At 38.6% G+C, this 57,671-nt stretch carries 46 protein-coding genes and 2 pseudogenes (2 of these 48 cut by a window edge); 32 read left to right on the forward strand and 16 right to left on the reverse strand.

The features are described from left to right. From MNY66_RS05335 to MNY66_RS05360, 6 genes are all read right to left on the reverse strand, one after another. Positions 1–623, reverse strand: the 5' end (the start) of a protein-coding gene (locus tag MNY66_RS05335) for an McrB family protein (protein WP_241501604.1). Its footprint begins 1,522 nt before the window's first position; the window shows 623 of its 2,145 coding nt (coding positions 1–623); its start codon is at positions 621–623; its stop codon lies off the left edge, out of view. Beyond that, the gene (locus MNY66_RS05340) at positions 616–1,950 is read right to left on the reverse strand and encodes a restriction endonuclease subunit S (RefSeq protein WP_241501605.1); all 1,335 of its coding nucleotides are present in this window, start codon (positions 1,948–1,950) and stop codon (positions 616–618) included. The genes MNY66_RS05335 and MNY66_RS05340 overlap by 8 nt, the downstream gene beginning before the upstream one ends. Further along, positions 1,947–4,367 (reverse strand): type I restriction-modification system subunit M, encoded by a 2,421-nt coding sequence (locus tag MNY66_RS05345; protein ID WP_241501606.1) that lies wholly within the window; start codon positions 4,365–4,367, stop codon positions 1,947–1,949. The genes MNY66_RS05340 and MNY66_RS05345 overlap by 4 nt, the downstream gene beginning before the upstream one ends. 508 nt (positions 4,368–4,875) lie before the next feature. Further along, positions 4,876–5,493, reverse strand: coding sequence for an inovirus Gp2 family protein (locus MNY66_RS05350; RefSeq protein ID WP_241501607.1), 618 nt, complete (start codon positions 5,491–5,493; stop codon positions 4,876–4,878). Positions 5,494–5,866: 373 nt separating this feature from the next. Beyond that, positions 5,867–6,058, reverse strand: coding sequence for a helix-turn-helix domain-containing protein (locus MNY66_RS05355; protein WP_241501608.1), 192 nt, complete (start codon positions 6,056–6,058; stop codon positions 5,867–5,869). A gap of 827 nt (positions 6,059–6,885) precedes the next feature. Further along, positions 6,886–7,899, reverse strand: a complete 1,014-nt coding sequence (locus tag MNY66_RS05360) for a hypothetical protein (RefSeq protein WP_241501609.1) — start codon at positions 7,897–7,899, stop codon at positions 6,886–6,888. A 178-nt stretch (positions 7,900–8,077) separates the two neighbouring features. Between MNY66_RS05360 and MNY66_RS05365 the strand changes: the two genes are divergently transcribed. From MNY66_RS05365 to MNY66_RS05405, 9 genes are all read left to right on the forward strand, one after another. Next, a protein-coding gene (locus MNY66_RS05365; RefSeq protein ID WP_420915509.1) for an IS3 family transposase occupies positions 8,078–9,213 on the forward strand; the annotation gives its coding sequence in 2 pieces (ribosomal slippage) (positions 8,078–8,354 and positions 8,354–9,213; 1,137 coding nt in all). Between the two features lie 1,429 nt (positions 9,214–10,642). After that, a complete protein-coding gene (locus MNY66_RS05370) occupies positions 10,643–11,236 on the forward strand; it encodes a fimbrial protein (protein ID WP_241501610.1) in 594 nt (197 codons plus the stop codon). A 73-nt stretch (positions 11,237–11,309) separates the two neighbouring features. Continuing rightward, on the forward strand, positions 11,310–12,014 hold the full coding sequence (locus MNY66_RS05375) for a fimbrial biogenesis chaperone (RefSeq protein ID WP_241501611.1): 705 nt from the start codon (positions 11,310–11,312) through the stop codon (positions 12,012–12,014). Further along, a complete protein-coding gene (locus MNY66_RS05380) occupies positions 11,986–12,525 on the forward strand; it encodes a fimbrial protein (RefSeq protein WP_241501612.1) in 540 nt (179 codons plus the stop codon). Before MNY66_RS05375 ends, MNY66_RS05380 begins: the two co-directional genes overlap by 29 nt. Before the next feature lie 10 nt (positions 12,526–12,535). Then, on the forward strand, positions 12,536–13,072 hold the full coding sequence (locus tag MNY66_RS05385) for a fimbrial protein (RefSeq protein ID WP_241501613.1): 537 nt from the start codon (positions 12,536–12,538) through the stop codon (positions 13,070–13,072). A gap of 5 nt (positions 13,073–13,077) precedes the next feature. After that, the gene (locus MNY66_RS05390) at positions 13,078–13,800 is read left to right on the forward strand and encodes a fimbrial biogenesis chaperone (RefSeq protein ID WP_241501614.1); all 723 of its coding nucleotides are present in this window, start codon (positions 13,078–13,080) and stop codon (positions 13,798–13,800) included. 9 nt (positions 13,801–13,809) lie between these two features. Continuing rightward, entirely contained in the window at positions 13,810–14,535 is a 726-nt protein-coding gene (locus tag MNY66_RS05395; protein WP_241501615.1) for a fimbrial biogenesis chaperone, read from the forward strand. A gap of 27 nt (positions 14,536–14,562) precedes the next feature. Further along, entirely contained in the window at positions 14,563–17,157 is a 2,595-nt protein-coding gene (locus MNY66_RS05400) for a fimbria/pilus outer membrane usher protein (protein ID WP_241501616.1), read from the forward strand. An 18-nt stretch (positions 17,158–17,175) separates the two neighbouring features. Beyond that, positions 17,176–18,240, forward strand: coding sequence for a hypothetical protein (locus MNY66_RS05405; RefSeq protein ID WP_241501617.1), 1,065 nt, complete (start codon positions 17,176–17,178; stop codon positions 18,238–18,240). 948 nt (positions 18,241–19,188) lie between these two features. On the opposite strand, the pseudogene MNY66_RS05410 reads toward MNY66_RS05405, so the two are convergent. Then, positions 19,189–19,513, reverse strand: a pseudogene (locus MNY66_RS05410) (integrase core domain-containing protein); the annotation flags it as partial. A 90-nt stretch (positions 19,514–19,603) separates the two neighbouring features. Between MNY66_RS05410 and MNY66_RS05415 the strand changes: the two are divergent. The 11 genes from MNY66_RS05415 (at position 19,604) to MNY66_RS05465 (ending at position 32,157) form a co-directional block, all read left to right on the forward strand. Next, a protein-coding gene (locus tag MNY66_RS05415; RefSeq protein WP_241501618.1) for an IS3 family transposase occupies positions 19,604–20,754 on the forward strand; the annotation gives its coding sequence in 2 pieces (ribosomal slippage) (positions 19,604–19,880 and positions 19,880–20,754; 1,152 coding nt in all). A 645-nt stretch (positions 20,755–21,399) separates the two neighbouring features. Further along, positions 21,400–22,749, forward strand: a complete 1,350-nt coding sequence (gene tssK / locus MNY66_RS05420) for a type VI secretion system baseplate subunit TssK (protein ID WP_241501619.1) — start codon at positions 21,400–21,402, stop codon at positions 22,747–22,749. Further along, complete coding sequence (tssL, locus tag MNY66_RS05425; protein WP_241501620.1) at positions 22,746–23,399, forward strand: type VI secretion system protein TssL, short form; 654 nt, start codon at positions 22,746–22,748, stop codon at positions 23,397–23,399. Before tssK ends, tssL begins: the two co-directional genes overlap by 4 nt. 49 nt (positions 23,400–23,448) lie before the next feature. Then, complete coding sequence (locus MNY66_RS05430) at positions 23,449–25,806, forward strand: type VI secretion system Vgr family protein (RefSeq protein WP_241501621.1); 2,358 nt, start codon at positions 23,449–23,451, stop codon at positions 25,804–25,806. 12 nt (positions 25,807–25,818) lie between these two features. Beyond that, complete coding sequence (locus tag MNY66_RS05435; protein WP_241501622.1) at positions 25,819–26,274, forward strand: DUF3828 domain-containing protein; 456 nt, start codon at positions 25,819–25,821, stop codon at positions 26,272–26,274. A gap of 18 nt (positions 26,275–26,292) precedes the next feature. Continuing rightward, a complete protein-coding gene (locus tag MNY66_RS05440) occupies positions 26,293–29,268 on the forward strand; it encodes a glycoside hydrolase family 19 protein (protein ID WP_241501623.1) in 2,976 nt (991 codons plus the stop codon). After that, positions 29,265–29,987, forward strand: coding sequence for a hypothetical protein (locus tag MNY66_RS05445; protein ID WP_241501624.1), 723 nt, complete (start codon positions 29,265–29,267; stop codon positions 29,985–29,987). Before MNY66_RS05440 ends, MNY66_RS05445 begins: the two co-directional genes overlap by 4 nt. Positions 29,988–30,025: 38 nt before the next feature. Next, entirely contained in the window at positions 30,026–30,400 is a 375-nt protein-coding gene (locus MNY66_RS05450; protein ID WP_241501625.1) for a DUF4087 domain-containing protein, read from the forward strand. 60 nt (positions 30,401–30,460) lie between these two features. Next, complete coding sequence (locus MNY66_RS05455) at positions 30,461–30,901, forward strand: hypothetical protein (protein ID WP_241501626.1); 441 nt, start codon at positions 30,461–30,463, stop codon at positions 30,899–30,901. 208 nt (positions 30,902–31,109) lie between these two features. Then, on the forward strand, positions 31,110–31,916 hold the full coding sequence (locus MNY66_RS05460; RefSeq protein ID WP_241501627.1) for a hypothetical protein: 807 nt from the start codon (positions 31,110–31,112) through the stop codon (positions 31,914–31,916). A gap of 55 nt (positions 31,917–31,971) precedes the next feature. Further along, positions 31,972–32,157, forward strand: a complete 186-nt coding sequence (locus MNY66_RS05465) for a hypothetical protein (protein WP_241501628.1) — start codon at positions 31,972–31,974, stop codon at positions 32,155–32,157. A 159-nt stretch (positions 32,158–32,316) separates the two neighbouring features. Here the strand turns inward: MNY66_RS05465 and MNY66_RS05470 are convergent. After that, positions 32,317–33,425, reverse strand: a protein-coding gene (locus MNY66_RS05470; RefSeq protein ID WP_395351331.1) for an IS3 family transposase whose coding sequence is annotated in 2 segments (ribosomal slippage) — positions 32,317–33,173 and positions 33,173–33,425 — 1,110 coding nt in all. Because the reading frame shifts where the segments join, the coding sequence is not laid out codon by codon here. Positions 33,426–33,965: 540 nt separating this feature from the next. Between MNY66_RS05470 and MNY66_RS05475 the strand changes: the two genes are divergently transcribed. The 12 genes from MNY66_RS05475 (at position 33,966) to MNY66_RS05530 (ending at position 49,526) form a co-directional block, all read left to right on the forward strand. Further along, the gene (locus tag MNY66_RS05475; protein WP_241501629.1) at positions 33,966–34,436 is read left to right on the forward strand and encodes a hypothetical protein; all 471 of its coding nucleotides are present in this window, start codon (positions 33,966–33,968) and stop codon (positions 34,434–34,436) included. A gap of 28 nt (positions 34,437–34,464) precedes the next feature. Further along, complete coding sequence (locus tag MNY66_RS05480; RefSeq protein ID WP_241501630.1) at positions 34,465–34,728, forward strand: PAAR domain-containing protein; 264 nt, start codon at positions 34,465–34,467, stop codon at positions 34,726–34,728. A 1-nt stretch (position 34,729) separates the two neighbouring features. Then, complete coding sequence (locus tag MNY66_RS05485; protein ID WP_241501631.1) at positions 34,730–35,953, forward strand: hypothetical protein; 1,224 nt, start codon at positions 34,730–34,732, stop codon at positions 35,951–35,953. Continuing rightward, positions 35,946–39,329, forward strand: a complete 3,384-nt coding sequence (locus tag MNY66_RS05490) for an ImcF-related family protein (RefSeq protein ID WP_241501632.1) — start codon at positions 35,946–35,948, stop codon at positions 39,327–39,329. Before MNY66_RS05485 ends, MNY66_RS05490 begins: the two co-directional genes overlap by 8 nt. Before the next feature lie 72 nt (positions 39,330–39,401). Continuing rightward, positions 39,402–41,171 carry a type VI secretion system baseplate subunit TssF gene (tssF, locus tag MNY66_RS05495; RefSeq protein ID WP_241501633.1) on the forward strand — a complete coding sequence of 590 codons (1,770 nt, stop codon included), beginning with the start codon at positions 39,402–39,404 and terminating at the stop codon, positions 41,169–41,171. After that, complete coding sequence (gene tssG / locus MNY66_RS05500; RefSeq protein WP_241501634.1) at positions 41,135–42,217, forward strand: type VI secretion system baseplate subunit TssG; 1,083 nt, start codon at positions 41,135–41,137, stop codon at positions 42,215–42,217. Before tssF ends, tssG begins: the two co-directional genes overlap by 37 nt. Before the next feature lie 46 nt (positions 42,218–42,263). Further along, positions 42,264–42,785 (forward strand): type VI secretion system lipoprotein TssJ, encoded by a 522-nt coding sequence (gene tssJ / locus MNY66_RS05505; RefSeq protein WP_241501635.1) that lies wholly within the window; start codon positions 42,264–42,266, stop codon positions 42,783–42,785. 4 nt (positions 42,786–42,789) lie between these two features. Further along, positions 42,790–45,123 (forward strand): type VI secretion system Vgr family protein, encoded by a 2,334-nt coding sequence (locus MNY66_RS05510; protein ID WP_241501636.1) that lies wholly within the window; start codon positions 42,790–42,792, stop codon positions 45,121–45,123. A 2-nt stretch (positions 45,124–45,125) separates the two neighbouring features. Then, on the forward strand, positions 45,126–45,950 hold the full coding sequence (locus MNY66_RS05515; RefSeq protein ID WP_241501637.1) for a DUF4123 domain-containing protein: 825 nt from the start codon (positions 45,126–45,128) through the stop codon (positions 45,948–45,950). A 352-nt stretch (positions 45,951–46,302) separates the two neighbouring features. Then, the gene (locus tag MNY66_RS05520) at positions 46,303–46,803 is read left to right on the forward strand and encodes a DUF3304 domain-containing protein (RefSeq protein ID WP_241501638.1); all 501 of its coding nucleotides are present in this window, start codon (positions 46,303–46,305) and stop codon (positions 46,801–46,803) included. A 23-nt stretch (positions 46,804–46,826) separates the two neighbouring features. Beyond that, positions 46,827–48,782, forward strand: coding sequence for a DUF2235 domain-containing protein (locus MNY66_RS05525; protein WP_241501639.1), 1,956 nt, complete (start codon positions 46,827–46,829; stop codon positions 48,780–48,782). A gap of 51 nt (positions 48,783–48,833) precedes the next feature. Then, on the forward strand, positions 48,834–49,526 hold the full coding sequence (locus tag MNY66_RS05530; protein WP_241501640.1) for a CPBP family intramembrane glutamic endopeptidase: 693 nt from the start codon (positions 48,834–48,836) through the stop codon (positions 49,524–49,526). Positions 49,527–49,740: 214 nt separating this feature from the next. Here the strand turns inward: MNY66_RS05530 and MNY66_RS05535 are convergent, their stop codons facing one another. From MNY66_RS05535 to MNY66_RS05570, 8 genes and pseudogenes are all read right to left on the reverse strand, one after another. Further along, the gene (locus MNY66_RS05535; protein ID WP_241501641.1) at positions 49,741–50,097 is read right to left on the reverse strand and encodes a VasL domain-containing protein; all 357 of its coding nucleotides are present in this window, start codon (positions 50,095–50,097) and stop codon (positions 49,741–49,743) included. After that, a protein-coding gene (locus MNY66_RS05540) for an IS3 family transposase (protein WP_395351331.1) occupies positions 50,085–51,193 on the reverse strand; the annotation gives its coding sequence in 2 pieces (ribosomal slippage) (positions 50,085–50,941 and positions 50,941–51,193; 1,110 coding nt in all). The genes MNY66_RS05535 and MNY66_RS05540 overlap by 13 nt, the downstream gene beginning before the upstream one ends. Positions 51,194–51,239: 46 nt before the next feature. Then, positions 51,240–51,527, reverse strand: a complete 288-nt coding sequence (locus MNY66_RS05545; protein WP_241501642.1) for a hypothetical protein — start codon at positions 51,525–51,527, stop codon at positions 51,240–51,242. Between the two features lie 59 nt (positions 51,528–51,586). Next, positions 51,587–52,730 (reverse strand): annotated as a pseudogene (locus tag MNY66_RS05550) (IS3 family transposase). Between the two features lie 217 nt (positions 52,731–52,947). Continuing rightward, the gene (locus MNY66_RS05555; RefSeq protein ID WP_241501643.1) at positions 52,948–53,139 is read right to left on the reverse strand and encodes a hypothetical protein; all 192 of its coding nucleotides are present in this window, start codon (positions 53,137–53,139) and stop codon (positions 52,948–52,950) included. A gap of 21 nt (positions 53,140–53,160) precedes the next feature. Then, entirely contained in the window at positions 53,161–54,249 is a 1,089-nt protein-coding gene (locus MNY66_RS05560) for a hypothetical protein (RefSeq protein ID WP_241501644.1), read from the reverse strand. A 253-nt stretch (positions 54,250–54,502) separates the two neighbouring features. Beyond that, the gene (locus MNY66_RS05565) at positions 54,503–57,229 is read right to left on the reverse strand and encodes a fimbria/pilus outer membrane usher protein (RefSeq protein ID WP_241501645.1); all 2,727 of its coding nucleotides are present in this window, start codon (positions 57,227–57,229) and stop codon (positions 54,503–54,505) included. A gap of 19 nt (positions 57,230–57,248) precedes the next feature. Beyond that, on the reverse strand, positions 57,249–57,671 hold the 3' portion of the coding sequence (locus MNY66_RS05570; RefSeq protein ID WP_047257119.1) for a fimbrial biogenesis chaperone. It continues 378 nt past the right edge of the window; only the last 423 of its 801 coding nucleotides appear in the window; its start codon lies off the right edge, out of view; the stop codon is at positions 57,249–57,251.

Genomic DNA, 57,671 nt, shown 5'->3' on the forward strand with positions numbered 1-57,671 from the left:
GCCAGCACTTGTTGAGATTTATCGACTTTGCTGGTTAAGGACTGCTCCGTCACACTTAACGAATGAATTTTTTGTTCTACTTGTTTTTTTTCTTGAGCGTATTGTTCTAATAAACGAACTTCATCCTCTTGAATTTTTTTGTTATTTTTAGAGAGATAAAAATCGACTATCCAATTTTCAACATGGAACTTACCATCAATAAGATACTGATTATTGTCGGCAGTTTCCGGTAGCGCATTGAGTAGGCTGACATAGCCGTTCTCCACTCTAAGCGAAAATGGGTTATTCCATTTTACACGCTCATTTTCAGGAGAAAGAGTGACTCTTACTTTCACCCAACTGCCAGACTCAACGCTGTGCTCTTTAATAGCTCCCGCAAATACAGTGTGATGGATATCCTCTCTTTGTAATGGATAAACTAAAGCAGAGCCATCATGGATACTATGCAATTCTTCTAAAATATAGAAGGAGTTGGTATCTGTAGTAATCTTTTTTAGTTTACCGATAATATCCAACGGCTTTTGTGGGTCGTAGCGCCAATTACGTTTGAGCGCTTCGAGTAATTGTTGGTCACTAAAGCCTGCAAGTTCTTCTAATAAGTAATGCGTATTTTCTTCAGTCATTCACCAATCTCGTCTTCCCTGTCAGTAATTCTTGCATCATGCCTTGTTTAATTTGGCGAGTTTTGCTAAGGCGTTGTTCCAACGCTTGAATTTCTTCATCCATATCGGAAAGGATAGTGGCGATGGCGGTTTGTTCTTCTATATTGGGATAGAGCACTCTAATCCGTCCAAGTGCCCCTCGAGAAATCCTTTTATGTGTCGTACCACCAACCTGCTCGAGAACAGATTTAAACCAATCTGATGATGAAAAATATTGATTATAGAATTCTCGACTTGTTACTTCATGCGATGGTCTGAATATAGTGACATCTACTGAAGTTATCACTTTGTCCTCACCTATATAGGGAAATATACAAGCTCGCCCAGCAGGCTCTGCCAAACGACAAATTAGCAAATCACCTTCGTGTAACTCCTTACACTTTAGTTTTTCAAATGACTCTTTGAAGATGTATTTTTTTGTGTCTTTATCAACATATCGACCAACACCTATATTACCTGTTTGTATTAGCCTAATACCTTTGTTGGTAATATGCTCAGCTTCAATCCAGTCGCCATCATCAAATAAACTTTTTTGATAGTCAGCCAGTTCAAAGACCATTTTAACCTCCCAATCCTCAGGAATCTCACCCAACTCACTTTGCTTAGTACCTTTCTTCGAACCATCTTCACGTAGTGCGAATTGTGGTAGACGAGTACGGCCTGTGAGGAGCTGCTGCACAGTGGTAGTTTTGATAGCCCGTTTTTTTGCGATCAGATTTTCTAATTTACTAATCAGCGCATCAACATCGGATAGTGCAGTGGCTATGGCGATTTGTTCGTTAATTTTAGGTAGAGCAATTATTGATGCACGAATGATTCCATTGTATAACCGAGCGATAGTACTGCCTTCTGATGACGCCCATTTGATTATCTTGTAGTAATGATATAAGTATTCATTAAGTAATTTATATTTATTAACTTCGAGCCAAACGATGTTCGAATCTTGGAAATATGCAGGCTTCCCATCATAAACTACAGATTTCCCGAGCGTTCCTGCTGCAGAAACTAAGATGTCACCTTTATTTGGAAATGAGTATTTAGCTTTAAATTCTTTATAAAGAAAGTGTGTAATATAAGCATCAGGCTCACCTCCAAATGTACCTATTTTGAAAAATGGTATAGCGCCTATCTTTTTAGTTTGTCCTGAAAGTATGCGTTTACACATGCGAACTTCTGAAATATCTCCGAGACATACAGCATCCCAATCCTCAGGGATCACCCCAACTTCCGTCTGCTTATAGCCAGCCGGAATAAGATTTAAACCCGTTTCTGTTACTTCAACGCTCATAGTGACCACTCCAAACCCATCGCTTTTAAATGGCCTGCGACTTTCTCACTCAGGTCTTCTACCGATTTACTAATATCCGGTAATGGTTCGCTGTAGCGTTCTTCTAACTCTTTAACTCGATTAGCTAATTGCTGAGTCACACCCTCAATTTCGGCCTCAATGTTGTTTTGCAGCGTCGTTAACCATTTATCATCCACTATTAAGGTTTTGATTTCGTCGATACTCAGTTTCGGGTATTGCTTAAACACCGCTAAATCGAGGGCATCTTGGGCTTCTTTCAGCGCTTTTTTAGCATCAGCTTCATTATCAAACAGCTTTTTGACTTGTTTTAATGCCGATTTTTCATCGGGGTCAATGGCAACTTTCAAACGTGCCATGACTGTCACTTTGGTGATTTTATCTTTATCATTCAATGCATCATTAAGTAGGCCATCGTCACCGCTATTTTCCTCAAGATAGGCCTCTAACTCTTGGCTGGCGCTATCAAGTTCGCTTTGCAAGGTATCGATTTTGGTTTGTTCATCGGCAAAATAGCGTGCCACGATAAGGGCTGGAGGGATCAACTCAGCTTTATACTTTGTTTTACCAATCACTAGGTCAGGCGTTTCTCTCAGTTTTTCACCTTTTTTGACTTCTAACTCACGCAATACCTTACCTGCTGACCAACCATCTTGTACCAGTACGTACACATCGTCTTGCATCGTATCACTCCAGTAATCCATCAGGATCTGGTAGATATCGTACTTGCTTAGCAAAGGGGTTTGTGAATAGCCTTGCAACAAGCTTTCACCAATTTCAGAGATTAACGCTTTAGGTTGATCACCTACGCCGATCTCAGCTAAATTAGATGCGCGAGCCCAAGCGTGATAATACTGCAAGCTATTCGTCGCAAACTGTTTAAATTCATCATGGTTTAGAATGGTATTCTTCACTTCAGAGGCTTTAACTAAAGCTTCGCTATAACCTTCACGTGCTGGTTTGAATAAGGTCGTACGAATACTCGGGAATATCTGCCAGTAGCGTTCTAAGGCATCGATATCACGATTGGGAATACCGCCTTGTAAGTGGGCACTGAGGTCATGCAAGTCTTCTGGTTCACTGGAATCAATATAACGTGGAATATTCAGGTTGTAGTCATTAGCCGTTATTTCGCTTAATGGAACCATCCGGCTAAAACGAGGTTGTTCCAATTGTTTGGTAAATACTTCAACAATTTTATAAATATCCTGACTACGTAGGCGGTTTTTATTTCCATCTTTGATAAAGCCTTTGCTGGCATCGACCATAAAAATACTTTTCCTCGCCTGCGCCTGTTCTTTATCGATCACGATAATACAGGCAGGAATACCCGTGCCGTAGAACAGGTTGGCTGGTAAACCGATAATTCCTTTTATATAGCCTTGCTTAATCAGGTTTTCACGAATACGTGCTTCGGCGTTGCCTCGGAATAACACACCGTGGGGCAGAATGACTGCGCCTTTACCTGTACTCTTTAAGCTTTTGATAATATGCAACAAGAAGGTGTAGTCACCATTTTTTTCTGGAGGAATACCCCAGCTAAAGCGATCAAATTCATCCTCTTGAGGATTAATGCCGTTAGTCCAGTTTTTATTGGAGAAAGGGGGGTTAGCGACAGCAAAATCGAAAGTTTTCAGTTGTCCGTTGGCTTCTTTCCACTGTGGATCTGAAATGGTGTTACCTTTCCAGATTTTCGCGGTGGCGTTGTTGTGTAGGATCATGTTCATACGAGCTAAGGCGCTGGTGGCGTTGTCCATTTCTTGGCCAAAAATACTCAAGCCACGCGGTGCTTCATCACTCGCTTTTAATAATAAGGAACCTGAACCGCAAGTTGGGTCATAAACGGTAGCGTCCTGTGGGGTATTACTATCAATACCAATCACTTTCGAAAGAATACGCGAAACTTCAGACGGGGTATAAAACTGACCTTTGGACTTACCAGACTCAGTCGCAAAGTGACGCATAAGGTACTCATAAGCATCACCCAATAAATCGTCACCATCGGCGCGGTTGGAAGAGAGATCAAGCCCTTCAAATATTCCTATCAGCTTGGAAAGGCGGTCAATCATCTCTTTGCCTTTGCCTAGCTTATCTTCATCGTTAAAATCAGCGACATCAATGACACTTTTGAGATCGTTTTCTTCGGCTAACGCACTGATGATTTTGTTTGTTTTATCGCCGATTTCTTTATCGCCTTTAAGAGCAACCATATCATCAAAGCTGGCACCTTGGGGCACAACAATCATACCGTATGGGTCGCCTTTATACTTATCAGATACATACTTCATGAACAGCATGGTTAGTACATAATCTTTGTACTGGCTGGCATCCATCCCACCGCGTAATTCGTCGCAACTGGCCCATAGTGAGGAGTATAGTTCGTTTTTCTTAATGGCCATTTGGGTCCCTTAACCTTTAGATGACAGATTTGTAGTTTATAACATTACAATGATTGATTCAGCTCGTAACTAAATAATTAACATAGCTTATCTAGCGTTTTTAAGTATTCGTAGCGTGTTTTTGTACAAAAACATGGTCTAGTCAGATTTCTCACATTATGTCGCTGATACGTATTTAATATTCACTTATTAAGCGGGCTACAATGATTAGCTAGTAGTCGCTAGTGTTGTTTATGTATTTTTTATTATTAATAAATTGATTTTCATTGTTTTTTTACTGTTTAGTTTGATGTATCAATGTCGCTTATACTATCATTGTAATGATTTTTACTCAAAATATTCGAATTGAAGTGGATTAGAAAGAAGTGAGTCCAATTGTTTTTTTCAGCATTGGATAGTAGTGTTCGTTGAGTGTGATATTAGCTTGTTATAACAATAGATTACGCAGTACTGCCAGTGTGAATGTTACCTAATTGTATAGGTGGCCCTAAGGCCACCATATGTATTATTAATACTGACTATAGCCTATCGTACGGTAATTCGAACTGTAGTGTTTAGAGTATTCTTTAGCTAGGTAATTTAATCGTTCTATTACGGTATTATAGTCATCGCTAAAGGATAAGGCTTCTCGATTTAAACAGTACCGACAGTTCTCAGGGTAGTGAACTAATGGACCTGTATCAATAATAGGGTCTAATTCGAGCTGTAACGCACTGTACCACGCTGTGGTAATCATCGTCCGTAAACTAGGTATATTTAAGTCATAGTCTCCTAGATGATAGTAGGCTTCTTTATTGAAGATAAATGCACAGTGGTAGTGAGGGAGATATCCATCTACGAGTTCTTTTACCCAGATGTAACGTAAACGGTTAGGGTAAACGCGTATCCCTCGACCTATTTTACGTAGACTGTCGTGTTTAAGCTTTGCATTTAAGGAGTTCATAAAACGGGTGATAGGAGAGCCTTCTGTGTTAGGGAAACAGTTTGGCATATCACCATATTCATCCATCATAGGGAAATGGAGATCTACTCGTATTACCGTGATACGAGGATAGGCTTGTAAGGCACAATCTAAAGTTTCAGCAATAGCGCCTTGGTAACCCGGGTTGTATTCTTTTTTAGACATAATGATCCCTTAGGGTCATTTGGAATGACTCTTTCGTATGAATGTTGGTAGTGATAAAGGACAGATAATGTGGTTATCTGATCCCTTATAGTTTATTGAGTATTGTGTTATTCCTGTTTAACAGGCATAGATTTATTAATCTATAGATTAATAATGACGTATTTATTTAGATATTGACCTCTGGCTAAGCTGATATTATTGATATTAGGTTATAGTCAGTATTGGATTATATTGATATCCACGGTGTAAGTTATATTAGTTAGTTATTCAGGTTGTGTTATTGGTAATATATATTACCTTTCCAACATCAATAATATCGATAATACCCCACCAATACTGAATTGGTTGATAAATAATCACTCTGTAGTTAGTGCTATTCGAATAGTCTTTTTTTCCAATATCGTTTCACGGTAGAAAGGCTAATATTAAAATAATTAGCGACTTCTCGTTGTTTATATCCTTTGCACCTCATTTCATAAATAGCTTGTTTATAAACACTTCCTTCAGGTCGTCCTAATATTTTTCCTTGTTGTAATGCAATTTCATGTTGTCTATCTAATTTCATTTTTCATCATTATCCCCAACGATTGACAGCATTGTATGAGCTAAGTTATTTTCTGTTTATTATTTCTCAAATCATAGAACTCTCTTATAATTAATGTGTCGTAAGGCTTAAATACGCTATCAATATAATGTACCAATTGTGTTAGTAGTTCTTTGTTAATTTTTAGCTTACAATAATATTTTTCTCTTTTCATTATATAGTTTTGGCTATAATATTTAGGTGTTTATCAATCTATTATAGGTATAGGCTAAAATTTCTATTTTTGATGAAAATAAAAATATGTATAATGGTCACTAGTTTAATTTTTATCGGTAATGCCAATCAAAATACACTTATTTATTGTGTGATAAGTAGGAATGAAAACGACACAAGTACTTTTTAGTGTTATTTTTTTTGTATGTGCCTTAAATTTTATGAAAAATAATATACTTTATTGAATGGGTAATAATGAAAATAAAATAAAATAAAATAAAATAGATAATCTATTTATTTGGCATTTTTATCAATATAATATTTTTTATCTGACTATTATTTCCATTGCTGACGGAATGATATGTTATAATACGTCATTTCTCAACGATCCAACGTAGTATTAAATGGATCACTCTTCTTTTTTTATAATCTGGAAAGCTGATAAATAGTGCATGTGTAACATCAAAAATAGTGTGATGATGGATGATGGATGATGGATGATGGATTGTGGTTGCCTGTATAAGTTAATATTATTCTGCAAACGAAATGGGATGCAATAAAAATGATGTTCTCCCCCGGCAACAACGGCTACATATAGCCATTGTAGCCGGAGCCATAAGTGTATTGTAGAAAAATTATTGCGTGTTGGTTTGCTGATCTAACTTTTCATGCACGATGTGTAATGTTTCTACTAATAAGTTTCTTTCGAGTTCACTGTCTTCTGATATTCCCATAAAAGAAGCGATAGCTTCTTGTTCTTCATCTGGTGCCTTCAGATATTTCATTAACACGGGTAAGCAGCCAATACAATTAGTTAGGGTACAATGATTTAAGATGCCAATTAGGTTTTGAGTGAGCTCTCGACGGGTCAGTACTTTTTGTTCAATTATTACATCGGCAAAATGTTCGCTACAAATCTCATCAATATAAGAGAGTTGGTCATCAAGTTTTTCAAGAGCGGTATTAACCTCATTTAATAAGCCTGAAATAGTTTGTGGATAACGTTCAATCTCTTCGTTATCTTCAGCGGGGGTAATTGTAGTAATGAGTGTATTGTAGGTTTTAATTGCTCGAAGGATTGTTAAATTATTCGGGTCTGTGATTATGGGATTATTTAGTGATGTTGCTGAACCCAGAGTAAAATCAACGTATTCACCTTGTGAATTTAAAATCGGATTAATTAAACGCAGTAGTGTCCCATTTTTTATTGTGTTTTTCTGTAGCTTTATTTTCAATGCGAGGCTAATGTTTGCAAAGGTTGCTTTTAAATATCCGTAAGGTAATTCTTCAGATAACATTTCATGCGTCAGTTGATACGCTTCTTCAAGTTTTTTATTGTGTAATAAATCGATGATTACAGTGAGTTTAGCATAGGGAGCTAATAAGGAAATATCTGCTCTTTTTTCAAACCAACGTTTTAAATTTTTAAATTCATTTTCAGTATGATTAGTGGAAGGAAAGTCTCCTTTAAATATCATCGATTTTAAATAATTAATCGCTAGGGTGTATTGTTCTATACGATCTTTTTTTAGGGTAATCACATTGGCATAATGAATAAGCGTTTCTGCACATTCCTTTAATAAACCTTTGTCGTAATTAAATCGATATAGATACATATGTAGTGAAGATAAAAGATGGGATGAACGCATATTTTCCTCCATCAATTCACGATAATGCTGAGTAATGAGAGGTACCCACCCTGTGGTATTTTGAAGTCTTAATAAGGTACTTAAAGATGTATAGGTTTTTTCAAATTCATCAAGTGATCTGCTTTAATCAAACAGGACACTTTAATAATGGAATATAATCCAATTATTGAGGTGTTAAATGAAAAAACGAACAAACAGATTTTATACTACTGAGTTTAAGCAAGAAGCGGTCGCATTAGTCACCGAACAAGGTTATAGCGTCCCAAAAGCGGCAGCTTCATTAGGGATCACCGATAAATTACTTTATAACTGGAAAGCAAAATTCAACGCTGAACAATCCGGTAGCAGCTTGAATGCCGATGAGAGAGCTGAGCTATTAAGGCTTCGAAAAGAAAATAAAGAACTTAGGATGGAGAAAGAGATCCTAAAAAAAGCCAGCGCCCTCCTGCTAAAGGAAACCAAGTAGCGTTTAAAACGATTAAGCAATTATCTTCACAGTTTCCCGTGCTGAAGCTCTGCAAGTTAATGAAAATAAGTCGTTCTGCCTACTATGCTTGGCTTAAACGCCCAGCAAAATTGATCACCGCAGAACAACTTAGCCTGTACCGCAGAGCCAAAGCTATCTTTGAACAGAGTCGAAATAGCTTAGGTTATAGAACGTTACGTAAACGGTTATGCAAAGAGGGCTTTAGCGTGAGTGCTTATGGCGTTCAAAAGCTAATGGCTCAGCTTGGCCTAGTCGTCACTCAGCGCGTTGCTTACAAAGTCACCACCAAACGCAAACACAGTGATGCCGTAGCCGATAATTTGCTCAATCAAAATTTTAATCCTCACGCACCTAACGAAGTGTGGGCGGGTGATGTGACCTATTTAAAAACAGGGGAAGGCTGGATGTATTTAGCCATCGTGATGGACTTATATTCTCGCCGTATTGTGGGGTGGCACATCGATAAACGAATGACGGCAGATTTAGTCAGCAAAGCCTTGATGAAAGCGTATAATTTACGCCAGCCTAAAAAAGGCTTAGTCTTTCATAGTGATAGGGGATCACAATATACGAGTAAGCGATATCTCCGCTTGCTAACAAGCTATGGTATTAGGGCAAGCATGGGTGATGTTGGAGCCTGTTGGGATAACGCCGTTGTAGACCGATTTTTTGGCAGTTTAAAACACGATTGGGTACTGAAAATCCCACAGCCGACTCGGAAACAGATGAAAGAAGATGTTATCGCGTATATGCGCTATTACAACCTAGAAAGGCTTCATACTGCCAACGGTGATCTGCCCCCATTGAGTATGAACAAAATTCCTTAAGAAAAGTGTCCTGATTTAGTTGCGCAGAACATTATTGTTATGAGGTGAGCATATCACCTCTATTCAGGTGGCCAAATTTATTAAACCACTACAGTTTATGTAGGTCGCCTCTATAGACGCAATAATATAAGCGCTCAATTACCCTTCCTTATTTGATATATTAATTAAAAAACTTCTTTTTGTTAATTAATATGGGTTACATTAGATTTACTCATGAAACAAATAAATCTAATAAAATTAAATAAAAAATCATGTGAAGATATTTATCCCATCAAATAAAATATACCTTAAGGATAGGTAATGCCAAATCAGAATTAATAACTATTAATTTAATTAAAAAGATATAATAGTAAAAAATATGTGTTTTAATTTTATATTGATAATTAAATCACACACAAAATACAAGGGCTTATTCATTACATAAAGAGACTAGTCATCAATGCTAACCATTATTAGCTCATAAAACAATCAATTCAGGAAAGAGCATTAAAATTAAGCATATATTACTATTTATAGATAATATAAATAATCATTAGGATATTTAATATTTATTAAGTCAGTAGCCAAAAAAAGACAATCGGATACTAGAAAATAATTTCTCTTTTTTAAGATTAAATTATAACTCTTTGATTTCAGTAATTATTAATTTAGATTTAATTATGCTTTTATTTTAATGAAATTAATTTGAAATAACTATGTCATTATATTAATTTCAGTGTTTTATTTTATTTTAAAGTCTTATATGGATTATAACTCAAATCTTTAAACCATCTAAATAGGACCATCTATTTTAGTTTATTTAAATGAATCCTTATCTAGCCTACACATCATGAAAAAATTTGATTTAAAACAGTTAGTAAAAGTATTTGTTATTATACTATTTCCATTTTCACAATTACTTGACACTAAATATCTAACCTCTTAATATACACGAATTCCAGGTATTAACTGACTATCAAGTAAAATCACTCTTAATTAAAATTAAGAGTTTTTTAATTTATTTATGCATATAAAATAATTATGTAAGGGTGAAATTTTCAGGGAGTGAAATTCACAATAAGACCTATCAAAATATGATATTAAAAGACTTTTTATACATTCTTTAGGTAAAAAATTATTGATTAATAATATTAAAATCAATGATAAAAAAGAGCTTGCTAATCATATCAGTATATGAGCATGGTTATTTTTTAAAATGTATTTATAAGTGTTATCTAAATAATACATCTAAATATTAAAAAGGATAAATCCTTTAATGTTCTAATGAGAAGATTTTAAATAAAAGTGTTTTTTTAGATCCTAAAACATACTTGCATATACAAATGATCACTTGGAAAAATGAATAATTAATTAAACGTGATTGAACGTTTATAAATTATATAACTTAAGAAAAATATATATCTAAACACTAAAATATTAGAGGACATCCATGAAATTAAGTAATAAAGTAATTTTAGCACCAATTGCAGCAGTTGTACTATTCTCATCTGTTGCTAATGCAAACAATAAAATGACCATTGATTTTACTGGTCAAATTAGCTCAGCAACATGTGATGTTGATTTAGGTATTTCTGGTGAGACCAGCATTGATCTAGGCTGGATCCCTATGTCTGATTTTATTATGGGCCAATCAAAGTACTTGGAAGGGGGCAATAAAAATTTTGAGATTGCTTTAACTCAGTGTCAGTATGGTACTCAAGTTGTAATAGGTGAAGATGGCCAACCAGCAACAGAAACAGTAGAAGGTAAAGGTGAGGCAGAGTTAAAAGTTACAGGGACAACATTATCTGGTACAAATGAAATTTTTAGCTCAGCCTCAACAGGTAGTAACGGTGTTATTTTATATGAAGGAACTAGTGCCAATACTCCAGTTACAAATAATCAAGGTATCAAATTATCTAATAATGGCACTAAGCAAACTGTTGCCTTCACTGCAAAATTAGCATCTAAAGCCAAAGAAAATTTTGCTATTCCATCAAGTGATGTTAAAGCACCAATCACATTCACTTATACCTATAACTAATATATATGTGTCTCATGAGCTGGCGTGATCGCCAGCTTTTAAATAATATTTAAAAATATCGGTGAGTTGCAAAATGTTTAAATATATTTCAGCTGTTATACTTATGTTAATTACCTCTTATGCTTTTTCCGCAGGTTTTGGCATTAATGCAACTCGCATTATTTATAATGAAAATGATAAAACGAAAACAGTTGGCATAAGAAATACAACTAAAGATATCGCCTACTTAGTTCAAACTAAAGTATTAATGCCGGATGATAAACAATCACCATTCGAAACTATACCACCAATATTCAGACTAGAACAGGGTAATACAAATCAAGTTAAAATAATTAAAAACAATAATATTGATTTGCCAAAGGATCAAGAATCACTTTTCTATTTTATTGGAACTGCTATTCCTGGAGGAAAACTAGGTAATGAAAATAATAATGATATGGTTAGTGGTGCTATCAACATTGCGATTGCAAATAAAATAAAATTATTTTATAGACCTAGTAATTTAGCTTCAACACCAGAAGAAGCCCAAAAAGGATTAACTTTTAAGTCAACTTCAAAAGGCATAGAAATGATTAATAACTCGCCGTACTACGTAAGTATATCGAGTTTAAATATCGCTGGTAAAAAAGTTCAAACTTCTGTTGAAGAAGGAAATTCAATGATAGCACCCTATAGTCAACAGACATATAACGTTAAAGCCTCTAATGGAAAAGTATATTGGATAGCAATTAATGATATAGGTGGTGAAAATGTTTATAGCGCAAGCATTCAAAAATAGAACTTTATTCATTCTATTATTATCTATGTCATTTAATGGCTACTCAGATGAAGGAATAGGATTTAAAGCAGAAATTATCAAAGGTGCTTGCTCGTTTGGTATTGTGAGCAATATTGATTTTGGAGATATTTACCTTGGTGACTTTATTGAAAATGCGAATTTGGCAGCTAGAGTTAAGCCTTTAAAAATATTATATGAATGTGAAGGTTTCGCAGAGGGAATAAATCCTTCAATAAAAGTTAATGGAAGCACACCAGATAATGATCCAGAAACTTTTTTCACATCAGGTACAGCAAAAGGAGTTGGTTTTCAAATAAAAAATAGTGACATCATTCCTTCAGAATTTAATGAAAACAAAATCAAACCATTGAAAGATAATAGTGAAATAGAAATAGAACCCACAGAAAAGCTAATAAATATGACCGTGGGATTTGTATCCCAAAATGCTGCAAAGAAAATATCAAGTGGCTCAGCTACTGCAACTATTACTTTTGATTTTATTTATCCTTAAGAGATATTCCATGAAATTTATAAAGAAAGCTTGTCAAGTATCGCCATTATTATTACTAATATCGACATACTCATATTCTGCTGATACAGCAAAAATTCAGTTTAAAGCAACATTTGTTGCAGCTTCTTGCAATATTTCAGTTTTTAATGATAAAAAAGTAAAAGGTGATGTCGATTTTGGAAAAGTGATCACCACAAATATTATTTATGAACGGGTTACTCCTAAAGAAATAACATTACAATTAAGTAACTGCCAAAATATTGATCTTGTTACTCCTTCTATCCAATTATCAGGCACAACATTATCTGGTAACAATACCCTATTTAATAATCTTGTCGATCAGAATATCGGCGTTGCACTTTTGAAAGACAATGGTGAACGATTCAAACCAGGGGATATTGTATGGACAGGAAAGGATGATGGTACTACTGATTATTCAGAAAAAACATTTAAATCGAATATCTTCTGTATAAATTGTCAAAAAAGCGCAGATATAAAGGCAACAGAACTTAATGCGACGATGACTTTTCAAGTTGAGTATCGGTAACTTTTATGTTTACTCAATTTAAAAAAATTATTTTTTTCTCATTATCAATGCTTATAATGGCGGAAAGCTATGCAGTTTCTGGTGTTGCTCTAGGGCAAACTCGCATTGTATATAATGAAGATAATAAAGAACAAACAATAACAATCATTAATAATGATGATAAAGCTTACTTAGTTCAAGCAGGTGTATATATTTCACCTAATGGCGGATTAGATAACAATTTTTATGTTATCCCACCTTTATTTAGGTTAGAGCCAAATAAAGAAAACACAATAAAGATTATTTTAAAATCAAAGAAATCTCTACCTAATAATAAAGAGTCTATTGCTTATTTTTCTGCAAATGTTATTCCTTCTAGTCAAAATATTGATGGTAATACAAATGAAGATAATAGTATGCAAGCTAAAATTACAATTTCAACCCGAAGTGTTATCAAGCTATTTTATCGACCTAAAAATCTACCTATAAGTTATAAAAAGTCCGAAAATAATTTAAAATTCAAATTAACAGATGATAATAAATTAGAGATTTACAATCCATCACCTTATTATTTAACATTTGCTAGCCTTAAGTTAAATAACAAACCAATATCCGATTTTGACACTCTAATTGGTCCTGATGAAAAAAAATTAATATCAATTTACAGTAAAATAAATATTATCGAATGGTCATTAATTAATGATTATGGTGGCATTAGTGATAATTATCAGTATATATTCAAAAAATAGGCTTAAGATATGCGATTGATTACATTTTTATTTGTGTTCTTTTTGTCTATAAATGTATCCCATACAACTGAAATTAACAGTGGGTTTGATTTTTATAGCACTAGATTAATTTATAATGAATCAGACAAATCAGGAATTAGTTTATCAATAAAAAATAGCTCTAAAAATAATTATTTAATGCAGGCATGGATTTCAGAAACATCTCCAATCTCAATTAAAAATAGCTCCAATGATTATAAATATGAGAGCTCACCTTTTATCATACTGCCTCCCTTAAAAATAATTAATGGCTATGAAAGTATGAGTTGGAGAGTCATTCAAAAAGACAAGATCCTTAATCAGAAAAATGAAAGTGTTTATTATATATATATAAAAATAATACCTTCATTTAACGAAGAGGTAAACAGTAAAATAGCTATAAACACAGTATTAGTCTTTAAACTTTTTTATAGACCAAATAGCTTAGAGATAAAAAAAATCAATAACATAGTCGATAGGCTAGAATTTAAAAAGGAGGGGGGGGCTTTAATCGTGAAAAATAATTCACCTTTACATGCGGCCTTTGACTATATATATATTGGTGAAAATAAAATATCTGAAAATGAATTAATGAGAATGGTACCACCTAATAATAGTCAAAAATATCTACTACCTCAAAATGCATCAGGAAAAATCCGATGGTCATTAATTAATGATTTATCAGGAACAACGGCATTTATAGAGCAAGATTTTTAAATGCGGCTAAAATAAGAAAAAATTATTATGAAAAAAATTTTGGTTACTAAAAAAAATAAGGTTTTATTTTTACATAAAAAAGGTATTGTCGCATTACTTGTCTCAATGATATCTTCAAGTTTTGCAGATGACTACTTTGATCCGAATCTATTATCATTTCCTAATAGTAGTGATCGTAACAATATTGATTTAAGTATTTTCTCTAAATCCGGAGCTGTTTCTCCTGGGCATTATTTAGTCACCATTTATATTAATCAACAGGAGTCAGGAGTAAAAGAAATTAATTTCATTGAAAACAAAGATGGTAAAGTTTACCCTGAATTAACTAAAGAAAATTTAGATGAACTAGGTGTTAATACTCAAATTATTAAAGGGTTATCATCATTAAAAAATAATGAAATTGTCTCAGATATTAATAACTTTATTCCTGATTTTTCCTATAGATTTGATCTTGCTAAATTAAGTTTGTACTTAAGCATTCCACAAATTGATATGAAGCATCAAGTAGGTGGATATATTGACCCTAATCTATTTAGTGAAGGCGTTCCTGCTGCTATTTTTAATTATCAATTTAGTGGTGGAAAAAATTGGCAAGATGGTACTCGTTACTCAAAAAAAACATCAAGTGATAATTTTTATGCAACTGCTAATGGAGGTATAAATTTAGGAGCTTGGCGATTACGCTCAACTGCAACTTATACACGAAATACATTTGATCGCGCTGATTCAAAAACTACAGATTCAAAAACTACATTTTCAAATAGCTATGTAATGAGAGAAATTAGAAAATGGCGCTCAGAACTATTCATTGGTGAAATCAATACGGGTAGTGAAATATTTGACAGCATTCCCTTTAAAGGGCTAAAAATTAATTCAAATGAACAAATGCTACCAAATAGTTTAAGAGGATTTGCTCCAGAGATTAATGGGATAGCTCAGTCGAATGCACGCATCAGTGTTTCTCAAAATGGAACGATTATTTATCAAACTTATGTTGCCCCTGGCCCTTTCAGTATACGTGATTTATATCCTACTAATATGGGTGGGGACTTAGTTATTACAATTACAGAAGAAGATGGTACGGTAAGAACCTTTAACCAACCTTATTCAGCTTTACCCGTTATGGTTAGAAATGGCCAAATGAAATATGAAATTTCCTCTGGTCAATATAATGGTGAAATTACTAATGGTTCCCGGAAAAGTAATTTTATATTAGGTACTCTAATTTATGGATTGCCTAAAAATTTAACCTTATATGGTGGAACATTACTCGCTGAAAAATATATGTCAGGTACATTAGGCACCGGTTTTTCTATCGGAGTATTTGGAGCTTTTTCTGCTGATATCACAATATCGTCAGTTAAGTTTAATCATCAAGATACTAAAAATGGACAATCATATCGGGTTCGTTATTCAAAAAGTTTGTTATCCACCGGTACCTCTGTTGATTTAACAGCATTAAGATATTCAACAAAAGACTACTATAGTTTTAGTGATTTCAATAATACTGGATATGATGTTAACCAAGGAATTATGCCATGGTTATCATCACGTAAAAAAAATAGTTTCCAAACTGCCCTTAGCCAATCAATTGGTAAGTATGGTAGTGTTTCATTGATGGCATCTCGTGATGATTTTTGGGATCGTAATGAAACAGTCACAAATTTATCCTTATCCTATAATACAAACATTAAAGGCGTCAATGTTAATACTGCTTATTCAATTAGTCGCACCGATGATACCAATGGAAAATGGCCTGAGAATAAACAGCTATCTTTAAGTATTCAAGTACCATTTAGTTTATTTAGTCACTCAGAGTTAGCAGAAAATATCTATTCTAGTTATCAATTATCACATTCTAATAATGGAAAAGTGACGCAGTCTGTTGGGCTTAGTGGGAACGCATTGAATAATACTTTATCTTATAGCATTAACCAAAGTTGGGGTAATAAAGACCAAAACTATGGTGGTTCATTAAATGCAAGCTATACTGGTAATAAAGGAAATATCTCATCCGGTTATAATTATACGGAGAGTAGTCGTAGCGTAAACCTTAGTGGTAATGGTGGAGCCGTTATTCATAAAAATGGAATAATATTATCACCGACGCTTGGCACTTCAATTGCTATTGTTGAAGCTCAAGGTGCTCAAGGTGCTCAAGTTGAGAATGGGAACACAGTAAACTCTAATGGATTTGCTGTTTCATCCTATTTATCTGATTATAACAAAAATATTGTAAGTATTGACCCTACAACATTACCCGAAAATACAACACTTATAGATACGTCGGTGAATGTCTATCCAACTAAAGGAGCTGTAGTAAAAGCTCATTTTAAAACTAATGTTGGCTATCAGGCATTATTAACTGTCAATTACCGTGATGGCTTTGTTCCTTTTGGAGCTATTGCTACTATTATTGATAATAACAAAGAGTTACCTACATCATATTCAAGTATTGTCGGAGAATTAGGTCAATTATATTTAAGTGGCTTACAAGAAAAAGGAATTATTTCGATAAAATGGGGTAATAAAAAAGAACAACAATGTACTGCTCACTATCAATTTATTGATAACTCATCCGAAGATGAACTTATTAAACAATTGAATGTAAATTGTATTTGATTTTATTCACGGTGATTTATGATTAGGTTAAAAAACAAATTTAACTCATTTTTAAAAAAAATGACTATCGGTTTGACATTACTTTCAAGCTGCTCTTTTGCAGAACAATATAATATTGGCGCTGTTGTATCTAATGGATTTGTTACACCAGAATATTTATTAAGTGATATTAATTCATCGATATCTCCACCATCTAATAACTGCGCTAGCTCATCTTATGGTGGTTGCGATAAATTCACACTAAAATTTTATCTGAAAAATATTGTTACTATCCCTAATGCAGGAATGTATGGTATTCCTTTAATTAATATAGATTCGCCTAATGAACCACCTAAATTATACTTGGTTTTAGTTTCTGGCGTAATGGAAGTAGGATTATCATCCCAGACAGAAAGACTCGAGTTAACCCCAAAAACCTACCCTAATATTGCTGTATATTTAAATCTTTGGAGTGGACAATCTACCCCTCCTAGAGGCCGACAAAAAACTTCAAATATTAAATATAGGATATATAGCATAGGAAGGGCCGACCCAGGACATTACTCAATCAAAGATAATGGTAATAATGATATTATTGTTTTTTCCACGTATGGAGAGTCCTTACATCCAGGAATAGACCCTACAGGCACTAGTGGCACAACAGAACAGTCTAGAAGAGTTAACTCTTTTTTAGTTCGTCCTGCTTGTACTGTTAATAATCCCGCTGTCATAGAGTGGAAGAATGTTGCAATTAAACCCGTTCAGGGCACTAGCTATGGCACTAAATCAACTACACTCAATTATAGTTGTGAAACAGGGTTGAATGCGATTTCAGTTTTTTCTAAGGTATCTTCTGGTATTACAGATATCAATAAGAGAAAACTATTTCTAAATAATACGCAAATAGGGCCTTATATCACAGGCAGTTTAAAAAATACCCCTCCAGGCTGTAGCGGCGGTGACTTTCTATTCGATGGTGAAACACCATTAATAGGAAGTAACGCAGGGAGTTTCATTATGCAGTGGGATCTTTGTAGTGATGGGCGGCCTGAGGCAGGTAACACTTATTCAGGTGCAATTGATGTTTTTATACTGGCTAAGTAAATAATAGACAATTTAACGTATAAGGCGATTTATTTTATGAATAAATAGGCTTTGAAAAATAAAATAGACATCTTCAAAGCTGAGAGTAGGTGATAAACTCTTTTATTATATTAATAACTGAAGTAATGAACGCCACGCTATAGTGGATCCATAAGTGCTCAATTATCCTGAAAGATAGTTGAGCACTTACATAGAACATTTAAAGTTTGATATCTACAAACTCATTGTATTTTAAAATAATAAAAATTAAATTGATGAAATATTATTTTACTAATGGGTATTTAACATTATAATCAAGAGAAAAAATAGGTTATAATACTGCAATGAAATATCTTTATTTTCTTCAAAGATATTTGAAGACACATTTAAAAAAACATCAACCCTTGCTTCTAAGTGATGTAGTAATATTAATAAATAATCAATCATAATTAAACAAATACCATATTCATATCTAGATATGATGCTGCTGTGAAATACCCAAATAACCAGCCACTTCATATCCTGTTAATTTCATACGCCGTCTTAACTTACTAAGTTCTTTGCCTATTTCTTTAGCTATTAAATTTCCATCATTAAAGAATGATTTTTTATTTTTTTGTGAATCGTTAAATTAGATATAAAACCCTTTATATAATAGATTGTATATAATTAAATTGGTTTATTTTCATTCTACTACAAAACTTAATTCGAAATAGAATATCATCAACCATAAATCAATAAAGATATAATTTAACGAATCAACACATCAACGTCAAATCATAAATATATAATATTTTGTAACGAAAAAATTATTAGCAATTATATAATTATATAATTATATATAAAAATATTGACATAAAGGGAGGAAGTAAATCTAAATTATTGATTTTTCAAAGAGCAGATTAAAATTTAATAATATTGTATGAAAATAAAAAACTATATAATAGATGCTTCATTCTAGTCTATTAATTATGTCCACTCCCCTTTAATTGAGACTGTAGTGGTCAATAAAAATTGGTTAGCGTTTTTCCAATATAATCGTTCCGATTCATTGGGCGTTAATCCACCATTATATTGATGGGGTCTGAGTTGACTGTAATATCCAATTATATAACGGATTATTTGCTGCTAATCTTCAGTAAAACTTCGATAACCTATCAGTGTACTCGCTCTGTTTTTACGCTTCTAAAAAAGCATTCTATTGGTGCATTATCCCAACAATTTCCTCGCGAGATAAACTTTGTTTTATTTGATAACGCCATAATCATTGGCGGTAGGCTCGGTTTGTATAATTGTCCACTTCCCCTAAAATAAGACAGCTGATCTGCTTTAATCAAACAGGACACTTTAATAATGGAATATAATCCAATTATTGAGGTGTTAAATGAAAAAACGAACAAACAGATTTTATACTACTGAGTTTAAGCAAGAAGCGGTCGCATTAGTCACCGAACAAGGTTATAGCGTCCCAAAAGCGGCAGCTTCATTAGGGATCACCGATAAATTACTTTATAACTGGAAAGCAAAATTCGACGCTGAACAATCCGGTAGCAGCTTGAATGCCGATGAGAGAGCTGAGCTATTAAGGCTCCGAAAAGAAAATAAAGAACTTAGGATGGAGAAAGAGATCCTAAAAAAAGCCAGCGCCCTCCTGCTAAAGGAAACCAAGTAGCGTTTAAAACGATTAAGCAATTATCTTCACAGTTTCCCGTGCTGAAGCTCTGCAAGTTAATGAAAATAAGTCGTTCTGCCTATTATGCTTGGCTTAAACGCCCAGCAAAATTGATCACCGCAGAACAACTTAGCCTGTACCGCAGAGCCAAAGCTATCTTTGAACAGCGTCGAAATAGCTTAGGTTATAGAACGTTACGTAAACGGTTATGCAAAGAGGGCTTTAGCGTGAGTGCTTATGGCGTTCAAAAGCTAATGGCTCAGCTTGGCCTAGTCGTCACTCAGCGCGTTGCTTACAAAGTCACCACAAAACGCAAACACAGTGATGCCGTAGCCGATAATTTGCTCAATCAAAATTTTAATCCTCACGCACCTAACGAAGTGTGGGCGGGTGATGTGACCTATTTAAAAACAGGGGAAGGCTGGATGTATTTAGCCATCGTGATGGACTTATACTCACGCCGTATTGTGGGTTGGCACATCGATAAACGAATGGCGGCAGATTTAGTCAGTAAAGCCTTGATGAAAGCGTATAACTTACGCCAGCCCGAAAAAGGCTTAGTCTTTCATAGTGATAGAGGCTCTCAATATACGAGTAAGCGATATCGCCGCTTGCTAACAAGCTATGGTATTAGGGCAAGCATGGGTGATGTTGGAGCCTGTTGGGATAACGCCGTTGTAGAACGATTTTTTGGCAGTTTAAAACACGATTGGGTACTGAAAATTCCACAGCCGACTCGGAAACAGATGAAAGAAGATGTTATCGCGTATATGCGCTATTACAACCTAGAAAGGCTTCATACTGCCAACGGTGATCTGCCCCCCATTGAGTATGAACAAAATTCCTTAAGAAAAGTGTCCTGATTTAGTTGCGCAGAACACTTATGCTCTTCACGCGACAATGAGACAATTCATGACAGTCAGTATCGAATTGACAAACAGGCAAGGAATGCTCTCTGTCTATCAAACAGATGATAACCATTAAATTTCCTTACGTTACATCTCTTATCGATAACATACAATACAGCATTGAATCCACCAACATATCTCCTTAAATTCGTTTGCACTCCAGATTATTTCATCCTATTACCTCTCAATACATTTTATTTCCAGTTCGGCTGATTAATGACTCTCTTTATGAGTATTTATAGCCACATAAAAACAATTTATAAAATTAATTGCTGAAATATTTCTTAATATCTATAATTTGAATGATGTATTTAGGATATGGACGTTTAACTTCAAGCTACCCATTTACTGCATTCATCATTTGATGAGCTACGGGTTATTTTTGAGTGCCATTTTTTATTAATCCGGATTGATTTGTCAGAACAGTATTAGCGTATTTAAACCTTATGGGCCTTGGGTGACGGTTAAGGGCGGTAGCGTATCAAATCGTTAGAAATATTTTACTTTCCAAGTTTCATTGAATGCCGAATATCACCGCCGTGTTGTTTAGGATTAAAGTCACAGCGCCAATTGCCTTTGCTTAAATAAAAGGATCATCGAATGAAAATTTATCGCCCATTATGGAATGAAGGGGCATTGCTCTCCCCACAACAATTTCAACAACAAGCGCAATGGGAGGCATTTACAAATCAAGGTGTTTCCGGTTTATCCACTCCTTTTACTTGGGGAGTCGAAAAAGTTGAATTAGATGAGTCACTTTTGTCGTCAGGTCGTTTACAAGTTCACCAATTACGGGTGTGGTTGCCGGATGGGACATTGGTGGATACGCAAGTCAGTGATATCCCTCCTGAGCCGCGAGAGTTAAATTCAGCTGCGTTATCACAAACAGACAGTCTTGTGCTGGTGCTGGCTTTACCGCTCCTTCAATCAGGGATTGTGAATGTGCAAAAAAAAGGGACTTTTTCAGAACGCGCATTACGGTATCAGGAAGAGTGGGTGAATGTGCCTGATGTGTTTGGTCAGGATGATGAATCCATGGCGGTTGCCCGATTTAATATTGCGGTCCGTTTTCAACATGAAAATAATGATGCGTGGCAAACGTGTCCCATTGCGCGCCTAACTCGTGATGGTCAGGGAGGGTGGGCACTAGACAGAACATTCATTCCACCCATGACGCAATTTTCAGCCAGCCGAGAATTACAGGAACGGTTAGCATTGCTTAATCGCCAAATACGCTCCCGTTGCCAACGATTGATGGCCATGCGTCGTGAAAGCAATGAGCGTTTAGCCGATTTCGCCGTCGCGGATGTTTCCTTATTTTGGTTGTTAAACGCTTTAAACTCTCATGCGAATGTTCTCATCAGTTATGAACGCTACCCACAACGCCACCCTGAAATCATTTGGGCCGAATTAACACGCTTGGCGGGGAGTTTGTTAACTTTTTCGTTAGAGCATGATCTTGCAACCATTCCTGCCTATATCCATGACGATCTAGAAAATACGTTCCCGCCTTTGTTTGACTTGCTCAGTACCTTGTTGGAAACCAGCTTGCCGTCTCGTGTAATTGCACTTGAAATGACACACCCCGATCCGCAAACCTGGCGAGCCTCATTGCATGATCTTAGACTCAGAGAGGAAGCCGATTTTTACCTGTCTGTCCGTTCAGATAAAACGGCGTGGGAAATTGCTAAAAAATTCCCGACACTGTGTAAAATTGGTGCGCCCGATACCGTTAACACGCTTTATAGTAAGGCATTAAATGGTATTCCGCTCACCCCCGTTGACCGAGTGCCTGCAGCATTGCCTGTGCGCATGGAAAACCAGTATTTTGCGCTGGATATGGAGGCGCCGGAGATGCGTGAAATGCTGGAAGAAGGCGTTTGCATGCTATATGTGCCCTCTTTATTTGGTTTCTTAGAGTTAGAACTGTTTGCGGTATTACGCTCATGAGCCAATACATTGATATCGACAAACTCATGGCAAAAACCTGGCTGACGGTGACTGAGCTAAAATACGGTCGGTATGACCCGGATTCAGGGTCTCTTTATGATACGTGCTGTCAACAAATTGATGCTGTAAAAAATGCATTGGGCCAAACAAAACTCGCTCCCGAGAATATTGAGCACATTATCTATGCACAATGTGCATTATTGGATAAAACCGCGATGGAACTCTTGGCTCGGGGTGATGAAGAAGGTGACGCATTCTATGCTTGGCGAGTTGCCCCCTTACAAGCTCGCTATTTTTCATCGTTGGATGCAGGGGACGCATTATGGGATCGTATCCGGTCAGTGCTGGGGCAGACTCATCCAGATTATACTGTACTAACCTGCTTTCACCGCGTCTTGGTACTCGGTTTTAACGTCCATACAGCAACCATGGAACCGCTGAGTCCCGAGCGGAAATCATTGATAGATAAACTTTCTGCACAGATTTCTCTACCTGAATCTGCTTTTCCATTAGTCATCCATCATCAGCAAAAATCCAGCCTGAAATTGATACGCTCTTTCAGCTTCTGGACCGCGTTGTTGCTTATTGGTATTACCGCCATTACTTGGGGCGGTCAAACGTGGCTCAATCAATTGTGGTCAGCAGTGTAATCGCCTCGTCTTTACTTTCACTTCTTGTCCATTTCTGAGGGAATAGAATATGCCTAATTCAGTCATCAATGTATTAACACAAACGGTGAAGAACGCAGTTTCGCATGCCCGTTTTCATTTAACGGTACAAGACTGCACTGATTTTTTAGATGTACTCAGTTTCGAGTCTGAAGAAGCCCTCAGTCAACCTTGGCGATATGAAGTGACAGTCACGTGCACCAATGCGCACATGACTCCCGAGCAGATGCTACTCAAGTCGGGCGCATTTACCTATCAAACCCCATTATTGCCCGGTTTTCCTAATCAATCGATACGAACGGTGTATGGGGTTATCAGTGAATTCAAACACCTGAAAACGTCCGCGGATGAAACTCGGTACAGCTTGATATTAGTGCCACGTATTGCCTTACTTCAGTACACCAAATGCAGTGAAGTGTATTTAAATCAATCGGTGACAGAAGTGGTTGAAAAGGTACTGCGCCGTCATGGTTTGGAAGGGGCAGACTTTGAGTTTCAACTTTCCCGTGAATACCCGGTCAGAGAATTGATTACACAGTGGCGGGAAACGGATTTAGTCTTTATTCAACGACTTCTTGCCGAAGTCGGTATTTATTGGCGCATGGAAATGGACACTCAATTAGAATTGGATAAAGTGATTTTCCATGACACACAAGAACACTACCAGTTTGGCATGTCACTCCCTTATCGCCATGAATCAGGTCTGAGTGATAATGGGCAAGACAGTGTCTGGGGATTGCAGGTTTCGCATCAGGTGGTTAGTGAGGGGGTCGCAACCCGTGATTATAACTACCATCAGGCATTAACGCCTCAAGATAGCACTGAAGCAATTTCAGGTTTTGAGGGAGTCACTACTGGGGAAGTGTACCACTACGCAGAGCCTTTCTTGAATGTCGGTGATATTGATACCCCAGAAAGTGGCGCTTTTTTTGCTCAGCTACGCCATGAACGCATTCTTAATGCCCAATCATGGGTATCAGGGCATTCAACCAGCCCAATGTTGGCACCTGGACAAGTTTTAGAAATGACAGGGGTCTTTCCTCAGCTGGCGAAAGACGGTGTGTTAATCACCCATGTTCGCCATCGGGGCGCTCGGGATTCTAGCCTTCAGGTGCAGTTTACCGGGCAACTCTACCGTGAAGCCCTCTGCTTCAGACCGCCTTTACTCCCTCGACCTGTCATTGCAGGGACGTTACCCGCACGAGTGGAAAGTAGTGAAAAAGGCGATACCTATGCGTGGCTCGATGAATTCGGACGCTACCGTGTTAAGTTGGATTTTGATAGAGAGTCGTCTGAGGCGGGCTTTGCTTATTTATGGCTACGTTTAGCCAAGCCCTACGCTGGAGATACTTACGGCTGGCATGCTCCATTATTGGATGGGACTGAAGTGTCGGTGCAATTTGACGGTGGTGACCTTGACCGACCGTATATCGCTTATGCACAGCATGACTCCGAACACCCCGATCACGTGACGCGAGACAACCATACTCGCAATGTATTGCGAACGCCGGCCAATAACAAGTTGCGCATGGAAGATAAGCGACAGGAAGAGCACATCAAGCTGGCGACGGAGTACGGCAAAACCCAATTGAATCTAGGTCATTTGGTTAACGCACAACGTGAACAACGTGGGGCAGGGTTTGAGTTGCGGACAGATGAGCATGGGGCTATTCGTGCGGGTAAAGGGTTGTTTATCAGTGCAGATGAACAAACAAAAGCACAAGGGGAAGTGCTAGATATGACCCCAGCTGTGCAGCAAATCCAGCAAGCGAATCAACAGATGCAAACGCTGTCTCAAACAGCGGAAAAAGCCAGTGCACTCGCCGCCGATGTTCAATCGCAAATTGACCTCTTAGATTCTCGCTTGCAGCAGTTACAATCCGCCGTATTACTTGCCAGTGCGCCGCAAGGGATTGCATTAACGTCCGGTGAACACCTTCAAATGAGCAGCCAAGGCAATACCATGGTGAATGCGGGGCAGCATCTTGATATCGGTGCCATGCAAAACCTATCGGTTGCGGTTGAAAAAGCCTTAGGCCTATTTGCACACAAAGACGAAGTGAAAGTCATTGCTAACCAAGGTGCGGTTGAAATCAGTGCGCAACATAATACGATGGATTTATTTGCCCAGCAGCAAATCACTATCACCAGCAGCGAAGATGAAATTGTGATATCGACACCGCAAACCCTGACCCTTAACGGTGGCGGCTCATACTTAAAGCTGAGCGGTCAAGGGGTTGAGCACGGTTCTTCAGGAGATTACATCATCAAAGCCGCGAATTATGTGGTGCCTGGCTCGGGGGCTGATATCGCGTGTGAAACGTTGCAGTTTGATGTGACGGATATTGAAACACAGAAGTTGGTTATTAATCGCGCATTGCATGATTAAAAGGATAATAAAATGTTAAAGATAATGAAAATTTTTATTTTTGTAATATTTTTATTCCCGCTTGCATGTAATGCTAATGAAAATATAAAAAGTTCAACTTCAGAAAAATCACCTGAACAAGTTGTTGAAAATTTTTATCATAATTATTTAATAGCGATTAATACTAGTGATACTGAAATGGGTGACAACGCTATTAATATTTATGTGACGCAGCGATTAATAAATGAAGTTAACGAAAGTGACATTGATTGGGATTATTATATTGATGCGCAAGATATTTGCGATTTTTGGATGGGAAATATAAAAGTAGAGCAAGTTGAAATGCTAAATAATAAAGCGAAGATGAAGCTTGCTCTAGGTAATGAGTCATGTAAATCAACTTATAAAATTAAGTTATTGAAAAGCTCATCAGGTTGGAAAATTGATAACGTGGTTCTTCTTAAGCGTTTTAATAAGTTGGTTAAATAATTAATATTGGAGAGCCCTATGATTGATATAAATAAATCAATAATGTTATTAAATAGTGAAGCTGATAGAGTTGCATCTGAAAACTTAATAAGATTTCAAAGCGGAAAAGATAAAACATTAAAATATGGTGAAAGGCATTGTGCTAGGTTCGTCAAAAATGCGTTAATTTATGGTGGCGCTTCAATAAAAAATTCTGGTATTGAATCAGCAAAAGACTATGGGCCATGGCTGCTAGAAAATGGATTTGTTGCTGTTCAAGACCCTTCCCAAAATACTACTCTCGATTCAATTTCAATAATTGGGCAGAAAAAGGGGGATGTTGTCGTCATTCAAAGTATAGCTGGTCATAAAGATGGGCATATGGCTATGTTTAATGGTGAACAGTGGGTTTCTGATTTTAAACAAATGAATGGCTTTTATTCAGCTCAAGCTTACCGTAACGCAAGAACACCTTATGTTTTATATCGCTACGCTGGCAATCAACCCGCAGACGAAAAAAAAGAAGAAAAAACCGGCGCCAAACTAATAAAAATAGTCTATCCCATTCCTAAGAATGAACGTGGTCAAGAGTTCTCAAACCTTGATGAAATCATGGCGCATGTGAACGGAGAATCAACCGGAAATTACTTGCTGGGTCGTAATGGAATGTGGCATAGCGGTATCCATATTACCAATGCGACTACGCCTTGGTGTGCATTAAGTGGAAACTCCATCACAGAAAAGGCCAGTTTTCCTATTCCCTATAAAGGGAAGCAAGCAATTCGCTGTATGGCGGATGGTGAAATTGTTGCTTATCGAGTGAATCAAGATTATTTACCCTTGAATTGGAAAACAGGAAGCTTAAATTTATCCGGCTCGTTTGTATTGGTGCGGCACTATATCCAACCAGGTGAAACACAAAAGAGTGGACTGCATTTTTATACGCTGTATATGCATCTGGCACCGTATTCTGCCTATAAAGCCAATCCGACATGGATTGTGCAAGATAAGCTACCGACTTACGCCCCCGAATGGAAAGCAGTTGCAGGGACTCAGGCCTATAAAGACCAACATAAATTAGATGCGCTACCAAAAGGCTCTATCGTCGCTTGGGATAAAAAGGATAGCCAACGTCAACTTAAAGCTGCTAATGGGCGGCTTTATGGTTTGGTGACGATTGATAAGTTAGCCGGCACATCAAAATTAAACGTTGGAGACCAATGTTGGGCGTTGGTAGATAACAATAATATTTTGCCTGAAATAGAGCCGAGTTGGTGGAAACAGTTAGCCAGTCCAGCTAAAGAGATGATGCAATTTGATAAGGTGGTCAGTTTAACAACGCCAATAGCCATTAAAGCAGGTGACAGCATCGGCCATATGGGCTTCTATCAAGCGCCAAAAGAACAGGGGATTGATTCGCGTTATCAGGTGCATATTGAGTGCATAAGTGCCGATGAAAATTTACCGCAATTTTTGCAAAATCCTGACAAAGTCGGACATGATAAGCCTCAGTATTTAAAATGTTTACCCGGTTTAATGCTATGGAATAAGCAAGGTGATGATTTTATAAAAACAGAACGGATTGTTGAGTGGGAAAAAATCTTTAAGCTCAGTGAAATAAAAGTCGAAAAAGACAAAAATAGCAATGAATTTTATTTATTGCCTGAATACTTGGGTGCAATACCTAAAATAGCGTTAAATGAACTCAGCGAAATTGATAAACAAAAAGCACAAGAGTCTACTTTGGGCGCTTTAGGTAAGAAAAAAAATGAGTTAGGAACTCTGGGGCATCAAGACCAGCTGATTAAAGACAATATCGCCCAATACTCAAAGTTTCTTTCCCAATACGACCTTGCAGAGCTAGGATTTAACGCATTAGTTGCCAATGCAGATGCATTTGACCACTTAAATGGTTATGTACAACCCCAAGTCGAATTTATCAGTTCAGTTTATGAAAGAATTAAAGCGGAGATAACGGGTTCATCTGTACCGCAGAAAGGGATTATTGCTCATAACTATCAGCGATTAATCAATAAGATTAAATCGGACAAAAAGGAAACTTACTCACCTGAGGAATACCGACGTGCTTTTCATAACCCGATGTTTTCCCATATCGTGAATAAAACTATAGTCAAACATCCTAGTGATTGGTATTACAAGAAAAGTGATAGCGTCTGGAAAAATTTTCTAAACATATTGAGTGAAGAAGCGCCACTATGGCGTTCTTACAGCGAAGAGTTTCTTGATAGTATGGTTTGGATGCAAGATGTGGCCAGCGAAAAATTAGGTCCGAATGTGTGGCATATGCATCCCATCGCATTTAGTGCGGCACTGGCGTTGAAGAATGAAGAAAAATATCAAATTACTGTTGAGTTAATTGAAACATTGTTAGGGCATCAAAATAAGTGGTTTACAGGAATAAGAGGCGGTAGATTATTTGCTGAAAATTTCAAGAAAAATCATCCTAATGTTTTTGAATTTGACAAACTAACATTTGTTAACATGTTGAATGAAATCATGTTTGAATATGAAATTATAGGGCCATATCATAAAGCTCATTTTCTTTCACAATGTTTACATGAATCAGCCTATTTAGATACCACATTAGAATTTGGTTCTGGGACAAGCTATGATCCTGAAAAACATAAAGACGCAATAAAATATGAGAATACCAATGTTGGTGATGGTCCAAAATATAGGGGGCGAGGTTTAATTCAATTAACATGGAAAAAAAACTATAGATTGTTTTCTGAATATACTGGTGATGATTTTGTTATGTACCCTGAACTTGTTGCTAATAATATGAGAAATACGATCAAAGCTTCAGCATGGTTCTGGAGAAAAAATGGTGGTATTTCCAATAAATATAATGCAAAAGGAGATATAAATATTTTAGTTGATAACGATAAAAATAATGTAGAACTTATAACATTGGCCGTTAACGGTGGTAGGAATGGATTAGCTGAAAGAAAGCAAATATTTAATAAAATAAAAAAAGAGTGGAAGCTAGAATGATTCTAAAAAAAATATATTTAATTTTAACTTTTACAGTGTTGACTAATATAGGCACAGGTCATGCAGAAGTTAAAGCAGCAACAGAATATGAAAATTATAATATTCCAAGTTCAGTAAGAAGTATTATAGATAGTGGGTATGGAGATATTGAGATAAAAAAAATAAATAATTATGAATATTTAGTTGTAACAAGTGAAAGTGATATAAATAAATGTTCTATTTTATTTAAAATAAATAATGGTAGTGTGGAATCAGTTCCCTCAATTGGTATTAATGAGTCTATATGTAATATCTCTATTGATACTGATAAATTAATTAGTTCTTGGAGAGATCAAGGAAGATGGAATGAAGATATATATAAAATCAATCCTGATGATAAATGGGTTTTATTATTTAAAGACTCATGCATTGGGTGTGGGCAGGTGAAAAGAATATATTTTAATAGTGATGGGACATATGAAAAATTATTATTATCAGATGGTGATAATCTTTCTCTCAGGAAGAAATTAATTGGGAAGGTTACTATTGAAAAAGCAAAACTATACAATAATGCAAACGATAACAGTATCTCCAATGCATATCTTATTAAAGGTGATATATTTTTTTTGGTTGATATATCAGATGATGGGGAATTCATTCAAATAAAATATAAAACTAGTACCGGAAGATATATAATAAAATGGATGAAAAAAAATGAAATTTTAATAAGTAAAGAATAAAATTTAAGTATAATTTAACAGATTAATCAGGCTAAACAATGGTTTATTGTCATGAAAAAAATTATTTGATATGTCTCCTTCTATTTATACAATTTTCTGTGCAGGGGCAAGAAATTCGTTGTGGCTGGTTAGATAATCCTACACCAGGAAATCTTTGGCTTATCGATCGTGATGCTGAATGGAATATATCTCAGCAAGGAGGACGAAAATCAGAAGGAATTGAGAAAATTATTGATAATTCTATTGACTCTTCAGAGATAATTTACACTAACGGTAACTATGGTATCAGGTGTGCCTGTTTATCTGTAGAAGTTGATAATAAATCAAAAACAATAATAAATATATACTCTTTTGATCTGCTGAAAATAAAACAATGCCGTGATGATAAAAAAATACAACATCTTATCAATTAGACATAATAGTGATGAGTCTTTAATATTACCTGACTAGTTGAAAATCAAGTGATAATAATCATGAAATTTAAAAAATTATTTCTTATGATATTGCTGCTTCTAAGTACTTTTGCAAATAGTAAAACTTTCTTTCAATGTGCCACTAAAGATGGAACAATTAACTTAGAGTTAATTGGTAAAGACTTAAAGTTAACAATAAGAAATAACTCCATTTTTATTGAACGTTCTTCCAAATTATTAGAGGGAAGAAATTACTCATATAATCATTATTCTCGGTTTAATACAGAGTATTATAGGGTTACTTACTCAAGTAATAATGTGGATTATGCAATATATAAAAATTACGAAGATGGTCAATATAATAGTGGGTTACAAGTGACAGATTTAAATGTTAATAAAGAATATAATTATGATTGTAATGAAATACATATCGATAAATTAGATGAATTATTAAATATTCTAGATTGTGATAAGGGGAGTGCGTTAGGGTGCATGCATTAACTCATTTATATTTAAGTGTGTAATAAATTGAATTGCTAATGTCAAAATTTACGTTAATAAAAATTAATATGACAATAACTTGATAAGATGTGAAATGTCATAAAGGGATTGTGTTAATAAATTAAATGATAGTGGTCATTTGCCATTTTCTTTTAAAGTTTATTAGCCTAATTATCCATAAAGGCTCGTTTTACTGTAAGTAAACGTTATGAATAAACTTAAGATAAAAATAACAATCTTATTATCACTATTTGTATTCACATTCAACTCTCATGCCATAATAAGTTGCACACCAAGCAGCGCCGATTATTCCTACAACACAAACCAAGATCTAACCCCCGAAAAGGTGCAATCAAATGGTCGAGTTTATTTTTTTTCTTTGCCAAAAAATGAATGTAAAACAAATTCATTTTTAATAAAGAATGATAAATTACTCAAATATAGAGAGGTAAATGGTTTTTCGTTTATAAATTATATAAATAAAAAGGGGGCGATTGTTGATGGATGGGTACGGAGTGAAGATATAGTTTCCGATAATGATCAGCCTGATGGGTTATCGTACTCAGATTTTGCATGGAGAATAAATGGACAAAATGTCTATTTACTCGGAAAAGCAACTCCAGAGCTAAATACATGGGTAAAACAATCAGGGTTAAAGCTTCCTGAGCCAGAAAACCACGGTTTTAATTACGGGATTGAATCCTGGACATTAACCATTTTAAATGAATTGATCACCATATCTCAATCAAATGACATCATTGAGAAAAGACTCGGTTATAACGATACATATGTATCAGGAATTGCATTTGTAGATAGCAAATATGCAACTGCACGTGGTGTAAAAGTTGGCGATGATTGGAGTACAGTCACTGCAAAATATGGGACGAAAAGTAAATTGAATTCTGAGAATGAGTGTCGATTCTACCAATATTTTGATATGAAACTCAGTTTCTGCCTTGACTCATCGGATAAAATACGAGCTGTTTTATTTGAATACTACCCTGAAAAACCGTAGTCCTCTATACGGATTTAAGTAAGGTTAATTATTTAAATGGATAAGAGCATATAAAATGCAAGCTAGGCAAGACATCTTAATTATGAAAATAATACTATTATCGATATTAATTTTAACTTCTTTTAATAATTATGCGGATGAGAATATCTGTGAAAAACTTGATTATATATCTGATAAAGAAAAAGTTTTAATTGATAGTTCTCAATCTGGTTACAAGGTTATTGGTAAGGGTAAAGCCTAATTTTAACTGTAAAATAAATAAATTATTCTTAATCGAAGGTGATCTTACGAACGCTTACTTTGACTATAGTGACTTTACTTTTCTAATGTACTTAGATAAAAAAGGTAAAGTTATCGAAGGTTGGGTAGAGCCAAATCGGTTGACCCTGTCCACTCCCCTTTAATTGAGACACGTTAAATTAGAGTTTTCTAACTGTTGACGATAGGCCTCCGGTGGGAGGTGATTTAAACTTTCATGGGTTCGATTTTGGTTATAATCTTGCAGCCAAAACCACGCTAATTCTCGCACTTGGCTTAATGATTCAAATAAATACGCATTTAAAAACTCTCGACGGAACGAACCATTAAAACGTTCGATAAACCCATTTTGCTGCGGTTTTCCCGGTTGAATATGGCACAGTAAAATTTGGTTATCTTCACAATAATTCAATAAGTTAACTGAAATGAGTTCAGGGCCATTATCGACTCGGATCTGTTTCGGTAACCCTCTTTCGGCTTTTAAACGTTCAAGCACCCTGATGACGCGTTCAGCCGGTAATGACGTATCAACCTCAATCGCCAAGCATTCACGCGTTCCTTCATCAATAATGTTGAGAGTTCTGAAGCGCTTACCGCAATATAAACTGTCGTGCATAAAATCCAATGCCCATTGAATATTCGGGACTTTTTCTATCACTAATGGTCTTTTTTCACGCTTCGGAAGCACTTTTTTAACCCGTCGTTTCAGGTTCAATCCTAATCGACAATAAACGCGATAAACTCGTTTATGATTAAAAGGATAGCCTTGAAATCTCAGTCGGAAATAGCATTTCCAGAATCCCGATTGTGGTGATTTCGCTAACACAGATTGTATGGCATCGATCACTACTTGGTCTTTTTTACGCCAATCTATTTGCTGATGGTAAAACGTGGCTCGTGACAACGACGTTAGCTTACAAGCCTTAATGACTGATAAGCCTGCCTCTTTTAATGATTGAGCACAGGATCTCTTTTCAGCCACTACCAACCCTTTTTTGCGAAAAGCTCCTTCATCGCGTGGTTTTCAAGGCTAACTTCCGCAAAGAGCTTTTTCAGTTTCGCATTTTCATCTTCAAGCTCTTTTAATCGTTTAACATCATTCGCTTCCATGCCACCATACTTTGATTTCCAATTATAATAAGTGGCGTTGCTGATCCCATTTTGGCGGCAAATATCTTCCACTTTCATACCAGAATCAGCGAGTTTTAAAATATTAACGATTTGAGTTTCAGTAAAACGAGCTTTTTTCATCATGACCTCTGCAAATTTTAGGGCAGAAAATCTAATTATAGCTGTCTTATTTTAGGGGAAGTGGACAACCCCTACAGGAACAGGGATAGGGCCATCTGATGAAAATGAATAACATATTCTATGCAATATACCTATAATTTAATCAATTACTTCAAAGGCAAAAACTAATTTGGGGAATTGTATTGCTGTCGCCTATTTTAACTGTCACCTATTTTAGGATATGCGAAGAAGAATTGTAATTATGTATTTGGTACTTAGGTAACTTCTAATTATATTTAGATATTAGTTCAGGTTTATTTGTAGCAATGCTTTCTGATAAGTATTTAGTAACGAATTACATCGATGATTTAAAAATAGAATTCAATTTAAATAGCTGGTTATTATATACCGAGGGGAACTTAGCTAATGATAATAAAAAATAAAATCATATTATTCATTCTCTAATGGTGAATTCTCTATAGTTGAGTAAAAGCTTATATTGTAATTCATAACGCAATTAAATATAACCAATGTCAAATAATTGAAGTGAACTAATTAAGTATGGATGCAGGAAATCATTACCTTATCGTTAAAAAATTTATCCGGACTCTTTTTATATTAATTTTTCCACTACAAGCTTTTGCTAATAATCATAATTTTGAAGCAAAGCAACTTCAATCAAAGAATGCAACATTTTCATCCTATTGCCGACAGTTAGACGAAGGAAAGGAATATGACGGTACTTTAGAATATACCTGTTATTTTCCTAACCAAACCCTATCACAAGCTTATATAACATTGATAAACCTTGATGATTATCGACATGCCGGACTTAAAAATAAATTGCCAACTAAAAATCTAAGCTATCTAATCGAGAGTAAAACGAAAGGCTATGAAACCTTCGATTATCAATGGATGACTGACAAGAGAGTTAAAATAGTTGCGGAAAAAGAAATGGAGTCATCAACCTATTTATTTGAAGAAATGAAGACACAAACGCACTTACTGCTTATTGAAGAAACAGGCTACTAATCAGTTGAATTCTTAAAGGACTAAAACCATGCAACAAATTATTCGAAAAGGCGATACAACCACTCACGGTGGCACCGTGCTAACAGGCTCTGACACCATGAAATTTGGCGGTATTGGTGTGGCTCGTAAAGGCGATCAGGTTTCTTGCCCGAAAAAAGGGCACGGCCCGACCACCATTATTGAAGGGAACCCTAACTACCTCGACAACGGTATCCCTGTTGCTTTTCAGGGGCATAAATGCGGTTGTGGCTGCACCTTAATCAGCTCCTTTTCACCTGCCAAGGTAGGCTGATATGCCGGTTTGGCTCAATACCATTCCGCCTGCTGCCGCGAAAGTGCCTCGTCCCAATTCACGCCGCTGGTTAGTGGCATTGTTGATTATCCTATTTATGGGTTTTGCGCTGACCTTATGGTTTTGGACAAAAGACAGAACCGGCTTTATTTTTTGGTTTACCGCCGTGGGGTTACCTATTTGTGGTTGGGGGTTAGCCTTCGGTGCTCGGCGGATGGCGTATAAGATGCAGCAAGTTTCTGCAAGCACGTGGAATAGCGAACGCGAAGCACTGATTAAATCTGAAATCAAACGTGGTCAACGATTTGCTTATTTACTGGACGCTTATATCGAGACTCCTGCGGGACAAGGTGCGAGTCGCAACCTCGATGCCATCAATAAATCGGTTCCCATTGTGGCTTTGCAACCTTCTCGTTCAGGCTCTCAGCCTCTTCGTTATGCGCCTTTAGCGGTGTTTGACCAGCCAGACTCGACGTTGATGCTCACCGATTGCATCAATAACATCGCGGTAAAAATTAAACCGATATTACAAAAAATCCCTGATGATATCCCTTGTTACTGCGTGTTAGAAATCGACAATGATTTACAACGACAAGCAGAGCCAATCCTGCTGGATACCTTAAAAAAACAAAGCCCAAACACCTTTCGCTTAATACCGGGGCAGGGACTGGAGACCATTGACGCATGGTTAGATACCCGTTGGGATATTCCTTCCCTATTGTTGATTGTATCTATTGGCTATAACTCGACGCCTGTGAATGATGACGGTGAGGCGATTGGCTGTATTCTACTGAGTAATCGACCATCCCGCGATATCCCTTGTGCAACTCGCTTTCATCGTCCAGAAAAAAGTCACCCAGGCAATCTGTCGCACGGCTTATCACAAGCCATACTCTGGGGGAACATCTCTCCTGAAACGATAACCGCAGCGTGGGTTGCCGGGCAAGATATTGACGAAGGCGGGGGATGGAGCCAAGCCTGCGAACAGAATCAGTTGCACTTTAGCATGACTAAGGCCAATAAAATGATTGATCCGGTTTTAGGGAATACAGGAAAAACGGCGCCTTGGATAGCCACTGCCTTGGCCGACGCCAGTTTAAATCAAGATAATTCTCCCAACGCGCAGCTTATCGCAGTTCAACCTCAACGAGAAAATGACGACATTTGGATAACGGTGATTTCACGCCAAACAGACAATAATAAGGAAAGCGCAACGCATGTCTAAGGTGAAAGTAAAAACAGTGATGGGTGCCACCGCCGTCGTGTTGATTTTTTTAGTGATTATTGTGGCTTTCTTGTTTTATGCCTTTCCTGAATCGATGGCCTCATCACTCGTATTAGGCCCGTATGAGAGCGACCGCATTTTAACCGTGAGCTGTTTGGTGGCTATCTTTGTTTTGCTGTTGGGGTGGATCACCGAAAAACTATTTGATGTTTCCGGAAAATCAGGGCTGTATGTTCAATGGGGTAAAAATAAGCAACAGCAATTATCACAAAATGCCTCTGTGCTTGAGTTCGGTGATGAGCAAGGCGAGGCGGTCATTGATGCCACAATGGTACAAGAACATCTTCGATTACGCTATGGTCGTTTTTGGCGACGTAAGGTCAAATTATTGCTAGTGCAGGGGCAAGATGCGGAAATTGAACGAGCGACACCGGGATTAAAACAAGAAGGCTGGCAAGAAAATGAAGGCGTAGTGTTATTTTACGGCGGTGCACCGGAGCAAAATTTACCCGAGGAATACCTTGCCTCCATTCAAGCTGTGAGCCCCGCGCGTCCATTAGAGGGCTGCGTTCTTGTGTTTGACTTACCATCACTGCCCACTCAGATTGAGCGCGATAACGTTCTGCGCTGCCATCAGCGACTGTATGCATCTCTGGGCTGGCGTGTCCCTGTTTGGTTATGGTTAATTGACAAGCAGCTATGGGCGGAAGAAAGCGGTTCAATATCGCCGATTGGGGCTATTTTTCAGTCAGGTGCTACACCTGAACACGCTATCGCGGACTTAACTCGTTTAACAACACCTTTGCGAGAAGCGGGCATGGCAGCGCTATTGCAATCACCTCAGCAGGGTTGGCTATTACGTGTCAGTGAGCTGTTACAAAAGCAACTTCAATCTCAACTGGGCGCGTTACTCCAACACATCATGAAAGGGCCTGCGGCATTACAGGTTCAAGGGGCGATCCTCAGCCCAGAGCAACGCTTTTCTCATCGTCAGCTTAATGCGCTTGGGAGTTCGCCTGTCTGGCAAACCTTTTTCAATATCCCATCAGGCCTCAAAGTCAAAAAATTAGGCTGGAATGCAAGGCAAGCCGCTCAGGTTACCGTTCTTGCGGTATTGTTGTTTTGGTGCGCGGGCGCAATCACGTCATTCATCGTGAACCAAACCTCTATCCGGCATGCAGAAGAAACCGCTCACATTGCCGTAGATAAACAAGTTCCTCTCGGGGAACGCTTGAAAAATCAGTATGTACTGCAAGAATATCTGGCTCGCCTCCAATACCGTCAGATGCACGGCGCACCGTGGTACACCCGCTTTGGATTAAATCAAGATAGCCAAACGTTAGCGATGCTTTGGCCGTTATATACACAAAACCATCTGGCGTTAATCAAAACCGCGACGATGGAGGAGCTAAAAACACAATTAGCGGCGTATATCGCATTACCGCCAGCGAGCAGTGAACGGGAACAAAATACACAGCCAGCCTATAATGCTTTAAAGCTTTATCTGATGTTAGCTTCAACCGATCACGTTGATCCCGCTTGGCTAAAACAACATCTGTTGACGATTTGGCCAGAACGTGCAGATATCTTAAAAAGTGAATGGCAGCATCTCGCCCCCTCCCTGTTTCAGTTCTGGGCAGACAATCTTCCCCAGCATCCTGAATTAGCCCTAAAGCCCGATATGACTTTAGTGAACACCACGCGTAAGATTTTGCTAAAACAAATCGGTCAACAAAATGCAGAAGCGGGTCTGTATCAAGAAGTCTTAAAACAAGTTGCCAGTAATTGGCCGGATTTAACCTTAATGGAGTTGGTTGGTGATACCGATGCCCAACTGTTATTTAGCACCGATGAAATAGTCCCTGGCGTATTTACCCGTCAAGCGTGGGAAGAACAAGTCAAAGCTGCCATCGATGAGGTAGTCAATAAACGCCGTAATGAAATCGACTGGGTATTAACCGATAAGACCCAAACGGTGGATAACGAGGTCTCACCTGAAGCCCTAAAAGCCCGACTCACAGAACGCTACTTCGTGGACTTCGGAAACAGTTGGCTCAATATGATCAACAGTATTCAATGGCACCAAGCGGATTCATTATCGGAAGTAATTGCGCAGCTGAATGTGTTAGCGGATGTACGTCAATCCCCACTGGTAGCGTTGATGAACACCTTAGCGTGGCAAGGTAAGACGGGGAAAAAAACGGAGGCGCTCGCCGATAATATTGTGGATTCTGCGGTGAAATTGTTAGACAAGAAAAAGCAAGTTAAACAATTTATTGAACAAAACCAAGCGCCAAAAGGCCCGCTGGATGACGTATTTGGCCCGCTCCTTGAAATGATGGAAGGTAAGGACGGTATAGGGAGAAATGGCAATCTCAGTTTCCAATCGTGGCTGGCACGGGTCACCCAAGTCCGTCTGAAACTGCAGCAAGTCAGTAATGCGTCCGATCCGCAAGCGATGGCGAAAATGTTAGCACAAACGGTGTTTCAAGGTAAAACCATCGATTTAACCGATACCTTGGATTACAGCAACTTAGTGGCAGCCAGTTTGGGACAAGAGTGGAACAGCTTTGGGCAGTCTCTGTTTGTGCAGCCGTTAGAACAAGCGTGGCGACAAATCTTGTCTCCCGCTGCGGATAATCTTAACACCCGTTGGCAAACGACTATCGTGGCACAATGGAATAAAGCGTTTGCCGGGCGTTACCCATTCAAAGCGACAGGGAGTGATGCCTCATTGCCGTTACTCGCCCAATTCTTACGCAGTGATTCAGGGCGTATAGATCAATTTATCAAAACCAATCTGGGGGGCATTGTTCATAAAGAAGGCAACCGCTGGGTAGTTGACCCTTCTATGAGCCAAGGCTTAACTATCAACCCTGAATTCCTCAAAGCCATCAATCAATTAGCAGATATTTCTGACATTGTTTTTGCACAAGGGGATGCCAATATTCATTTTGAATTGATGGCGAGACCTTCCAAAGGTGTTGCTCAAGTTCAGCTTGTTCTTGATGGTCAAAAGTTGAATTACTTTAACCAGATGGAAAGTTGGAAAAGCTTTATCTGGCCGGGAGAAAGTTATTATCCGGGCGTGACGCTTAACTGGCAAAGTGTGCGTTCGGGAATGCAAATTTATGCAAACTATCAAGGTAATTGGGGACTGATGCGGTTATTAGAGCAAGCCGAAGTCACGCAACTCGACAGCAGCCGTTATCAACTGGTGTGGCGCACTAAAGGTAGCGAAACGTTACGGTTTATTTTACGCAGTGAACTCGATAATGGGCCGTTAGCCTTATTAAAACTCCAACAATTCCGTTTACCGGAAAAAATCTTTCTGAACACACCCGATGCGGTGAATGACCTAATTGATCCTCTTTGACTTAACTTATGAGAGGCTCGCTCAAGAGCCTCCGCTATTTTCACTTTTTAATTGGTTTTAGGAAGTCCTAAAATGGATGATTTGACGCTACGCTATTACGAAGCTGAATTACGTTATCTGAAAGAAGCGGGTAAAGAATTTGCCAATGCGCACCCTGATAGAGCGGCCATGCTCAATCTAGATAAACCTGGCGCGAACGACCCGTATGTTGAACGTTTATTTGAAGGGTTTGCCTTTTTGATGGGGCGTTTACGGGAAAAATTGGATGATGATCTGCCTGAACTGACAGAAGGGCTGGTAAGCTTACTGTGGCCTCATTATTTGCGCACTATTCCGTCACTGTCTATTGTTGAATTTGCGCCCGAGTGGCAACATTTACGCCAAGCTGAATGCCTACCCGCAGGATTTGGGGTGGTATCAAGACCGATCAGCGCTCAACGTACGCGTTGCCAATACCGTACTACGCAAGACGTATTATTACGCCCACTTTCTATTGCCAACGCCCAATTACAGACCGAACCGAACGGGCGCTCCACCATTCGATTACGTTTTGCCTGCCCTGAAAAAGTCGATTGGTCGAAAACCTACCTTGATAGCCTGCCGATTTTTCTCAGTGCCGATGCACCGATCAGTTCTGCATTACACCTTGCGATGACGCGCCAAGTGCATGGCATGTATCTTCGCCATGCAGAGACAGACGAGGAGCGTATTCCTTTTGACGGTTGGTTTAAACCGATGGGCTTTTCCGATGACGACAATTTATGGCCGAAAGGGGATACCGCGTTTAGTGGCTATCAGTTATTGCTGGAATACTTCAGCTTCCGCCATAAATTTATGTTTGTGGCGTTACAGGGATTGGAGAAAGCCAAATTTACGGAAACGACGACCTGGTTTGAAATTGATATCGTGCTCAGCGAAACTTGGTCGGCAGACTTACCTTTTGAAACTGACAATTTCCGCTTGCATTGTGCGCCGGTCATCAATCTGTTTCCGTTAGAGGGGGATCCGTTAACTGTCAATCCGCTGGAGAATGAATACCAGCTTCGTCCTCTGCGCTTACAAGACGGTCACACCGAAATCTACAGCGTGGACAGCATACACGGCTCGATTAAAAATGGTAAACCCAAATACGTGCCGTTTAGCAGCTTTCGTCATCGTGGGGGCATGATGCGCCACGATTCGCCCGAACGCTATTTCCATACGCGGATTAAACGAGGACCCTCCGGACTGTATGATACGTGGCTTATTTTAGGCGGAAAAGAATTTGAACTGGCTCAGCTTTCGGAAAAGCCTGAATTATTATCCATCCGTTTAACCGGCACCAACGGGCAACTCCCCCGTAAAGCCCTTGAAAGTACGGTGTTAGACAGTGTGTTAAAGGCCGGTAAAGTGCCCGTCAATGTCCGTAATCTTACCTCGCCCACCATTCCGTTATATCCGCCTGCGAACGACCGTTTTCACTGGCGGGTCATGAGCCATCTGGGATCTAACTTTTTAAGCATGATGGATAACCCGGAAGTGCTTCGTGGCACTTTAGCCTTGTACGATTGGACCGATGATGAAATGAATCGTCGCCGACTGGAAGCGATCGTGGGGGTCAAACACACACTCATACGCCGATTCGAACAAGGCTACATGATGCGTGGGGTCGATATTGAAATCACGCTAAACGGCAATAACTTCGCAGGTGAGGGAGATATCAATTTATTTGGCGAAATGCTTCAGCGCTTCTTTTCACTGTATGCGGATATCCACCTGTTTAACCAATTAACTATTGTTATTCAACCCACAGGAAAGCGTCTGAGATGGAAAGAGAATCACAGTCAACACGTACCCGGCTGATAGAGCAGATTGAGCCGACGATTTGGCGTGCGAATTTCTACCGCTTTTGTCAATTGTTGGAAAAAGCCGCGCCTCAATCGCCATTACTGGGCGAGACGAATGATATCAAGGACGATCCGGTTCGATTCCGGCCTTGGCCTGGGATGGGCTTTCCGGCGGGAGAGCTGAGAACCGTCGAAAAAAATCCCGATAATTCCAATATTCCACTGACCGTTCGCACCAACTTTTTAGGGTTGTATGGTGTGGATTCCCCATTGCCCACAAGCTATTTGGATGAGATTGCGCAAGGGCATGACGGGACGGAAGCCTTAACCGAATTTCTGGATATTTTCAACCACCGGATCACTACCCAGTATTACCGTATCTGGCGCAAATATGCGTATCCCGCGACGTTTGAGGCTGGTGGCACGGATGCTACCTCCCAATGTTTATTAGGATTGATTGGCTTGGGGATCCCCGGCAGTGCGGAGAGGATCGCCACGCCGATATCACGCTTTTTGGCCCTGCTAAGCACCATGCGATTACCCACGCGCAACAGTGAAGGCGTTAAAGCACTGATCTCTTTGCTGGCACCGAATACCCAAGCGATAATTAATGAATACGATATCGTTAAAGTCCCCGTCGACGAACGAACGAGTTTAGCTCGCTATCAGCGTGTTTCATTGGTAACGCGGGCGACACTGGGTAAAACCGCCCGCGACACCACAAGCCGAATTCTTATCTCCCTCACCACACACCATCCCCAAGAGGCACAAGGCTGGTTGCCGGGGGGGCACCTGCATACGGATCTGTTAGTACTGCTGCGGGTGTATTTGGGTTATCGCAGTGATGCACGTTTAAAACTGACTGTCCCTGTCAGGGTATTACCTGAGCCTCGTTTGCAAAAAACGTCTCGTATTCAATTAGGGCGAACAGGGCTATTAGGATTAAAGGACGGCAAACTCAGTGACAATCGCCAATTCTTGACAGTCAATCTAGGGCGTTACCACGGTATTGAACATGCAGGACGACCTGAAGCCGAGCAAGGGGATTATCGTTTTGAATAAGCGTGAACAAATGAGGGATAAAACCCATGAAAGGAAAATCACATCCGTGAAAAACATTAGCCAAAAACTCATGGTGATTTGCTTGTGCGGGATACTCGCAGGCTGTGGGCTCGCACAGGCGGTAAAAGAAGGCACAGTCAGCATGAAAGACGCAATTCTTTATAAAAAAATTACCACACTGCGCTTAGATTTCACCCCGCGTTCTGGGCTGAATGCCGATGAAGACCAAACTCCGCTGGCTACCATGGTGTGGGTGTATCAACTTAAAGACAAAAAAACAGTAGAAGGGGCGATGTATCAAGCACTATTAACGCAATCGGATGAGATCTTAAAAAAAGACACCCTCAATGCCACTTCGGTCATGGTGATGCCTCAAGGGCAAGTTTTCCTTAATGAGCCCCTTGAAAAAGAGACACAATTTGTCGCGGTACTTGGCATGTTTCGCAATCCCGATTTATCAGAAAATACCTGGCGACTGGTGATTAACCGTGAAGACTTAGATGCTGATAAGCCACGCGTGATTGAATTGGGTGATGGCTGGCTGAGATTGTTACCGTTAAAGGATTAATGTCATGACAGGAAAATTAGCGCCATTTTTTTCACTTCAAGCCTATCAACTCCAAATCCAGGATGCCGGGTTTGATATCGATATTCTGAAATTTGAAGGCGTTGAAAAACTCAATGTCCCCTCATCATGGCAGATTGAATTTACTTCAACGTCCGATTCAATCACTCCTGAGCAAATACTCTTAAAGCCCGCCACGTTCAGTCTAGCCTCCGATAAGCGAGTGTCGGGTGTCATCACTCGCTTGCAGTGGTTATCCACCAGCGCCGACCAATCCCACTATGCCGTTTTATTGGAACCACGTTTAGCGTTACTTGGTCATACTCAGCGCAGTACTATTTACCAAAATACCTCGGTGATTGAAGTGGTTGAAAAAGTACTGCAATTCCACGGTTTTGAAGGGGCAGATTACGAATTTAAGTTAGAACATCAATACCCCGAGCGCGAGCTGATCACCCAGTGGAGTGAAACTGACTTGGCGTTTATCCAACGTTTGCTCGCCGAAGTGGGGATTGGTTACCGCCTTGAATACTCGGCAAAAACCAACAATGACAAAGTGGTCTTTTTCGATAGCCAACTCAACTACCAATTCGGTGAAAAATTGCCGTACCAACTGCCATCAGGTCAAAATGATCACGGGCAATTGGCGGTGTGGGATGGGCAACTGGCTCACCAAGTGGTGACAGGCAATGTGATCGTCAAAGACTACAACTACCGTACCGCACTTTCACCGATGGAAACGAGCACGCCTCATTCGCTAAGCAACACAACCTTGGGTGATGAATACCATTATGCACCGCCGTATTTACAGATGGGTGATGAAAACGCGGAAACACTTGATGCTGAAAGTGGTGCGTTTTATAGTCGTTTACGTCAAGAGCGTTTTCTTAATCCCGCCGCTGAATTTGAGCTACAAACCAACGCTTTTTACCTGATGACGGGCAGTGTGCTGGATATCGCGAATGTGCCGATTAACGAACTGAAAGACGGCGTATTTATCACCCAAATCACGTATCGTGCAGCGCGTGATGCCTCTTTACAGATGACTCTGAAGGGCATGCCTTACAGTGAACAATACGCCTATCGCCCTGCTGAAATTCACCGTCCGAAAATCGCCGGAACCTTGCCTGCACGCATTGAAAGCCGTAATGACAATGACATTTATGCATGGCTGGATGAGCAAGGGCGTTATCGCGTTAAGTTGGATTTTGACCGCAATCACAGCGAATCAGGGTATGCGTATCTTTGGCTGCGGTTAGCCAAACCGTATGCGGGGGAGACCTACGGATTGCATACACCGTTGATTGCCAACACGGAAGTCGCCATTGCCTTTGATGATGGCGATCTGGATAGACCCTATATTGCGTTTGCCTTTCATGACTCCGAACACCCTGACCACGTTAACCGTGATAACCATACCCGCAATGTGCTGCGCACGCCTGCCAATAATAAATTACGCATGGAAGAAAAGCGGGAAAAAACGCACATCAAATTGGCGACGGAGTACGGTAAAACCCAGCTCAACCAAGGTCACCTCGTTGATGCACAAGGGAAAATACGCGGTACGGGGGCTGAACTGCGTACCGACGAATGGGGGGCAATTCGAGCCGGTAAAGGGCTGTTTATCAGCGCCGATGAACAGCCAAAAGCCCAAGGCGATGTGCTGGACATGGAAGCTGCGCTCAAAGAAATCGCTCATCTACTACAACAGCGCGAGCAACTTAATCTTGCTGCCAAACAAGCCAAAGCCCTGCAAGCCGATATCGAAAGCCAAAAGAAACTGTTACAACAACGTTTGGAGCCATTAAACCAAAGCCTGCTATTTTCCGCACCACAAGGGATGGCGTTCACCAGTGGCGAACATTTACAACTGGCGGCCAGTGAAAATATCACCATCAATGCAGATGGCGATATCAGCGTGGGGGTTATCGGCAATATGACGATGTCCACGGGGGATAAGTTGGGGGTGTTTACGCGTACCGGGAAATTGGGTGTGATTGCAGGTGAAGGTCCACTGACAGTTCAAGCGCAGAATAACCGTTTAGATATTTTCAGTGAACAAAAGCAAACCATCACCTCTGCCGCAGACATCAATTTCACGGGCAAAAAGCGTATTATCCTGAACGGTGGTGGCAGTTATCTCAAGCTGGAGAACGGCAAAATTGAGTACGGTACTTCGGGGGATTATTTGCGCAAAGTGCCGAAGATGGCTACTGCAGGGCCCAATACCTTACCGATGAAGATGGCACAATTTCCGGCATTGTCTTTACCGATTTGTATTCCGTGCCTGCTCAATGCCATAACAGGCAATGATAACCGTGTAGACCTGAGGAAATTTTAGCCATGGAAAATTTGATTAAAGTTGCGAAGCAATCACAAGAGCATATTTACCTGTTAATCGAGGGCGGGGCCTTTGCAGAACAGACCATTGAGCCTTTTCAGCAAAAAAATCCCCGTTCGCTGTATTCCCTTTATCAGCACCCTCAGTTAATTGAAGCTAAATGGGTAGGGCCGTGGCTGTATCAGGTGAAAAACAACGCAAATATTGCAGAAGAAATGGCGCAATTTCCGCAAATTGTCACCGTGATTTTTTCCTCATTAGAACTCAAATCCTTGGCGATGCAATTAGCATGGGGATGCACCTTGGTAAAGCCCGATCTCGAAACGATAGTGAGCCGGTTTTATGTTCATGCGGTGATGCCTGTGTTAGCCCGTTGCCAGAAAGAAGATTGGCACTATTACTTATTTTCAGGCACAACGACGTGGTGGCACCAGACATTGTCGGGCTGGCAACCGACCGATATCGCCACCAAAGCACAGCCAAAAACCCACGATAGAACGGTGTATTTGGATGAGAAGACTTGGCAGCAAATTGATGATGACCCAGAAGTCAAAAGTGTTTTAGCCCAATGGCAACAGATGCCGATGAGCCAGCATTTTCCGCCGTGTATTCAGCGGCAGAAAGTCATACAGGCATTACAGAAAGCGAGTGGGGCAGGTATGCGGAATGGGGCTGACAAAAAACTCTATGCATTGCTTTACCTTGATGGTCAAAAATTGATTTTAACTTCTGATTTTGTAGCCTCTAAATTAGAGCAGATTAGCCAAGGCAAGTTCAGTTTACAACGCGTTCTTTTCGATTATGAAAAAGTAATATCAGGTGGTTAGTTATGAATATAAAAACAGCGCATTCTGAGCATCTATCATTTTTCAGCAAAGTATATAAAAAGGCTTTTAACATTCTTATTACTTATTTTTTTAGTATGGGCAAGTAAAATATGATGAAGGATTGCGTACTGAAATACATAAAAAAAACTTACACCTTCCCATTAGAAAACGGGTCGAAAATAATTTACATGTATTCTTTTTACCCAATAATGAAGTACTTCTTTGGTGAGGAAAGAGACTTGTCACGCCGTGGAAACGTGGAACGTCAAAAGAAGAGCTGGCTTGAGCGTTAGCGTAATGATATCGATTTGCTTTTTCTATTAAATGATCCTTGCAATGGGTAATTTAAGAAATGAACAGACTAAATGTATTAAAAAAATATAAAAAATACCTATATACCTTAATTATTGTCGCTTTATTCAGTTGGTTTGCCTGGTTAGTTTTATGGGGGCCACCTCAAGGTGGGGTGTCATTGGTTATTCATACTCAAATAGACAGACCTATACTTGGATTTAGCGTTAATGGTGTGGCAGGAGGAAATGCCTTTGCTTATGACCCCAGTAATATTTATGCAGGGGACGGTGGAAAAACGACCTGCTGTGGTTCAATCAGTGGCGATACTGCTGAGGTTATTTGGACGCTGAGCACAACACGAGCTCAATATGATGCAGGTTTACGAAAAGAAACCAGAAAAACTACAGTCCCTCTTCCCATTAGAAAACGGGGCGAAAATAATTTACATGTGTTCTTTTTACCGAATGATGAAGTACTTCTTTGGTGGGGAAAAGGACTTATCACGCCGTGGAAACACGGAATGTCAAAAGAAGAGTTGGCTTGGGCGTTAGCGCAATAAACAATTATTGATGAGGTAAGAAAATGGATAATTTAACATCAACAAATAATTTAAATGCTGGGTTGAATTTAGATAAATATATTGCAGCAACAAACCGAGCTCAACAAGCAGACGAGTATCAATTGGGTAACTGCGACAGAGTTTTACATTTGGGGTATTTTTTCGATGGTACAGGGCGAAATATTGAACAAGATGCTTCAGATAGCCGTTTAAGTAATATTGCAAAGCTTTATCGAGCTTTTCCTTCATCAGAACAAGACACAAATAATAAGAAGTTTTTAGCCCATTATTTTTCAGGATTAGGTACAACTTTTAACGACAATCTAACAGACAAATTACAAGCAGTAATGGATTCAAGTAACGCCTCGTTTAGTGATGATATTGAGAGTTTACCCAGCGATATGTTAACTGATGCGGGCGCAGATATTCTTAAAGGGAAATCGTGGTATGAAGTACTGTCAGATATCAAAGGTAATCTTATTAGTCCAAAAGAGTGGGCTTTATTAGCGGCTAAAAGTGCCAGTAAGGCTGCGGGTATTTCCGGCGTTGAAGCCACGTCATGGTTGAGGGATAATCCTTTTATTTCAGATATGATGGTATCAGGGGTCGATATCCGCTTAGCAACGGCTAAATCAAAGTTTATTGAATCAATTGAAAAAGCACGAAAAGAGGGGAAAATTCCGCTTAAATTAGTTTCAGTTTCGCTTTTTGGTTTCGATTTAGGTGGGGCTATAGCGAGAAAATTCCTTGATGAAATCATAAATAATATTTGTGAAAAAGATGACGATGATAGGTTAGTGTATCAAGGAGTTTTTGTTGATATACCTTTTATGGGGTTATTTGATTGTTCTCGTCATACTGCAGCCAGTTCCGATGATGGACTGGACTTTGTTGTTTCTCTGATCCCGCAAATATCCGCAGTAAGTACATTAATGGGTGAAAAATCAATAGGGTACTCTTTAGCCGTCCCTAAACGTGTAAAACGAACTCTTCATTTTATTGCTGCGCATGAGCGCCGTTTATGGCGACCTGTTTATCGAACGGGGCTTAAGAACGATGAAAATCATAAAGAGAAATTAGTACCAGGGTGTAGCGAAGACGTCGGTGGTGGATTAATAGCCGATGAACAAAAACCAAGCTCAGAATTATCTTTATGCACGTTGATTGAAATGTATGAAACAGCAGAAAAATCAGGTGTTCCATTTCCAGAATTTTGTAAATTAGATAAAATAGATACAGATATAGCAACATATTTTATCATGAAGGACAGTGTAAAAGGCAATCAAAAAAGCTTAATAAAAACAAGACAATCAGTGAAATCTTGGGTTAGAGAATACCAAAAGGGCATACCGGAAAACTGGGTAAATGTACGAACATTAAATCAACATTTAGATAGTTATTTTATTTGGCTAGGTGAAAAATATTACGAATATAAATTGGAGTTAGCAGATGTTAAATCGTCTGAAGATTCCGAGAATAGAAAAGTTATCTTCTCTTATCCTTACGATGCTCGAAATCAAATTAATAAAGCAAATGTCTATTCGGAAAAAATAGCAATATTAAAAAAACAGTGGGGGTGGTTAGATGATATATGGGAGGAAGCTGCAAAATTAAGAAATGATTTTACAAATCATCCTCATGAACGACGACTTCAATTACAACCTCAGATTTGGCAACCAGCATTTAATAGGGCTATATGGCTATGCAACTGTAGAGCGCATGCATATCAAAACTTGCCAATGCCACCTCATCCCTATTGGTATATCCCAGTTGATGATACTATTTTTTCCTACTTTGTGCATGATATTCAAACTGTAGGTAAAGGTGAAAGTATAACTTATCGTTTTTTTACCATTCGCAAAATGGAAATACCAAGCCCATTTGAAGAAACAACAAAAATTATTAAGCAACAAGACAATATATATAATCCGCATTATAGCATTAATCAATTTTGGACTGATGTTGGAAGATTCCGTTGATTTTATTATGAATGCTAATGAACAATTATTATTTAGAGTCATGGAGTGTTAATGTATAAAAAAAATGAAACTGTAGTCTATCTTATATTGGCTGCCCTAGTGCTTTTTATTAGCGAATCATCTAGTGATTTAATAGTAAATAGTAGGTTAGATGCATATTTTTATCCGAATCTTTATGGCTTTTTGATTAATGCCATAATTGGTATAGCACTTTCGCTCTTTGCTTTAAATTTTGCAAAAAAAAATTTAACACCTATTGAATTACTGGGTAGTAATAATAAATATTCTTTTTATTCATTGCTGACAATGATTGCTTTGCTTTCAATCATTTTGTTGGTGAGATGGTTAGATTTGGATAATATTTATTTAGGTGGGCAGATTTATGCAGGAGGGAAACCATTATTTATTCAAATCGTACTTTTATACCTACCTGTATATATAGGGATCCCATTATATCAAGAGATTGTATTCAGAGGCCTGTTGGTGAATGCCTTTATCAAGGAAGGAAAAAAAATTGTTTATATTGTTCCATCTATTATATTTACAGTCTTTATTTTTAGGCATGAAATCCTAAATTCCTATGTACCTATAAGCTATCTTTTTTACAATATCCCCATCGTGTTTTTATTCTCACTTATATTAATTCATGCCAGACTTAAGACTGGTGGACTATTGACATCAATAATATTAAGCACAATGTTTTATCTCGTTTTTTACAGGGTAAATTTCGAATTGATAATCTAGTAGAAAATAATCTCCTTATCATAAACCATGATTGTCACCAACTTTTTTATGATGTGTTTTTTAATAAAGATTGTTACTGCGTATTCTCATATTGTTCAAAGTTAATTCAAGGTATTGTACTTTAATGAAGTTCCTCAGAAGAAAAAATGATAATCATGGTTTATTTTTACTCCATGGATGAAAGCAACTGGCTTAAATATAAGTAATATGATATTCATGATTTTTCCTGCGCATAGCGTAACAACGTATAACGATTCAATAATTGTTTAAAGTGGGTATCGATACGTTGGTATTCTGATTCAGGTACCACACCTTGTGCTTGTAACTCTTCCAAGTGGCGAAGTTCTTCCTCAAGAGGTAAACCTTGATTAAAATGCTGGCGAGCAGTAAATATAATCGTTTTTAATTCAGAGCCCGTGATGTAGCTGCGAGGTTTACCGTCTAATTTGTCCAATCGTTCACTTAAATGATTAAGCTGCTCCATTCCTTGAGACCACTGCCTCATTTGCGTTGCTGAAATGGCATTGACTTGCATGGCTTGTTGCTGTCCACTCCCCTTTAATTGAGACACGTTAAATTAGAGTTTTCTAACTGTTGACGATAGGCCTCCGGTGGGAGGTGATTTAAACTTTCATGGGTTCGATTTTGGTTATAATCTTGCAGCCAAAACCACGCTAATTCTCGCACTTGGCTTAATGATTCAAATAAATACGCATTTAAAAACTCTCGACGGAACGAACCATTAAAACGTTCGATAAACCCATTTTGCTGCGGTTTTCCCGGTTGAATATGGCACAGTAAAATTTGGTTATCTTCACAATAATTCAATAAGTTAACTGAAATGAGTTCAGGGCCATTATCGACTCGGATCTGTTTCGGTAACCCTCTTTCGGCTTTTAAACGTTCAAGCACCCTGATGACGCGTTCAGCCGGTAATGACGTATCAACCTCAATCGCCAAGCATTCACGCGTTCCTTCATCAATAATGTTGAGAGTTCTGAAGCGCTTACCGCAATATAAACTGTCGTGCATAAAATCCAATGCCCATTGAATATTCGGGACTTTTTCTATCACTAATGGTCTTTTTTCACGCTTCGGAAGCACTTTTTTAACCCGTCGTTTCAGGTTCAATCCTAATCGACAATAAACGCGATAAACTCGTTTATGATTAAAAGGATAGCCTTGAAATCTCAGTCGGAAATAGCATTTCCAGAATCCCGATTGTGGTGATTTCGCTAACACAGATTGTATGGCATCGATCACTACTTGGTCTTTTTTACGCCAATCTATTTGCTGATGGTAAAACGTGGCTCGTGACAACGACGTTAGCTTACAAGCCTTAATGACTGATAAGCCTGCCTCTTTTAATGATTGAGCACAGGATCTCTTTTCAGCCACTACCAACCCTTTTTTGCGAAAAGCTCCTTCATCGCGTGGTTTTCAAGGCTAACTTCCGCAAAGAGCTTTTTCAGTTTCGCATTTTCATCTTCAAGCTCTTTTAATCGTTTAACATCATTCGCTTCCATGCCACCATACTTTGATTTCCAATTATAATAAGTGGCGTTGCTGATCCCATTTTGGCGGCAAATATCTTCCACTTTCATACCAGAATCAGCGAGTTTTAAAATATTAACGATTTGAGTTTCAGTAAAACGAGCTTTTTTCATCATGACCTCTGCAAATTTTAGGGCAGAAAATCTAATTATAGCTGTCTTATTTTAGGGGAAGTGGACATTGCCATTTATCATTCAATACGCGCACTTCAGGCTGAGTGCTAAATTGGGTTGCCAGGTAATTGATCATATTCCAGCTATATTGCTGTGCCCAAATCGGTGATACTGCACCCAGTTCGGTAAGATAGCGGTCAATAGCACTCAGTTTCTCATTAGAAAAAGACGTTGGCTGGTTTGGATTGGGTTGTAATTGTTGGTCTAATTGTGAGGCAATATTCGGTGTGAATTCGGGGAAGGCAGGCAATATTTGTGTAATAGGATTATTCATATTCCACGGACCGAATGTGTAAAATATACCCGCACTTGCTATTGTTCTGCGCAACTAAATCAGGACACTTTTCTTAAGGAATTTTGTTCATACTCAATGGGGGGCAGATCACCGTTGGCAGTATGAAGCCTTTCTAGGTTGTAATAGCGCATATACGCGATAACATCTTCTTTTATCTGTTTCCTCGTCGGCTGTGGGATTTTCAGTACCCAATCGTGTTTTAAACTGCCAAAAAATCGTTCTACAACGGCGTTATCCCAACAGGCTCCAACATCACCCATGCTTGCCCTAATACCATAGCTTGTTAGCAAGCGGCGATATCGCTTACTCGTATATTGAGAGCCTCTATCACTATGAATGACTAAGCCTTTTTCGGGCTGGCGTAAGTTATACGCTTTCATCAAGGCTTTAGTGACTAAATCTGCCGTCATTCATTTATCGATGTGCCAACCCACAATACGGCGAGAATATAAGTCCATCACGATGGCTAAATACATCCAGTCTTCACCTATTTTTAAATAGGTCACATCGCCAGCCCAAACTTCGTTAGCCGCATTAAGATTAAAATTTTGATTGAGCAAATTATCGGCTACGGCATCACTGTGTTTGCGTTTTGTGGTGACTTTGTAAGCAACGCGCTGAGTGACGACTAGGTCAAGCTGAGCCATTAGCTTTTGAACGCCATAAGCACTCACGCTAAAGCCCTCTTTGCATAACCGTTTACGTAACGTTCTATAACCTAAGCTATTTCGACTCTGTTCAAAGATAGCTTTGGCTCTGCGGTACAGGCTAAGTTGTTCTGCGGTGATCAATTTTGCTGGGCGTTTAAGCCAAGCATAGTAGGCAGAACGACTTATTTTCATTAACTTGCAGAGCTTCAGCACGGGAAACTGTGAAGATAATTGCTTAATCGTTTTAAACGCTACTTGGTTTCCTTTAGCAGGAGGGCGCTGGCTTTTTTGTGGATCTCTTTCTCCATTCTAAGTTCTTTATTTTCCTTTCGAAGCCTTAACAGCTTTCATCTGAATTCAAGCTACTACCGGATTGCCCAGCGTCGAATATTGCTTTCCAGTTATAAAGTAATTTATCGGTGATCCCTAAAGAAGCTGCCGCTTTTGGGACGCTATAACCTTGTTCGGTGACTAATGCGACCGCTTCTTGCTTAAACTCAGTAGTATAAAATCTGTTTGTTCGTTTTTTCATTTAACACCTCAATAATTGAATTATATTCCATTATTAAAGTGTCCTGTTTGATTAAAGCAGATCAGTATCACCATGGACGATACGCAATACAAAACGTGCAATCGAAAATTTAAACTTATTTGACGTCCCCGAAGGAATGTTAGCGTTAGATCTATTAGCAATCGGTCCATCCCTTGAGGAGATAGCAACGTTATGGGAAATGTGTATAGAGGAATTATTACACTTCGGCTGGATCATCAATTAACGTCCACGTCGGCATATCTAAATATACGGTTCGGTCATAAGAAACTGGTGAAGGTTTGGTATTAATCGCAGTGGATTGCCAACCGGATAAGGAGTTACGCCACTTCACTTCAAAAGAGACTGTATAATCATATATAATTATACAGCCTGTATCCTCTAGTAACATGGGAAAATTCATATAATAGAATTAATTCCATGTTAAGTTTATTGTTGCTAAAGCATCGGCTTCTCCTGACGTTTTTATTCCATTTGAGCACAAGGTGAAGTTATAGGGGATTTGATTTGATCCTGAAGATAAATTACCTATACTGATTACTTGATTTTTTGTCTGATCAAATTGTATCCATCCTGGATATTTGTCATTATGGTCACATACTGTTTTATTTTCGATATTAGGGCCAATAAATCCTCTTATTTCAGCCGGGGCTTTATCATTTGAATTTTTCATTTTCATTTTTAATGTATTTGTATATCTTCCTATATCACCAGTTACACTAATTGATGCTGATTTTTTTAAACCATTACCATCGCACTGAATATTTAAATTACCTGATTCATATGCTAAAGCTACCTCATTAGTCGTCTGTACTACATTTACTTCACCAAAATTTATTAGTGATGGTGGTGATATAGAACACTTCATATCATTAATAGAATAAGTTATTCCGGTCCCTGTTATTTGTGGGCCAGCTTGTCCAATATTTTTTGGTTGGCCTCTATTTATATAAAGAGAGGGCAATGTCGCAGAAGCTCCAGATTGAACTGTTGATGAAACATAGATACCAGATTTTACAGAACCTATTGTATTTCCCTCTGGGGCGGATAAATCTATAAGTCCATAGTTATTATTTTTTCTAGGGTCAGCACACCAGGCAGATTTTGTATCTGTTGCAGGAGATAAAATACCATTTGAGTTAAATGAATATGAGTAGTTAGTAGAACCCTTTCCAGAAAAACCACGGTACCCGCTTAATGTTCCCGAATATAAAACAAATAAAAAACCTGTCTTAAATTCATATCCGGTATACCCATCGATTGTTGTTAACGGAATCTCTTGATTTAGTGAGCGGCACTGAGTACTATTGTTCGTTTTACTTACATTAAAGGCTAGTCCATCCCAATCACCTTTAGAGAAACTTGTACCTGAATTACCGACTATATTTACAGTTGTTTCACCTAATTCATTAAATCCTCGACGTAACTCTACAGATAAAGCATTATTCATCATTATTAAATATATAATAAAAGATTTAATTAATATCTTATTTCTATTCATGAATATATTACCTTTCACAGTGTGATAATTTATATTTAGGCTACATTTATATAACTTTAATTATTCATATAAATTAATAAATGGGTATTATTGTATTTAAAATATTAACTCTTATTGTATTTATCTAAGAGAGCTTACCCACGAATGATATTCTACGGTAAGCTGGTGATCTTAGAATCATAGTGATATCAGCATTGGCTGATAAACCCGACAATAGTCAACGGATATGGAGGTAGTATAAAGTGCTGCCATATTATTTGCTCTCCGGTCTTTTAGTTGTTAACCAACGATAATCACTTGATTTTTCTATTGTTTTTACTGGTGTTATTTCATCTGGCTGCATAGACGGAGATAGTTTTGTGGTCTCAGCTATTTCGCTTGCCGGTTTTTCAGGTAAACATTTTAGTGTGATATGTCGGATCCCCATATCGGAACTGAGAACTAGTTTGCTTACATTAAATGATGCAGTACAACGTTGCGAAGAGGCATTCCCCCATTTCACCAGAATGCTTCCAGATTCAGGTAATCCGCTCATATAGACCAGACTGTTATCTCCGACAATGGCACTGTTTTCTTCGTTGCCTTTTTCTTCCATTAAAGAAGCAACCGCACCAAACGGAATAGCTGTCTTATTATTCGTTAATGTTATCAATACCTGATAGCCGATACGTGTGGAGAAATTGGTCTTAACCACCGCTCCTTTTGTCGGGTACACATTGATATTAGATTGAACTAACTCAACATCGTCTGGTAAGGTACTGGGATCTAGCCCGACACTATTTTTGTTGTATGCTGAAAGATATGGAGCGACCGCATATCCCCGCCAGTCAGTCACGCTATTGCCGTTATTGACATGAACACCAGGAGCATTCGGAGCACTCACAAGTGCGACAGTGTCTCCTAGTGACTCAGATAACGTAATACCTTCTGAATGTACCAATATTCCCCCGTTAGCATTCATATTCATGCTTCGGGACTCATTACTGTAGCTGTATCCTGCACTTAATGTTCCTTTACTGCCTTTATATCCTACATTAAGATTACTGTTTGCTGTTTGTCCCTGATTCCCCCAGCTTTGGGAAATATTATAATTTACCGAGCTATTCGGTAAATTACCGCTCAGCCCAGCCTGATTTTGTGTCCTACCATGATTATCATGAGTGATTGACGTTGTTGCATAAAGGGATTGCAGTATGGGGGAATATCCGAATATGCTGAACGGAATACTGGTATTTAGTGTAATCTGCCGGTTCTCAGGCCATTGCCCAGCACTGCTTTTTACGCGGTCAATATTGTAATTAATACCATAGTTAATCCCGCGGAAATTATTATTGTAACCTAAAGATACTCCCGTAAGAGTCCGGTCACTACCCCAGTAGTCATCACGGTTGGCACGGAAATTCAGTGAGCCCCAATTATCCATTTGTTGACTCAGTTGAGTCTGAAAGCTACTTCGTCTTCGCTGTATCGTCCATGGACTTATTGCATCATTTAGCCGGTATCCCTCGCTGTTAAACTCACTGAAGTTGTAATAATTTTCTGTTGAATAACGTAATGCAGTTAAATCGATGGATGTTCCTGTTGATAACATACTTTTTGAGTACCGCAAGCGGTAAGATTGTCCAGTCTGGCGACCTTTTTGCTCAAAACGGGCTGAAGAGTGAGTGACGTCAGCAGAAATAGCACCAATATCACCCAGTGATATCCCCGCCCCTCCGCTGGCAGTACGATAATTTTTAGATAATAATACCCCCCCGTATACCGTGATATCGTTCGGTAATCCGTATACTCCGGTCAGTAACATAAAATCGGCATTTCGTGAACTGTTGGTATAACTTCCGTTATAACGTCCGCCAGTTAGTTCATACTTCCATCCGCCGGGACGTAACATCATCGGTAGGGAGGAGTAGGGCACAATAAATTGGCGTTCAGTACCATCTGCTTCTGTCACGGTGACATCATAGTTACCTGACATTCCTGATTGCTGAATATCATTAATAGCAAAAGGCCCTGGAGCTACATAAGTCTCATAGATAATATTTCCGTTTTGGCGCACAGTGATGCGGGCATTGCTGTTGGCAACGCCGCTGATTACCGGTGCAAAGCCTCGTAATTGATTCGGCAACATTTGTTCGTTAGAGCTTAGTTGTATGCCTTTAAATTGTATTCCGTCAATTACCTCATTGCTCGTACTGCTTTCTCCTGCTAAAAGGGTTGAGCGCAAGCCTTTAATATCACGGGATAAATAGGTGTTTGAGAACTGTGTTCTCGAATTGTTATACGATATATTGTCTCCGCCACTGTTATTTGAGCGGGAATGAGTCATAGTACTGCGTAGCCGCCATGGGCCGGCATTGGCCCCCATACGTAATGAGGCAAATAAATTATCATTATTTGTCTTTTTTTGTCCTGACGTATTTGTTGATCGACCTGCACTAATATTGTAGTTTGCCATCAGCGCAGGAATACCATCTTCCCATAAGCTGGGGGCTGACCAGTTGCCGTAAGACGGTTGCATCGCAATTTGTGGAACATTGAGATTTAAACGTAGACGCGCCAGATCCAGTCTGGTAGTTGCCTGAGGGATATAGGCTGCCAAATTATCAATCACTGTGTGTGCGGGAATATCTTTCAGTGAAGGTACATGGTTAACATCAATCCCCCATTGCTCCATTTGAGCCAGTGTAAGTAAAGGAGCTACCTGTCCCTGCGAATTTTTTTGGAAATCTAACGTATATTCCCCAACTGCCTGCTCGTTCATAAAGACAGTTACGGTATACTCGCCTTCTGCCACACCCCCAGGTTCGGAAAAAGCGGATAAATCCACAGAAGTGCTACTGCCCAAAAAAGCAGGATCAAAGTAATCCTCTGCCAATGCCGTAGGGCACCCTAGACATAAAGCAAGCACTAATGGATGATAAGCGTACTGTTTTTTAGCTGACAGGTTATTAGTAAGTGAAAAGCAATAACTCTTGAGCATACCTGCATATCCCCGGTGATTATTTTTTTTGATTATCAAGTGGTCGCGTCATCGGCTCTGTCGGGATGCCATACTCATTGAGTAACTGCCAGCGGACATCACCAGAAGGTTCAATATCCGGCAAAGAGTATGTCTGCTGCCCCAGAGGAGGAACCATTTTTAACAACGCCTTATTCCCAATTATGCTTTTCCCTACGGACAAATCGGCAAAAGTGGCATAAAAAACGGTGGGATTAGTGACAGTAATCTGTGTACCCTGACGTTTAAATTGAAGTGCCTGAGCAACATTTTGTACCTTATATGGAGGCAACCCTTCCGGCCGATAAAACATTTTTAATGTGTTTTGTAATGCTAGGGTCATATGTGCTTGTTCTTTGGCATTATCTTCACGTTTTTTTTTGCTTGGGATTGTTTTGATCTGAAATGCAAAGACAGATTCTTT

The sequence above is a fragment of the Moellerella wisconsensis genome (assembly GCF_022592395.1).
GTDB classification, from domain to species: Bacteria; Pseudomonadota; Gammaproteobacteria; order Enterobacterales; family Enterobacteriaceae; genus Moellerella; species Moellerella wisconsensis.

Excerpts from the sequence above, each read along its gene's own strand:
- MNY66_RS05340 (WP_241501605.1), bottom strand. The coding sequence starts at position 1,950 with ATGAGCGTTGAAGTAACAGAAACGGGTTTAAATCTTATTCCGGCTGGC.
- MNY66_RS05345 (WP_241501606.1), bottom strand. The coding sequence starts at position 4,367 with ATGGCCATTAAGAAAAACGAACTATACTCCTCACTATGGGCCAGTTGC.
- MNY66_RS05350 (WP_241501607.1), bottom strand. The coding sequence starts at position 5,493 with ATGTCTAAAAAAGAATACAACCCGGGTTACCAAGGCGCTATTGCTGAA.
- MNY66_RS05355 (WP_241501608.1), bottom strand. The coding sequence starts at position 6,058 with ATGAAATTAGATAGACAACATGAAATTGCATTACAACAAGGAAAAATA.
- MNY66_RS05360 (WP_241501609.1), bottom strand. The coding sequence starts at position 7,899 with ATGCGTTCATCCCATCTTTTATCTTCACTACATATGTATCTATATCGA.
- MNY66_RS05370 (WP_241501610.1), top strand. The coding sequence starts at position 10,643 with ATGAAATTAAGTAATAAAGTAATTTTAGCACCAATTGCAGCAGTTGTA.
- MNY66_RS05375 (WP_241501611.1), top strand. The coding sequence starts at position 11,310 with ATGTTTAAATATATTTCAGCTGTTATACTTATGTTAATTACCTCTTAT.
- MNY66_RS05380 (WP_241501612.1), top strand. The coding sequence starts at position 11,986 with ATGTTTATAGCGCAAGCATTCAAAAATAGAACTTTATTCATTCTATTA.
- MNY66_RS05385 (WP_241501613.1), top strand. The coding sequence starts at position 12,536 with ATGAAATTTATAAAGAAAGCTTGTCAAGTATCGCCATTATTATTACTA.
- MNY66_RS05390 (WP_241501614.1), top strand. The coding sequence starts at position 13,078 with ATGTTTACTCAATTTAAAAAAATTATTTTTTTCTCATTATCAATGCTT.
- MNY66_RS05395 (WP_241501615.1), top strand. The coding sequence starts at position 13,810 with ATGCGATTGATTACATTTTTATTTGTGTTCTTTTTGTCTATAAATGTA.
- MNY66_RS05400 (WP_241501616.1), top strand. The coding sequence starts at position 14,563 with ATGAAAAAAATTTTGGTTACTAAAAAAAATAAGGTTTTATTTTTACAT.
- MNY66_RS05405 (WP_241501617.1), top strand. The coding sequence starts at position 17,176 with ATGATTAGGTTAAAAAACAAATTTAACTCATTTTTAAAAAAAATGACT.
- tssK (WP_241501619.1), top strand. The coding sequence starts at position 21,400 with ATGAAAATTTATCGCCCATTATGGAATGAAGGGGCATTGCTCTCCCCA.
- tssL (WP_241501620.1), top strand. The coding sequence starts at position 22,746 with ATGAGCCAATACATTGATATCGACAAACTCATGGCAAAAACCTGGCTG.
- MNY66_RS05430 (WP_241501621.1), top strand. The coding sequence starts at position 23,449 with ATGCCTAATTCAGTCATCAATGTATTAACACAAACGGTGAAGAACGCA.
- MNY66_RS05435 (WP_241501622.1), top strand. The coding sequence starts at position 25,819 with ATGTTAAAGATAATGAAAATTTTTATTTTTGTAATATTTTTATTCCCG.
- MNY66_RS05440 (WP_241501623.1), top strand. The coding sequence starts at position 26,293 with ATGATTGATATAAATAAATCAATAATGTTATTAAATAGTGAAGCTGAT.
- MNY66_RS05445 (WP_241501624.1), top strand. The coding sequence starts at position 29,265 with ATGATTCTAAAAAAAATATATTTAATTTTAACTTTTACAGTGTTGACT.
- MNY66_RS05450 (WP_241501625.1), top strand. The coding sequence starts at position 30,026 with ATGGTTTATTGTCATGAAAAAAATTATTTGATATGTCTCCTTCTATTT.
- MNY66_RS05455 (WP_241501626.1), top strand. The coding sequence starts at position 30,461 with ATGAAATTTAAAAAATTATTTCTTATGATATTGCTGCTTCTAAGTACT.
- MNY66_RS05460 (WP_241501627.1), top strand. The coding sequence starts at position 31,110 with ATGAATAAACTTAAGATAAAAATAACAATCTTATTATCACTATTTGTA.
- MNY66_RS05465 (WP_241501628.1), top strand. The coding sequence starts at position 31,972 with ATGCAAGCTAGGCAAGACATCTTAATTATGAAAATAATACTATTATCG.
- MNY66_RS05475 (WP_241501629.1), top strand. The coding sequence starts at position 33,966 with ATGGATGCAGGAAATCATTACCTTATCGTTAAAAAATTTATCCGGACT.
- MNY66_RS05480 (WP_241501630.1), top strand. The coding sequence starts at position 34,465 with ATGCAACAAATTATTCGAAAAGGCGATACAACCACTCACGGTGGCACC.
- MNY66_RS05485 (WP_241501631.1), top strand. The coding sequence starts at position 34,730 with ATGCCGGTTTGGCTCAATACCATTCCGCCTGCTGCCGCGAAAGTGCCT.
- MNY66_RS05490 (WP_241501632.1), top strand. The coding sequence starts at position 35,946 with ATGTCTAAGGTGAAAGTAAAAACAGTGATGGGTGCCACCGCCGTCGTG.
- tssF (WP_241501633.1), top strand. The coding sequence starts at position 39,402 with ATGGATGATTTGACGCTACGCTATTACGAAGCTGAATTACGTTATCTG.
- tssG (WP_241501634.1), top strand. The coding sequence starts at position 41,135 with ATGGAAAGAGAATCACAGTCAACACGTACCCGGCTGATAGAGCAGATT.
- MNY66_RS05510 (WP_241501636.1), top strand. The coding sequence starts at position 42,790 with ATGACAGGAAAATTAGCGCCATTTTTTTCACTTCAAGCCTATCAACTC.
- MNY66_RS05515 (WP_241501637.1), top strand. The coding sequence starts at position 45,126 with ATGGAAAATTTGATTAAAGTTGCGAAGCAATCACAAGAGCATATTTAC.
- MNY66_RS05520 (WP_241501638.1), top strand. The coding sequence starts at position 46,303 with ATGAACAGACTAAATGTATTAAAAAAATATAAAAAATACCTATATACC.
- MNY66_RS05525 (WP_241501639.1), top strand. The coding sequence starts at position 46,827 with ATGGATAATTTAACATCAACAAATAATTTAAATGCTGGGTTGAATTTA.
- MNY66_RS05530 (WP_241501640.1), top strand. The coding sequence starts at position 48,834 with ATGTATAAAAAAAATGAAACTGTAGTCTATCTTATATTGGCTGCCCTA.
- MNY66_RS05545 (WP_241501642.1), bottom strand. The coding sequence starts at position 51,527 with ATGAATAATCCTATTACACAAATATTGCCTGCCTTCCCCGAATTCACA.
- MNY66_RS05555 (WP_241501643.1), bottom strand. The coding sequence starts at position 53,139 with ATGTTACTAGAGGATACAGGCTGTATAATTATATATGATTATACAGTC.
- MNY66_RS05560 (WP_241501644.1), bottom strand. The coding sequence starts at position 54,249 with ATGAATAGAAATAAGATATTAATTAAATCTTTTATTATATATTTAATA.
- MNY66_RS05565 (WP_241501645.1), bottom strand. The coding sequence starts at position 57,229 with ATGCTCAAGAGTTATTGCTTTTCACTTACTAATAACCTGTCAGCTAAA.